Source organism: Acinetobacter sp. S4400-12, from assembly GCF_024129495.1.
Taxonomy (GTDB): domain Bacteria; phylum Pseudomonadota; class Gammaproteobacteria; order Pseudomonadales; family Moraxellaceae; genus Acinetobacter; species Acinetobacter lwoffii_C.
Map to the genome: position 1 here is coordinate 1 of NZ_JAMXYB010000010.1, position 57,671 is coordinate 57,671.

Consider the following 57,671-nt stretch of genomic DNA (forward strand, 5'->3'; position numbering starts at 1 on the left):
GGCTGCTGTAGTGGCTTATTGTTTGAATCCCAATAAGCCAACTTTCCAAAATATGTTAAAAGGCTAAGTGGATTTCATCGAACTCAGGTTAATTTCACTTATCTTAAGGTCGCGGTTGCGGCCTTTTTTTATCGGATTTGATTTGGTGAGGTCTAAAACTGATTAAACTCAATAACCGCTCTTTGTGATTACAATGTCATTTTGTTTTTCTGGGGAATTTAAGTTTATCAAAAAATTAGCCCCTTTTAAAAAGAGGCTAAAAGGAGAGAAAGGTTTAAAATTATAAGTTTATTTTCGCATGTTCTGCATCTGGCTTTTCCGGTTTTCCAGTAACATTGCCTTTGAGTACTTTAAGTAAATGCGTCACTTTATTGTCGGTAATATTCCAGTATTCTGCACTGAAGGCTTTGGCCACTAGAACACGAATACTAGGATCATCCTTGCCGTCAAACCAGTTCTCCGCCCACGGATTCCATAATTTTTCAATGAGTGCACGATCGGTACTGATTTCACCATGCGCACTGATAGACACATAAGTATCATCCGAAGGCTTGGCGAATGACAGGCCTAAATGATGGCGTCCTGTAGTGATGGCCTGCACAATATCATTGGTATCTTTCATAATGAAATATAAGTTCTGGTTTTCATTCATTCCCTCAAAATTCAGCATTGTCATGGGCTGAGAGTGGACTTCCTGAGTCTCGGTCTGATGGCTGATCATGGTAAAACGAACACCTTTAATCAATTCCCATAATTTTTCACGATCATTATGTTCTGAATAAGATTCGGTCATACAAATTCTTCCTTCTGTTTTAGATGGGGTTTTCTGGGTGACTACTAAACAGCTTAATCTGATTTATAGGAGCAGGCAGAAGGTCTCACTGAACTTATACATTTTCAAACTGAAATACAGAGTGTGAATACAGAAGCACTCAAAAGAGTGCTATCTATTAAAGTTCGTTCAACAGAATAGGCAAAATAAGCGCCATGAATAAAGGCAGCATTCAAATGATTTCTACTTGATGCTGCGGGTTAAGCTGATATGCTATTTGACGCCCAGTTGCATTCTCCTTTATTAAATCGCTATTGAAGCGCTGTGACATTGATCACATTCTTATTGGTATGACATTTCCATATTTCTATAAAGGTAATTTTTGGGTAAGCGCTTTTTAAACATTTTGGAACAAGGAAAGACGTTGTCTACATTCACGATGGATGCTATCTCCCCGGAACTTGAATTGACAGATGCCGAATTGCACCTGTATAGCCGTCAGATTTTATTAGAGGGCTGGGATATTGAAGCACAGGAACGACTGAAACTGTCAAATGTCTGTATTGTGGGGTGTGGCGGGATCGGTTGTGTGCTGGCAGAACTGTTGGCGCGGGCTGGTGTGGGTAAAATCACCCTGATTGACCCAGATACGATTGAGATGAGTAATCTGCAACGTCAGCTGGCTTTTACCCCTGAAGATCTGGGTTTCTATAAAGCAGAAATCCTGGCTAAAAGGTTGAGACAGATTAATCCGCATGTACGGGTTGAATCTATTAATCAGGCTTTAACGACTGAAAATGCGACTGCTCTCATCCAGCATCAGGACTTGGTGCTGGATGGTTGTGATCAGTTTGCAATACGTTATCTGGTGAATCAAAGCTGTGTAAAATTAAATGTGCCTTTATTGAGTGCCTCTGCCATTGGATTTCAGGGCCAATTATTTATGCTTGAAGGAGATTCCGCCTGTTATGCCTGTCTGTTTCCTCCAGAAAATCAGGCGGATGAAAGCCTGCGCTGTGCGGATTCAGGTGTGTTGGCCACCACACCCAATGTCATGGCCAGTTTGCAGGCCCACCATGCTTTGCTCTACCTCGGTTTAGGAAAAATGCCATTGAGACAGAACTTTCTGCTGTGGGATGGGCTCAATTTCAAACAGCGAATTTTAAGTTTCCAAAAAGATACAGATTGCCCGGTTTGTCAGGCAAGATAAGCCTGCAAAATTTATTTTTTTTGCTACACTGCGTGTAATTAATTTTTCCTAAGACATTATGAAAAACAATATCTGGTTAGATGGACTTCGTTCAGTGGCCCGTATGGGAGAAACTGCGGTCGTTGCAGCAAAGGCGGGCATTAAATATGCCACTGAAAAGCCGAGCAATGCCAAACTCATGCGTGAAACTTTTGAATCTTTAGGTTCGACTTATATCAAGCTCGGGCAGTTTATTGCCAGCACACCTTCGCTGTTTCCGCGCGAATATGTAGAGGAGTTTCAGGGCTGTCTGGATCAAACACCGACTTTGCCCTTTAGTTATATCCAGCAAGTCTTAGCCTCTGAGTTTGCTGATCGTAATCTGGATGAAATTTTCGCTTCAATTGATGAAACGCCGCTAGCGTCTGCTTCTATTGCGCAAGTTCATGCTGCCAAGCTGGTGTCTGGCGAAAATGTCGTGATTAAAGTGCAAAAGCCGGGTGTGGAAACCATTCTTTACACTGACCTGAATGTGCTGCACTGGGCCACCAAGCTGCTGGAAAAAGCTGTACCTAAAGTTAAATTTGCGTCTCTGGCCGATATTGTGGAAGAAATTAAAACCCGCATGGTACGTGAAGTTGATTTTATCGAGGAAGCGCAAAACCTGGATGATTTTGTCAACTATCTCAACGTGACCAATAATCAGGCAGCAACAGCACCTAAGGTTTATCATCAATATTCTACCCGTCGGGTCTTAACCATGGAGCGTCTCTATGGGGTGTCATTGACGGACTTTGAAGTGGTCAAGAAAATTTCTAAAGATCCATCACAGGTGTTAATTACTGCAATGAACACCTGGTTTGGCAGCTTGATGATGTGTAATAGCTTCCATGCGGACTTGCATGCCGGTAACCTGATGTTGTTGGAAGATGGCCGGATCGGTTTTATTGATTTTGGTATTGTGGGGCAATTGAAGCCAGAAGTCTGGACTGCATGTATGGCCTTTATGGAGGCTTTGCAACACACCAATTATGAATTGATGGCAGAGAACATGCTAAAAATGGGCATGACTGCAGTCGAGATTGACACCAAAGTTCTGTCAGCCGATCTTGAGCGTTTATTTAGCGGTGTACTGATGTCTGATCCTCAGGAGCTATTGAGTTCAAATCCTGCTGATCTGAATGATATCATGATGGATATGGTGGCCGTCGGTGAACGTCATGGTATTCGTTTCCCACGTGATTTTGCCCTGTTATTCAAGCAAATGCTGTATTTTGATCGCTTTATGCGAATTCTTGCACCGTATACCGATATTTATGCCGACCAGCGTCTGCAAATGGTGCAGGATATGGATCCTAATCTGCTGTTAAAGCATTAATTAAATCCCGCTCATCCTTCCTTTCATTCAAGTAAGGGAAGGATTCCCCCCAAAAGTTTTTTTTATTCAAGGAGGGTTTTGGGGAGTTGACTTATCAATATCCTATTCTCGAGTGATCAAATGGACGCAATTATTATTGAAGGCTTAAAAGTCGATACGGTGGTCGGCTGCTTTAATTGGGAGCGTCAAATCATTCAGCCCTTATTGCTGGATTTGATCATCCATGCCAGTCTGGAACAGGCATCACAATCAGATAGGCTGGACGATACGCTAAACTATGCCGAAATTTGTGAGATTTCAGCACGTGTCATTCAGGACGCACAGCCAGAATTGATCGAACATGCAGCAAAATTGGTGCTGGATGCGCTTTTTACTACCTTTGAAAGTATAGAATCGATTATGATTACGATCCGTAAGCCTGCCATCATCGCGCAAGCCAATTCTGTAGGGATACGTCTTGAACGCCACCGAAACGATATTCGCCTTAGCACTGGCGAGTAATTGTCATCCACAGCAACATTTTCAGACTGCACAGCAATGTATTTCACAATGGGGAGAGGTAAAATTCTCGCCTATATATGCAATTCCATGTCGTGATGCGATTGGTTCAGATTACTGGAATGGCGCCTGTCTGCTATCCAGCCATATTTCTGTTGAGGAATTAATCAATTTTCTTAAGCAGCTGGAAGCAGACTCGGGACGGGTACGTCCATCCCATCAGATCACGCTGGACGTCGATTTAATTGCATGGGGGCCTGATCTGGCCCATATGCAGCTGAATGAGAAAAAACTGCCGCTGGCATTGGATGTCAAAATTCCTATGTGGGATGTATGGAAAAATGATCTTTTTCAACATCAGGCACACGCTTTTCCTGTTATCCAGCCTTAAGACCTGAATATTAATTGCTTCATTAGACGATATAGTCTTCAAGCTAAATGGATGACTTGTTTCTTATTGATTTTTGATCAATTTGGATAAATCGTCTTCAAATAGTCTGTTTTATTATTTTTGGTGCTGATGAACAAATAAAAATAATTATAAGTATAAAAAAAGCTTGTTTTAATGGGAAGGAAATAATTTTTTCGATTTTAAATTGGCATTATTTTTATCTAAATTAAGTTTAAAACAGAATACAACGTGGATTTAAGTCCGCGTTATATTCATTCTGATGTTCAGAATAGCGATATTGTTATGAACTAACAGGTACTAAATCTTCTTTGATCATCACATGGTGGATTTCTTCGTCCAGCGCAGCGATCATCCTCTTATGTTAGGGCGAAAAAAAGCTCACCTTACGATGAGCTGTTGGGCTTGGTTAGCAATCAGATATAATAACTGGTTTGGGTCATTAATTTTGAAATTGCAGTCATGGTCATCCGTACGGGAGCAGGCAAATCTACGCCACCTGCGGCCAGCGCTGTATCGCGGTGATGCAGCTCATCTTCATTCATTTGCTGCAAAATGCGTCGGGAGCGCTCGTCTTGCGCGGGAAGCTGACGAATATGATGCTGCAAATGTATGCTGACCTGACGCTCAGTTTCTGCCACAAAACCCAGACTATATTTGTCACCCGCAATTCCGGCAATGGCGCCCATACCAAAAGACAGACCGTACCAGACCGGGTTCAGCAAACTGGTATGACTGTCCAATTCTTTAAGCCGGTCTTCACACCATGCCAGATGATCCTGCTCTTCAATAGCTGCCTGTTGCATTTCCCGACGAACATTGGGAAGCTTTGCTGTCAAAGCCTGCCCGTGATAGAGTGCCTGGGCACAGACTTCACCACTGTGATTAACTCGCATCAGGCCAGCGACATGGCGGGCATCGCTCACCGTTAACTGGGTCTCTACCAATTGGGCTGGATTTTCACGTTGTGCAGAAGTACTCCCCGGAACAAGACTGCGTAGTGCCTGGTCAAAGGAATGAATAAGTTTATCGACACCTGTATATTGACGCATGAATTAATCCTCCAAGGGGGCGTTTGCGGTTTTGAGCATGGATTTGAGCCGGTAGAGTAGCCAGACAGTGAAGATGCCACTCAAGACTGCGGTAATACAAAAAAGTATTTTAAGATCAAACTCTAGAACGCTTAAAATAATAATTGAAAATATAGCAGAAGATACCATGAAAACAGCATTCAGGATGTTATTTGCAGCAACCACACGCGCACGATGTGAGCGAGGAGAATGAGCCTGCATCATGGCATATAACGGGACAATATAAAAACCGCCACTGATGCCCAGCAAGGTTACTGCCAGCATGACATGATAATAGCTCCAGCCTTGCTGAAATACCTCAGCCAGGCCGAGCAAAGCACCGCTACGTTCAGGAATGGCAGCCAGACTTGCTGCCAGATAGAGGGCAAAAGTAACCAACCCAACTGCACCAATCGGAACCATTTTAATATTGACTTCGGTGCCGCCCAATCTGCGGCATAAATAAGAACCAAGGCCAATCCCGACTGAGAAAAAAGTCAGCAGCAGGCTGGCTACATTTTCCGAGGCATGCAGGTTTTGTAGGGTCAGTTGTGGAATCTGGGTCAGATAGGTGGCCCCATAGAACCAGTACCAGGAGTTACCCAGTAAAATTAAAAAAATCAGCGGCAAGCTTTTTGCATATTTTAACGTCTGAAAACTGGTGCGAAAAAAATTCCAGTCAATCTGAATGTCGGGGGCTGGAATACTCTGTTTTAGTATAGAGCGACTAGACCAATACCCCAGCATGGCAATTGTCAAAATAGTCAGACTAATCCAGAGCAGATGACCATTTGAGGCTGCAATAACAGCACCGCCCAGAATCATACCAAACAGGATGGCCAGTGATGTGCCAGACTGAAACAGGGCATTTCCAGACATCAGCTCATCTGGCTTCAGGACTTCAGGTAAAATGGCGTATTTAATCGGGCCAAAGAACGTGGACTGGGTGCCCATCAAAAACAGGGCAAAGAGCAAAATCCATAAATTCCCCAGTAAAAAACCGATGGTTCCCAAAAGCATAATGACGATTTCTAGAATCTTTAAATAACGAATCAGTTGGGCACGTTCATATTTGTCAGCAATCTGTCCAGCAGTGGCTGAAAAAATGAAATAAGGCAGGATAAACAGCAAGGCAGCCAGGTTGTTCAGCGTGCTGATATGGGTACTCTGTTGAATCCAGCCATAGGTAATGACCAGTAATAAAGCCTGTTTGAAAACATTATCATTTAAAGCGCCAAAAAACTGGGTCAAAAACATCGGTAAAAAACGACGGGAGCCCAGCAGATGTTCGTTATTATTCATAGACACGTGCTACATTAAGTTTTATGAAGAAATGTGAGAGATGCGTAAACATTCGGAAAAATCATGTAAGATACTTTCGGCTATGTGAAGGTAAAAACCAGTAATTTAAGTTCTTTAGCTTATATTTTTTGGTCAAATAATCAATTAAAGAATGTATTTGTTTAGAGTTTGCTATGCTTGCAAAAAGAAATTTTAAAAAAACGATGCTGAATCTTAGTATGGGGAACCTCATACCACATCATGGCCGGACATGGCTGTGTATGAGCATATTTTTTATGATGTGGTCACATCAGGGCATAGCACAGACTGAACAGGCAGCAGACACTCCAGTCGCAGTGTCCCGAACGGAAAAGGTTGAAGAGCTGTCTCAGGAAGCCCTCCGCCAAGGTCTGGTTAATTCCGAAAGTGAAGCGGTCGAAACCATACAACAGGCACTGGTGCCGCAAATATCCGTTGATAGTATGCAGATGCTGCAGGAGCAGCAAAATGCCGGTGGTATTCTGGAAGAGTTTAGTCCGATTGAATTTGAAGATCTGGAAAACCTGCCGATGCAGAGTATTGACCAGAGCATGGCCAATGAAATTTACCGTGTCGCTGAAGAAGCCAAACGTGAAGCACAGGATTATCGCAATACCCAGCAGACTGAAACGGTGGTAGATATCAGTCAGCAGGAATTGCTTGAAATAAATCAGGCGCCGGTAAATGTTGATCAGCTGATGCAGTCTATTCGGGCAGATAGCAACATTAGCGTACAGAGTAATGAGGCGGCTCGGACTTTAAGAGATATTCCAGGGCCGACCGAGCCGGAAGATGCCAAAAAGCCCAATATCGTAAAACGACTCTGGTATAAGCTGCGCCCACCACGTCAGATCATGATCGCCAGCACACCCCGGATCAGTGCTGAAGTCATTATTATGAATGGGAATGGTACTGCCGAGAGTAATGGTGTACTGAATCGTAGATATGAGTCTGAAGCTTATAATAATTTAAGCAATAATATCCGTGCCAAACTGTCCAGTTTTACGCAGGAATCCTTTGAGGATTTTTCTTCGGCATTGCCCCAATTACGCAACCTGTCCAAGCAGGCAGCGCAGGCAGTGGGCTATTATAATGCCGAGTTTAAGTTTGAACGAGTGTCGGATAGTCGCGTAAGAGTCCGGGTAACACCCAATGAGCCCGTACTGATTAGCAGTCATCAAGTGGAATTTACCGGACCCGGGGCAGAGCAGCCACAATTCCAGGTTATTGGTCTTTTACCGGAACAGGAAGAAGGTGATATTTTCAATCATGGTGCCTATGAAACCACCAAAGGCAGGATTGTTGAGGCAGCCAGTCATAATGGCTATTTCGATTCCTTCTGGCGCCTGCATGATGTATTGATCAAACAGCCGCAAAATACAGCGGATGTCAATCTGCGCTTTGAAACCGGTGAACGCTATAAGCTGGGACAAGTTGAATTCAGAATGAGTGATCCTGAAAAAGAATTTCCGTTGGATCCAGATATTTTGGAAAGTCTGGTGACTTGGAAAGATGGGGCTGACTATGCCTTCTGGCGTGTCAATAGCCTGGCCAACAACCTGACCAACTCGCGTTATTTTAACTATACACTGGTTGATGCGATACGTCCTGATCCGGTGGACAGAGAGCTAGAACTGGCTCCTGATATTCAGAACCTGATTGAACAGCAGAAACTGGAAGAGGATGGTTCTACTGCGAATGTTCCTCAAAAACCGGCTAATTCTACTGAAGTCACGCAAAATGTCGTGGATGAAAGTCAATTTGCTGGTATACAGGATCAGGAAAATCCGAGTCTTATGAGCTTGCGTGTGGAGCAGAAAAGCAAGGAAAATGAGCAGGACCGTTTAAAAGCACAGGCACGTGAAGAGAAGAAAGTTCCGGTCATTGTGACTTTAAATGCAGACCGCCTGAATAGTGCTGAAGTCGGTATCGGTTATGGTACAGATACTAATGTACGCTTACGTGGGCAGTATCGCCGTGCCATTGTCAATAAACGTGGTCATTCATTTGACGCCAACCTTGAGCTTTCCGGGATCCGCCAGTCAGTTGATGGTCGCTATAACATTCCATATCATCATCCTCTCAATGACTATGTCAGCATTGTGGGCGGGTATGAACGTGAAGAGCGGGAAGATGTCGCTCAAGATACAGGCCTGCTAATTGAGTCGGCTGTACTAGGCGCAGACCGGCTTATTAAAAATCCACTGGGGAATTGGCAGCAGGCCTTTGGTGTACGTTATCGTCTGGACCGGCTGACACAGGACGGTTCGGTTGACTTTAACCAGGTTCCAGAAGCTTTTAGATTTAATTCCGCTGCTGAGCAGCAGTCTCTTCTGTTTGGTTATGAAGTGTCACGCACGGAGAGTGACCGCCGGATTAATCCGACCAAAGGCTTTAAGCAGATTTATAAGGTCGAACTTGGGAGTGAGGCTTTATTGTCTGATGCCGATATGGCCATCCTTAATGCGGGTTGGCGTTTTATCTATTCATTGGGAGAAAATGCTGACCATCAATTTGTTGGCCGTGCCGATCTGGGCTATATTTTCACAGAAGATTTTGCCAAAGTACCTTATAACCTGCGTTATTTCAGTGGAGGCGATCAAACCATTCGAGGTTTTGATTATAAGAGTCTTTCGCCTGAAATCGAGGGCTTTAAAGTTGGGGGGCAGGCTTTGGGTGTAGCCTCACTTGAATATAATTACCAGTTCAGGGAAGGCTGGCGAGCTGCAGTCTTTGCAGATGCCGGCAATGCCTATAATGAAGATTTTAGCAATCCGACTGAATATGGTGCGGGGTTGGGAATTCGCTGGGCCTCACCGATTGGCCCGATTCGGGTTGATGTTGCAACCGGATTATCAGATGACAGTCATCCAATCCGACTGCATTTCTTTATTGGTTCACCGTTATAAAACATTCATTTTTTAAAAAGATTTATTTGGGTACGTTATGGTCGAAAACCAACCACAGCCGGAACAAGAACAACCAAAGAGAGTGCCAAAGCAGCGCCGTATATTGAGAAGTATCCTATTGTCGGTACTTTTCTCTATCATTTTTTTGCTCTCTGTTCTGGCAGTTCTGTTTTCGACTAATCAGGGCAGCAAGTTTTTGCTGGAACAGGTCATGCAACGCCAGCAGATTATTCATTATGAATATGAAGGCGGGAATTTATGGCGTGGGATCATTTTAAAAAATATCTTGGTCAGTCTGGAGGCTGTAGATGTCAAAATTGACCGGGCTGATGTCACCTTGGGCTGGCGTGCGATACTCAAAAAGGAAATCCATCTCAATAACGCAGATGTGACGCATTTGCAGGTGATTAATAAAGGTCCTTCCAGTAATGAGCCTTTCAAGTTTAATGCAATCCGTCTGCCTTTTGAGTTGCGTGTCGATCATCTGCTGCTTGACCATCTGCTAATTAAAACCCAGACCACTGCGGTGGATATATTTAATATTGAATTAAATGATGCCTTATGGTCAGGAACTGAACTGAATTTTGAAGATTCCCGTATGGATATGGGGTATCTGTCGGTACGCGAAGCGAGCGGAAAAATGCAGTTTGAAGGCAAGTATCCACTTGATGCTCAAGGTATTGTAAATCTGCCTGCGTTAAGAGAAAGCCTGAATGTGCATGATATTCATCTACGGGCAAGGGGTACGCTGGATACAATTCAGGCTGGCGTTGCCACGAATACCCCTGATCTACTGACCGGATGGGTAATCCTGCACCCGATGCGCCCTCATGTACCGATGAAAGGTGAGTTGAAGTTTAAAGAATATCACTGGCCAATTCTGCCTGAACAGAAGCTGTTTACTCAGGATGGTATTGCTGAGTTTAATGGCAATATTGAACGCCTGAATTTAAATGTGCGCACTGACCTGGGCGGAGAAAATATTCCGCAAGGTGAATATAATGCGGTGATGCATACCGATCTGGTCAATCAGCTTAATATTAGCGACCTGAATGGACAGCTCATGAAGGGTTCAGTCAGTTTGGCAGGAACTGTGGGCTGGTCAGACCGGGTGGAGTGGGATCTAAGCGGTCGTATGAATGGGATTGATCCCAAGCATGAACGTATTCCACAAGTGCTTCAGGATTTTTTGCCGCCTAGTCTGGATGGCAAGATAGCCTCTGCAGGTCATCTGGAAAAGGGTATGCATCTGACCGCTCTGGTCGATTTTGACCGCTATGAAAGCTGGAAGTTCAAGCTGGATCAAGCCCCACAAAAAGCTAACAAGCCGGAACCGATGCTACTGGATGTTGCCTGGAATAATATTGATCGTGCTGTCCCTTATATTGGCTGGCTGAGCAGTGACTCAGGGGATGTCAAACTGGCATTGCTAGAAGGTCAGCAAAACATTCATGTGGCGACCAAGGTGAGCAGACATGAGGACGGCGTGCTGCCGCCAGGAATGTATCGGGCGCAGCTTGATCTCAAAGATAATATTCTGCGAGTGCCAGACTTTAATTATGGTGCTGATGCACAGGCCGGCAGCTTAAGCGGTAATGCGGTCATTGAGTTGCCGGACGAAAAACGTCAGCTGAAATGGAGCGCCGTATTAAATGCCAAGGAGCTGAATACACAAACGATTGCTGCGGCTTCACCCATTGACCGTTTAAATGGTCAAATCAAGGCGAATGGCTATGCGCAACCAAATCAGCAGATTATTAAAGTAACGGGTGTGGACTTAAGCGGCAGACTGGCTGATCAAAATGAAACCGTACATTTACAAGGAACCAGTGGAATTGCCCTGTTATTCCATAATGAAAAAGCCGGCGGCGGATTTAAGGGCTATGCGGTGAATTATAATGGTTCATTAAGCAGTAGCCAGTTAAAAGCCAGCAAAGGGATGCTTAAAGTACGCCTATCTGGAACGCCGGATATGCTGCGTATCGCAGAGCTACGACATGATGGGATCGCCGGGAAAATCAATGCCAATGGTCGCGTTCATCTGGCCAAAGGAATTGGCTGGGATATTAACGCCTCACTCATACGTTTTAAGCCACAATATTTTAATGCCAAGCTGAAAGGCGAGATTTCAGGCAACATCCATACCCGTGGGCTGTGGTCAGATCAGCTGAAACGTATCCAGATTCAGCGTTTGAACCTGGCAGGGATATTAAACGACAAACCGGTTCGGGGCACAGGTAATCTGGCGGTCATTATTAATTCAAATCAGCGTGGCTTTGTACCGGAGCAGTTTGAAGCCAATAATCTGTTTCTGTCTTATGCCAGCAACCAGATTCAAGCGACCGGCAATGCGCAGAACTTGCAGTTAAAAGTGAATGCACCCGCCTTGTATGAGTTATACCCAGGCTTGAAAGGCCGGGTACAAGGTTATATTAATATGCAGTCCCAGCCGCGTTTGCAGGCCTCAACCAATCTTGCGATTGATAATTTAGCCTTTAAGCGACTGTTCAGTGTGCAGCAGGTTCGGGTGCGCGGTCAGCTACCGACTTCACAAAACACACCGACTTTATTAACTGCAACCATGGAGCGCTTACGTAGCGGATCACGGGAAATTGCTCATGGAGAGGTTTCTCTGGCGGGTACCCGTTCTGCACATATTTTAAAGGTTCGGGCAGAAAACCGCCTGTCAAAATTCTTTATCCAGCTGGCGGGTGGTTTTAATGCGCAAAATAACTGGTTGGGCCAGATTCAAAATGGTGACTTTGACTCCTTAAGAACTCATCTGGTGCAACGTCAAAATGTAGCGGTGATTTATAATACTGCTCAATCTGATCTTTTCATTGGTGCCCATTGCTGGATGAGTCAGCAAAGCCAGTTGTGCTTTGATCAGCCTGTTCGGGTGAATCCAGCGCGAGGCAATGTCTCTTTTGTGACCAAAAACCTCGACCTGAATGACTTTAGTGCCTTCTTGCCTGAAGGCTTGGCTCTGACCGGTAAAATTAACGGTTATGCCAAAGCTTCATGGGCTAAAAATGCCAAGCCAAAAATTGATGCCCGTCTGGTCACCCGCAGTGGTGTGGTCGGACTGTCTTCTGAAGATCCGGAATATCTGGGTTCGACCCTTCAGTATGATGAAGTGGGGCTGATCGCCAAGAGTGTTGCCGAGGGTTTACAGATTCGTCTAGATGTGAAAACGCCGGATATTGGTACGGGTTATGCCAATGTCATTATTGATCCGTATCAGGACAGTAAGCCAATGCGTGGTGAGATTGCCTTTAATCAGGTGCAGCTCAAAGTGTTTAAGCCATTTGTTCAGGATATCCGAAATCTGGAAGGGATTTTATCCTATGCCGGTAAGGTGGGCGGCACACTAAGAGATCCATTACTTGAAGGCGAAGTCCGGGTGAAAGATGCTGCCATCAGTATGATTTCCTTGCCGGTGAATCTGACCAATGTCCAGCTTTATTCATCCATTCGCCAGAATAGCGCCACTATTAATGGTGCATTTAATAGTGGTCGTGGAGCAGGGACACTGACGGGTTCGGTTGATTGGAAAGGCGATCCGCGTGTTCAGTTAAAGCTGCAAGGGGAAAATCTGCTGATCCGTCAGGCACCGCTGATTGCTGCAGTGGTTACTCCTGATTTGTCCTTGGACATGTATCCATTAAATAAAAAGCTCAGCCTGCGTGGGAAAGTAGAGGTGCCACGTGCGCTAATTTCCATGCCAGAAGCCTCTGAGCCGGTGGTGGGGCTGTCTTCTGATGTGCGCGTTGTGCATGAGGGAGATGATCAATTGGCCATTTTAAATGCGGCACGTCCATGGGATATTCGAGCAGATGTTGCAGTGTCTTTAGGTGATCGGGTCATTTTCCAAGGCTTTAATAGCCGGATTCCACTGGCAGGTCGGGTTAATTTATCTCAGCGTGGTCTGGAAACAGCAATGCGGGCCAATGGTGCAATTGGGGTATCACAACGGGTGAAGATTGAGGCTTATGGTCAAAGTCTGGACCTGACCCGTGCTATTGCCCGTTTTAATGGTGAGTTGACAGATCCGACTCTGGATATTGATGCCAATAAAACTGTACAGGGCAGCACCGTGGGGGTGCGTGTAACCGGTACGGCATCGAGTCCAAATATTCAGATTTATAACGATGCGGGCCTGTCTGAACAGGAAGCTCTCAATGCCTTGATTACCGGGCGGATTAATGAAGGTGCCTCTAGTCTAAGTCAGGCGGAAGGCTTTAGGTCTGATGTTAACAATACTATTGCTGCGGCAGGGATCAGCCTGGGCTTAGGTGGTACCCGTGCATTAACCAACCAGATTGGCCGGAGTTTTGGTCTAAGCGGTCTGGCACTGGATGCGGAGGGTACAGGTGATGATACGCAAGTATCGCTAACAGGTTATATTACGCCAGATCTTTATATCCGTTATGGGGTCGGGGTATTTACACCAGTCAACAAATTGACTTTACGTTATCAGGTAAACCAGCGTTTATATCTGGAAGCGAGTCAGTCTCTCGAACGGGCCATTGACTTGTTCTATAACTGGCGTTTCTGATTTAGAGACAATATATGTTAATATAAGTTACTGTTATTTAATTTGTTATTCATTCAGTCTACACAGGAGATAACTGTGTAGACTATTGAGTAGTTTCAGGCTTAAAATGCAAGTGTCAAATTAGTAACTTAGGCCTGAAATGCAACTCAACAAGACGAATGTTGATGCTATTGCATTGACTGAAAAAGGATAAACTATCTGTCTTGTCTGGGATCTGATTGGTTTTTTAGTTTAAGCCACTCTCAGATTTACCGATTATATCTGGCCTATCAACAACCTGCGTGACCGAAGTATGCGTCGGGTTGTTATCTTGCTGTGTATCCTGCGCACAGCTCCTTCAGCTTTGACATAGCGAGTAGTATTGCCAAGCCTCATTATTTAAAATAACTTTTAGCAAGGAGAAGGCTATAAAATGCCGTGAAGCTTTGATCTCTAGTAAGTTGGTAATCCTCCCGATCAAAGACTGGACTGCAAATGCTTTTCTGGCGTCAGCTGCGAAGCAAGTGTATGAATCTAAGAGTTAAAAAAGCCCTCAGGTTGAGGACTTTTTTTAATAATCAAGGCTTAATCGCGAGATTACTTTTGACTTTTCAGCTTCTTTTTCAATTTAGCCAACTTGTCTTTGTGTTTAGATATTTTCTTAAGGCGAGCTTTAATTTTTTGCTTCAGGGATTTTACTTGCTTAGCCACAATGTTGCTCCTCTGTTGGTATATCCGCTGACTGATTTTTTTTAATAAAACTACGGATGAATTTTCTTAACTCTCTAGCTGCGCTTGTATCCAAGCTATCACATAAGTGAATGAACTCATCACGCTCAGCTGTATTGATGCGAATTAAGAGCTGACCATCTTTTTTATTAAGCTTGGTTTTTTTGGGTAACTCAGTCATATCATGTTTCCCCACCAAAGCTAATAAATAAAATGTATATACAAAGTATATGCTGAACAGCATTTAGTCAATCACCTCTTATAAAACTCCAACAGTCAATATCCTATCCTGACTAAAAAATTCTGGGTCAAGCTACCATAACTCTTTGAAAAGAAATGATTATGTAGTTTGTATGGCCTGATAGTAAGTTTTTGTTGCTTAACTTCCATTGAATATCCTCCAAGCTGCGGCAGTTTTTCATTCTGTATAAAATATAATTAAATAAAGCCAACAAGTTAAAAACCTATATGCTCAGAGCAGATGCATTTCACGATAGGAACACAATCTTTTTAATGAGGGCTTTGTTTTTAAAAACTTAATACGCAACGCCAATATTCTTGAGCCTGAACACCCACTATCATGTTTATTCCCCTCAACCATAAATCACAAAGGAATAGCTATGACTAATCAGACAGACCAAAAATCTAGTCCGCAAAAAGAATCTAATGATGATAAAGGAAAGCAGGAGTCTTATAAAAATACAGAGCCCAAGAAAAAACCGAATGCAGAACCGGAGAATCCACTGAAAGAGCAAAAATAGCTGATTCAACTTTAAAAGCCCTCTGAGTGAGGGCTGATGATAAAAGTTAGATATGTGAGGAGTATGGATCATGAGGCTTAGATCAGCTTACAGAAAACTTAAGCTCAAGCTATCTAAACAGTTTTACAAAGCTATTGCTCATGGTCTGAAGTTTAAATGAATGAAAAATAGCCTAAGTCATATGGAAAGATCTGAGTGAATGCTATTTCTCATTCTTTGGAATTACTCCTTAAAAGTATCGTTCAACGCCGTTTGTACGGCTTCAACACGTGCCTTGCATGCTTTATAAGCGCTCATCGATTCTTCTACAATTTTCATCAGGTTGTCGATATCTGGTTCTTGCTGAGATTCAAGCAATTCAGCATTTTTTTTCAGGATGTTATAGCCTTCCTGAAAGCTTAAAGTGTCATGACTCATGAAAATTTACCTATGTAAGTTGTACGGAGAAAATACCATCGTGTAATTCCACTTGAACGGGTTGTTGCACATCTAGTTGACGGACTGAGCGAACCACCTGATCTTGCTGGCGTACAATGGCATAGCCTTTAGCGAGAACATGACGCGGATTTTGTAATAAAGTTTCCCGCATCAGGGCATCCAGCTGTTGGCTGATGAGTTGAGTATGTTGTTGAGCTAGATGCGAGGTATCAGCTTTAAGTTGTTCCACCATCTGCACGGCATAACTGAGTTGATGGCTGGCCAGATTTTGTATCAGCTTGAGATATTGATCATTCTGGTTTTGATAGGCCTGAATCTGTTGCTGGGAAAGACGCTGAATCTTTTGTAGGTTTTGCATAAGCGCCTGGATGAGCTCCACGATATGATTACGGATACCTGCAATAACTTTACTGGGTGTATCAAAGGAACGATGCGCGATTTCATCCAGAATTGTCCGGTCTTTTTCATGTCCAATGCCTACCCAAATCGGGACTGAGCGTTTACACAGCAGGGCAGCCAGCTCATAGTCATTTAAATAAGCCAGATCATTCACTGAACCACCCCCTCGAATGATAACGATCAGATCGGGTGCTTGGCTAAAAGTTTGTGCCCATTGTCTAAGTGCTTGGGCCAGACTTTGCATAATACTTTGCGGAGCCGTATTTCCCTGAAAAGTGGCGCTGTGATAAATAAACTGACAAACCTATGCACGCTGCAATGCATCTGCATCTTTCTTGAAGTCACCCAAACCAGCAGCATTTTCAGGGGCGATTACCAGAATCCGGTTCAGATCAAAAGGGGCCGGCAGTTTTTTATTACGATCAATCAGTTTCTCAACAGTCAGCTTTTCTACGATCTGTTGATAACGTCGGGCAATGTCACCTAAAGTATAGCTAGGGTCAATCCCTACAATATTTAAAGAAAAGCCGTATTGTGGGTCAAAACTGGCCTTGACCTTGAGCAGAACTTTTAAATCACAGCTGAGCTCAATTCCGCTGTGCCGCTCAAATTGGGTGACAATTTTTTGGGCACTAAATTTCCAGATTGTGGCACGACAGCTGGCAATGACCCGATCTGTTTCAGCTTCTTTTTCTGCCAGTTCCAGATAGTAATGACCCGCTTTTATATTCAAGTTACGAATCTCGGCGGTCACCCACACCGGCTGATCGAAAGTGAGTTTAACCACTTCCTGTACCGTAGACAGATATTCTTTCAGGGAGAGTTGAGCGTCGTTTTGCATGCCGGTATAAAGTGTATTATTCAATCGAATATTAAAGCAATATGGCAAACTTCACAAATCTCGAAGCTGATGAATGGGGCAAGTATTCCAGGATTTTAAAGCTTTTAAGCTCAATAAAATTGAGCATTTTATAAAATATGTAATGACATTATAATGTCTTTGTACTGTAAATTTCCATGGGTTTGATCAGTCATTATTCCGGAAATCAACACAGGAAGTCTAAATAGCTTTATATTCTTCAACTGATTTAAGCAATCATGTAGATCAATTAACAGATCACCACAAAATAGAATCCCCTTTTAGGAAAGAGACTCGGATTGAAAAATCCTGAGACAGGTAGGATTAAAAGAATGAGGGGTTGTGCTTTTAATACTCAGCTAAGCGCTTAATAATTCAAACGAAGGATAGATTCAGGATTATGCGGCTGTAGTACCGGAAGATTTTGATCTTGTCCTTCCATATAAGCATAATCTGCCAAACTTAGCATTTCTTCATCTTCTTCACTATTTCCATAAGCATAAATTTCAGTAAAGTTTTCAAGGGGATATTTTTTCATTACCCTGATTTTCTTTTGTTCTTTACTACAGTCCGCAGTACGGTACATGCCTGTTAAATAGTCATTTTGAATGTCAGTTTCGCTACAAATCAGGTCGATTTTCAGATAGTCACAAATCGGCTTCAAGTATAGATCTATGGAGGCTGACACCAGAACCACCTGATGGCCGAGCCGTTGATGCATTCTCAATTGCTCGAACAACTTGGGATTTAATTTAAAAACTAGCTGTTCGGCATAATCCTGAGCCAATTGCTGAATATCGGTAGCATTACTATTTTTGAACATGCTGGCATAAATTTTAGGGCGCATCGCATGAGCAGGATAGAGCTTGAGATAATAGGCCTGAATCCACGGCAAAATACGAATACCGCGTTTCAGAATATGCCTTTTCGACAATGCATGGAAGATGAACCCGGTAAAACTGTCATCAGGATACAGGGTGCCATCAAAATCGAATAAGGCTAGAGTTTGAGATTTTTGACTTTGCGTATGCATGTTTGATATCGACCATCGACACGAGTGGCAAACCAGTTGGTATTATAATCCCGGCTGAGCTTCGGACCAGAAATTACCACTTCCGGCATTATGGCATAAAATGGGGTTTTACCTGTTTTCTCTTGGTAAAGTTTACTGACGCCTCGATAGGTCATGGTGTTTTCAAAGCTTTCTTCTTTTTCTTTCTTTAAGTCGGCCCGAATCTGGCGTTCAGTAATAACAAAATTATTTTTTGCGAAAACATGGATGAGCTCACGTTCTGACTGGCTCTTCTGTGCACGTATGCCACCATCTTTATTATAAAGTAATAAATCCCCATCTAGGCTGAGCTTAGTCTCGGTCAGGCTATTGAGCATCTTCTGGAAGGCTGCATTTCGACTAGAATATTTACCTGAATTATAATCTGCAAAACGGTAAATCGGTTTGTCATAGTTTGTCGGATACATCATCAGCCGATGAATACCATAATATAAGCCGCCGTATTGGGTGTATAAGTCGCTGCGCAACGCTGCAATATTTCCTCCCTGACGCTTATATTCTTTGGCATAACTAATATGAACCTGCATGGAACCCAAGGTGGTGATCGGATTCAACTTCTCACCAATATTTTGACCGAACAGTTTGGCGGCACCCGTCAAGGCACTGACACGATAATGCTTGGCCATGTAGTCAAAAATTTCACGATACAGTTCATCAAGTTCACGTTCGGTTTTCACCCGGCGCATCTGACTTAGATAATTATCTTTTGGATCCGGATGGTTTCTTAGTACATCCTGAAAATAACCCGCCACTGTTCCACCAATCGATTCGCCCAGTTTATCCTTGAATTTTTCTTCTAGGCGATCCTGCACTTCCTTCACGGCTTTTTCACCCAAACCTGGAACCACAGGATCGGCAACAAAGTTAGATTCCTGATCCACCACAGCTACAATAGTACAGATATTCTCTTTGGTTTGAGGAATGCCGAGCTGCTCGGTAATGTCATAAATATCCTTGGCCCAAGACTCGCGGTCATTGACCCGGGCTGGAATGGCTTTACGAATATGTTCAACCTCAAGGGTGGGTTCATGATCTTTAGACCACCAGGAACCATTACCGCAGCCCAGCAAACCTAGAGATAGTGTAAGCAAAGACAGGGACTTGATAGAAAAAGAAAGAGCAGGTTTTTTGTTCATGGTGCCGTAAATCAATTGAAAAGATGAGTGAACAAAGCAGATGCAGTATACTATGCTCATCAAAAAAGTGATGATTTTATATGTATATTGGTCCATATCAACTGTCAAATAATTTGATTGTTGCCCCGATGGCGGGCGTAACTGACCGTCCCTTCAGGACTTTATGCAAGTACTTTGGTGCAGGCCATGCCGTCAGTGAAATGATGACCTCGGATAAAACCCTGCGCATGAGTAAAAAGAGTTTGTATCGTGCAAATTTTGATGGTGAGCTGGCACCCATTTCAGCACAGATTGCAGGTTCGGACCCGCAGGATCTGGCAGAAGCTGCCCGTTATCAGGTTGCCAATGGGGCGCAAATAGTTGATATTAATATGGGTTGTCCAGCCAAAAAAGTCTGCAATAAACTGGCAGGCTCTGCCTTGCTGCAAGATGAAGATCTGGTGGCCCGAATTATGGACACTGTGGTCGCAGCCGTAGATGTGCCTGTGACGCTCAAAACCCGTCTGGGTTTTCTGAATGGCCAGGAAAATATTCTACGTGTCGCCAAGCGTGCTGAAGAAGCAGGTATTGCAGCATTGGCCTTGCATGGCCGTACCCGGGAAGATATGTACCTGAATACGGCACGGTATTCGCTTATTAAAAATGTGAAAGAAATATTGACTATTCCTGTGATTGCCAATGGTGATATCGACAGTCCTGAAAAAGCCAAATATGTGCTCGACTATACGGGTGCCGATGCCATTATGATCGGCCGGGCTGCTCAAGGCAGACCCTGGATTTTTCGTGAAATTGGTCATTATCTGAAAACCGGAGAATATCTGGCTGCGCCAAGCATTCATGAAGTTAAACAGGTTTTGCTTGGGCACCTGTCTGAACTTTATGAATTTTATGGTGAATACTCCGGTTGCCGTATTTCGCGTAAACATATTGCCTGGTACACCAAGGGGCTGCATTCGAGCAATGAATTCCGGCAAAGTATGTATCAGGTGGAGAACACTGCTGATCAATATAAAGTAGTGGAAGATTATTTTAATCATTTACTTGAATATGGTCAGATCATGAGTGATGTGCAGGTCGATCAAGTCAACCTGCTGGAAACCAAATAAATCAGCTCCATCGCTAATGAATTAAGGAAAGGTGCTGTAGTGAAAACAGTACCTTTTTTATCTTGAGTCGAAGCTTTTAAGTGTTCCCGTTACATTCTATTCTGACTTAAACATAGCTGCATATTATATTCACCTAAACTGGACAGGACTTGGACACTGTTTACGTGAACCTTCTCTAAGATGGGTCTCTAGCATGGCAAGATGTAGTTTCAGTCTTGTTCATTCTCATGATCAAGGGAGATTCATAATGACTAATACTAATCGTCCAGTGACAGAATTCAGCCATAAAACTTCAACAGAATTACCAGAAGAACGCAGTGAAGCCTTAGATATTGATGCTACAGATGCAAGCGCACGTCCAGATTTAAATACACCTCCTAAAGAGAGTCATCGTGTTCCAGACATGAATGAAGGTGAAGATCATCTGGTGGCTACTGGTGCCGGTACTTTAGGCGGAGCTGCTGTAGGTGCCGCATTTGGTGCTGTGGGTGGTCCTCCTGGTGCAGTCGTTGGCGGTATAGTAGGGGGTATAGTGGGCGGTATTGCAGGTAATGATATCGCAACACCCGATCATCCAAATCAGGCAGATAATTACCAGCATCCCGAAAATTTGCGAGAGGCTGATAACTATCGGCAGCCAAGTGATCTAATTCAGGAAGATAACTACTGGAGAGATGAGTACCATAATCGCCCCTATTATAGTGAAACCCGTAATATGTATAGCGACTTGGACTATGACCGTGATTATCGGGGTGCCTATCAGGTCGGATATGAGAACCGTTCACGCTATGATCGCCAGACTGAATTCTCTCATGCTGAACCGGAACTGCGTACGAAGTGGGAACAGGTCAAAGGCAATACCCGTTTAAACTGGGAAGAAGCCAAGTTCGCAGTTAAGGATGCCTGGGATCGTATGACGCGTTAAATAGCAGGTGAACATTTTGCAAATAAAAAAGCCTCTTTTTATAAGAGGCTTTTTTAAACTCTGACTGTGTTATGAGCTATGTTTCATTTCCAGAACTAGCTGATTCACCAGATCTGAGGCTTCTATTTCACGGATCTGTGCCACATTTGAACCTGCCCAGAAAGCCCCATAACCGTGATCGCCATGTTGGGCAGCTGCTGCGTATAGCTGCTTGGCCAGATCATAGGTATAAGGATAGGCCGGTACATCCAGGCGCTCAGGAGTATCTACTTCAATATGCCAGTGGTTGATAATCCCGCGAGCAGGACGACCAGAAATGCTGGCACTTACCTGAGTAAGCGGCTTAGACAATAAAGCTCTGCGATAAGCATCACTGGCATTCGAGGACTTGCATTGTACAAAGGCAGTGCCAAGCTGAACGGCTTCTGCACCCAGCTCCATCATTTGGTGTGCCTGCTGGCCATCCATAATACCGCCCGCTGCAACAACAGGCAGAGAAAAGTGCTGTTTGATCAGTTTGACTAAATTAGAGGTTTTGACAGAGGCATCAAATTTTGTGCAAAAAATTCCACGATGTCCTCCCGCTTCAATGCCTTGAGCAATAATAATATCAATTCCTGCAGCTTCAATTGCTTTGGCTTCGGCAAAGTTGGTGGCCGATACCATAGTTACAATCCCAGCTTCTTTTAAGGCCTGAATCTGGTGTGGATGCGGAATTCCGAAATGAAAACTTACCGCACTGGGCTTAGTGTCCAGAACCAAATTCAGAAAATCATCATTGTCTTTAAAGCTGGGATAGATACATTTGAGCTGGGTAGGAGCATTGGCGCCGTATTCTGCAAATTTATCTTTAAACTGCGCAATCCATGCTTGGGCGATGCTGTCATCAAGTTCTTCACTGTCATGGCAGAAAAAATTGACCTGAAAAGGGCAATCTGTCAGCTCTTGAGTCTTTAAAATCTGTGCACGAGCAGACTCAACACTGCTAGCTCCGAGACCCAGTGAACCCAAGCCTCCCTGGTTAGACACTTCAGCAGCAAGTTCAGGTGTTGAAACCCCAGCCATAGGTGCTAAAAAAATAGGATGTCGTATTCCCAATTTCTCTAATAAAGACATAGATTTGCTCCTTGTTATTTTTATTACTTTGCCTCTGGCAACAGAATTAAGCAAATAATATTGGTTATTTTATTATGAAATATAAGCTCTTTAGTAACAGGCTGATTACATTCTGCTCAGCATGAAGGCTTATGAAAAAGAGAGTCTATTTCCAAGTGCAATAAACAAAGTAGTTATCATCAACTTTTACCCAAGTGTGGCCTAAATTCATGTCTGATGATGTCCATAAAAAACTGCAAACTTGAGCTGAAATGGTCAAATCTTGAGGCATCTAAGAATATGAAGCTGTATGGTTAATCTGTCCAAACCCTATTGGTGGCGAGATGAGTGAGAAAAATACTTTAAACCTAATAGGGGTCTGCCATAATAGGCTTATCTAGCATGAAACTGAGAAGGTTATTATGAAGGCAAGGCTAATGTCATTGGCCCTTGTGGTGGGATTAACCGCTTGTACGGCAGAGCAGCAACCTAAAGATAGGGTTAATCCGGTGCAATATCAGGTGAAAACTGCTGCAGAGCTGCAACAACGCTTTAATACGCTCAATGTCCAGCTGGCGCAGGATTTCCAGCAGTTTAAAAAAGTAGAAAGCATAGCTTTTTCTCACCAGCTTCCACTGGATGTCAATAATCTGCAAACCTTGAATCAGCATCCGGTGAGCCGGACAGCATTGAAATCCAGCAAGCTTGCTTATTGCGATATGATGAATGCTTACTTTGCCGAAATGTATCGTTTGGGCCACTATAATCTGGATCTGGTCCATGCTATTCAATTGCCGAATGCCAAAGAGGAAGATCTGAAAAAGAACTTCTCTGATTCTGATCAGTTCTACAGTTTTATTCTGGATCGTTATACCACCTATCGTCAGGTTCAGCAGACCATGAATTATGGTTGTAATTTAAAAGCAGCTTTATCAGTTTAGGCGCTGAATACAAAAGCCCATCTTTAGTAGATGGGCTTTATGGTTTAGCAGCCTGTTAATTTTTCAGTTTTCGGCTTTTCACCGGGGAAGAAAAACGGGCGGAATTTAACACCAAGGATATTGCCCAGAAAGGCAAAGACCAGCCATAACCAGCCATGGATACTGCCAGAGGCGATCCCGCTAAAATAAGCACCAATATTGCAGCCATAAGCCAAACGCGCACCATAACCCAGAAGTAATCCACCGAGCACAGCAGCCAGCAGGGAGCGGCGTGGGATCTTAAAATTCGGCGCAAATTTACCTGCCAGACTAGCTGCCAGCAAGGCACCCAGCATAATGCCAAAGTTCATCATCGAGGTAATATCAAACCAGAGCGATTGAGCCAAAGCTTTGGCATTGCCCGGTTGCTGCCAGTAATCCCAGGCACTAACCTCTATTCCTGCAAGACTGGCGACTTTTGCTGCCCAAACAGCAAGAGCAGAGGTGACTCCCCATGGACGACCTGCCAAAGCAAGCGTGGCAAAGTTGAGCAGGGTTAAAATAATACCCCCCCATATTAAAGGCCAAGGCCCGCGCAGAAAACGTTTCCAGCCTTGATATTCGCTGACAGGTTCCGCTTCCAGACTGCCATGGCGTTTCTTTTCAAAATACACTGTTGCAGCAGCAATCAGGCCGAAAATGATAAAGCTTAAAACAAGTGCCGGGATCACCCCAAAACTTTCTACCACGGAAATCGGTGCCAAATGAGGCAGGTTAAACCACCAGTCCAGATGTGAAGTGGCAATCAATGAGCCTGTACAGAAGAAAAATAGCGTAACCAGCATACGGGCACTGCCACTACCGACAGTATAGAGTGTACCTGAAGCACAACCACCGCCGAGCTGCATGCCAATACCGAAAATAAATGCACCAATCATCACGGACATCGAGATTGGATTAATATTACCTTTAACCGGATTACCAAACAGTTCACCAGCTCCCAATGCAGGGAAAAACAAGAGAACTGCCAAGCCCAGCATAATCACTTGTGCACGCAGGCCGCGACCACGGCGCTCTTTAATAAAGACGCGCCAGCTTGAAGTAAAACCAAAGGAGGCATGATACAGGGTCATTCCCAGTGCGCCGCCGATGAGAAAAAGCAAAGCCTGGTTAAGACCGACGACTTGATAGGCACCAATCGTACCGACAATAAGCAAGATAAAAGCCACCCAGACCGAAAGATTCGATCGCTGGGAGGATGCAGCAATAACTGACATGGGAGATAAAGCTTTAGAGATTAAACCGCTATATTCTACGCGACTTCTCCCCTCAACTGAGATCAGTTCAGTCATTTAAAGAGCAATTGCTCAGTCTTATAATTGATATGATTTATTGGGTTAGCTGATTTATATCGTGTTGAGATTAAACAGCGAACCGATCCAGCTGGAAAATAACATCGCTGCTACTCCCCAAAGGAGTACCCTTAAGCTGCCTTTCAACATGGATGTGCCAGAAAAGTAACTGGCGAGTGCGCCTAATAAAGCTAGAGAAAACAAGCCTACAAACCCCACCACAGACTCAACCCACTGTGCCGGGCTGAGCAAAATCGAGAAGGTGGGGAGTAAGGCACCCAGAGAGAAAGCCAGTGCCGATGATGCGGCTGCCTGTATAGGTCTGGCTGTCGTATGTTCCATAATCCCGATTTCATCACGTGCATGAGCTTGCAAGGCATTATGTTGAGTCAGCTGCAATGCAACCTCCCGGGCAAGTTCGGGTGTTAAGCCACGTTGAATATAAATCTGACTAAGTTCTCCAAGCTCTGCTGCCGGATTTTTAAGTAATTCACGATGTTCCATATGCAGGTCGGCTGTTTCAATATCTTGCTGGGATTTAACAGAAATATACTCTCCGGCCGCCATGGAGGAAGCACCTGAAATCAGTCCCGCAATACAGGTAATCAGAAGTGTCTGCGTAGACGCACCGCTAGCTGCCATTCCCATAATCAGACTGGTGACTGAAATAATCCCGTCATTTGCACCTAATACGCTCGCTCTTAACCAGCCCGTGCGGCTAATATAATGTTTTTCATGATGCTGGGAATGAATCATAGGTATAAGCTCTAACAAGTCGGAACTTGGATACAATGCATTGTTTTTTAAAAAAATTCAATAAAAAATCACGATAAAAAAAGCCTGCATTTTGCAGGCTTTTTAACATAATAACTGATCTTAGTTTTCAGCTTTTTCACGCACATTACCTGCGCCTTCTTCAACTGCAGCAGCAGTCGCAGCAGTCGCATTTTTAGCTGCTTCAGCCGTAGCATCTGCGGCACGAGATGCAGCGGCGGCTGCCTCATCAGCTGCCTGTGCTGTATTTTCGGCAGCATTATCCATGGCTCTTTCAGTTTTTACAGCAGCTTCATGACTTGCATCTTCCATATCATGACCAGCTTGGGTCGCTGCATTTTCCAGATGTTCACCTGTGGTCGCACCTGTTTCAGGGGCGTCTTCTTTCGCACAGCCTACAAGAGATACAGTTGCCACCAGACCTAAAGCAATAAGTAACTTATTCATCAAATAATATCCTTTGTTGTTGTATGAATGGCATTCAGTTTAACGACTGTTGGTAGGGTTTTGTGCTACAGAAAAGATCATAATTTGTTGAGCAAATGTAACTTTTATAAAGGCTTATAACGTTTTTTACTGCATATGTAGTGAGTCAAGGATTTTGAGCGGCCTGTTTTTAAATATTCAGTGGAGTGAAAATAAAGCAGAAGAAAAATAGGCACAATAGGTTGAATGATGACGTATAGGAGGGTGCTACATCTACCCACTCTGTATGAAATATAAAATCTGCAATAAAAAAGCCCGTAATTATACGGGCTTTTCGGGTCTGGAGAATTAAAGACCGGCAGAGGCTTTCAATGCTTCGACCTTGTCGGTTTTTTCCCAGGTAAATGCAGTATCAGAACCTTCACGGCCAAAGTGACCATAAGCAGCGGTCTGTTTATACATCGGCTGAATCAGGTTTAACATATGAGTAATGCCATATGGGCGTAAGTCAAAGTGCTCACGTACCAGCGCAATGATCAATTCTTCTGACACTTTAGCAGTGTTAAAGGTATTGATAGAAATCGAAGTTGGCTCCGCAACACCAATTGCATAAGACACCTGAATTTCACATTTATCTGCAAGACCGGCAGCTACAATATTTTTAGCAACATAACGGCCGGCATAAGCTGCAGAACGGTCAACTTTGGATGGATCTTTACCCGAGAAAGCACCACCACCATGACGCGCCATACCACCATAAGTATCTACAATGATTTTACGGCCAGTTAAACCGCAGTCACCCACCGGACCACCGATTACAAACATGCCGGTCGGGTTGATATGGAACTTGGTATCCGCATGGAACATATCGGCTGGAATGATTTTTTTTACGATTTCTTCAATTACAGCTTCTTTTAAGTTTGATTGTGTAATTTCTGGATCGTGCTGGGTAGACAGTACCACTGCATCCAGACGCACAGGTACGCCATTTTCATAGGCAAAAGTCACCTGGCTTTTAGCATCCGGGCGTAACCATGGCAGCGCACCACTACGACGCAATTCTGCCTGTTTTTCCATTAGACGATGTGCGTAAGAAATTGGCGCTGGCATTAACACATCAGTTTCACGGCTGGCATAACCAAACATGAGACCCTGGTCGCCGGCACCTTGATCTTCCGGTTTCTGGCGGTCTACACCCTGAGCAATTTCAGGAGACTGTTTACCAATCATGTTAATGACTGCACACGTTGAGCCATCAAAACCCAGATCAGAGTGGTGATAACCAATACCGTTTACGGTATGGCGTACAACTGCTTCAAAATCGATATTGGCAGTTGTTGTGATTTCACCAGCAAGTATCACCGCACCCGTTTTTACAAGCGTTTCACAAGCAACCCGTGCATATGGGTCTTCTTTTAAGATTGCATCCAAAATAGCATCACTGATTTGGTCAGCCATTTTATCTGGATGGCCTTCGCTTACAGATTCCGAAGTAAATACAGCGTACTCGCGCATAGTCCTATCACAGTTAATTTTAAAGACCCGGTATGTTACATCGACTTGCGTTTTAGAACTAGCATAAGACGACAAAATTGTCTAAAAATGTTTCAAATTATTGTGTTTTTATTTGATTATTGGAATTAAAAAAACTGATATGGCTGTTTGATTTGCTCTCCTTCAGCAATCCAGTATAGAAAATACTGACTCTATTCAGCAGAATAATAAAATTAACTGGTGATATTTTTGAATAAATTTTAGAAACAGGCAGTCCAGAAAAATAATCACCTTCATACCGGATAAATACTAAGAAAGTGATTGTTATATTAATAAAAAATCAGCGCCTTCATCATGTTCGATAAGCTGTCTTGTGGCAGGGTTAGTTTATTCTGCATATTAGCTCCAATTCTTCACTAGTCGCCAGTCGGGGTAACCAACTTTTTATATGACTTGTTTAGGACGCTATGGGGAGAGCAAGAGATGTACCAAAAGGCTTTTAGTTTGATTGAAATGATGATGGTGCTCACGATGGTTGCTATTCTGACCACTGTAGCCGTGATGAGCTATCAGGGCTATATTGTTCGGGCCCAGTTGGCCGAAGTATTTCAGTTGTCAGGTGCTTATCGAACCCAGTTTATTGCCTCAAATGAGCATTGTGATGCGGGGCGCCAGATTGGAAATGGAAGCCGGTATATTGAAAAAGTTGTGATTAATGCTGCTTGCCGGATTGAATTTCAATTACGTCAGGATGGAATCAATGCCGCCATTCGCGGAAAGTCGATTGCTTTTGAGGTCTATAGTGGCAACTGCTTTTCCAGCAATATCAGTCAACGCTATTTACCTAAAGATTGTATTGGGCAATAAATATCTGGCTTGGGCCAAAGTTCACTTTAGCGATATTTACGTCAAGACTTGGCAGCCTAAAACTTGAAGTGCGACATAAACTACCTAATTAATTTTAAAGGGTTTATGGAGTATATAAAATTGTCATACCATCATCTTAACTTTGAAGATCGTACTGCATTAATGCTTGAGTCAAGAAAAGAAGGCTTTTCACCCAGAAAATTTGCTGAACTCATTAAAAGACATCCTAGTACGATCTATCGTGAGCTTAAAAGAAATAGCATCAATGACGTTTATCAAGCTCAATGTGCTTCTAATAATTCATTCACTAGACGTAGGCGTGGTCACAGAAAACTCAAAATCGATTCAATCCTCTGGAAATTTATTGTTGAAGCGATCCGTTGTTTATGGTCTCCTCAGCAAATATCAAAGCGTTTAAAGAAATTTTCTGATTTGGATCAAACAATGAATGTTAGCTATACAACGATTTATTCAACTATTCGAGCATTACCAAAGGGTGAGTTGAAAAAAGACTTATTATCCTGCCTTCGTCATGAAAATAAAAAGCGAAAAGCTAACGGTGAACCTAAAAAAGATTCTATATTACAGGATATTAAAACTATTCATGAGCGCCCAGCCGAAGTTCAAGAAAGAAAAATACCGGGTCATTGGGAAGCCGATTTAATTAAAGGTAAAGACAATAAAAGTGCGATAGCAACACTTATTGAACGAAATACACGGCTCTGTGTCTTGGCAACATTACCTGATGCAAAGGCGGAATCAGTCCGCAAGGCTTTAACTGAAGCTCTCAAATATTTACCTGCAGAACTGCGTAAAACGTTGACCTATGACCGTGGACGTGAGATGTCAGAACATAAAATACTCGAAGAGGATTTAGGCATAGATGTATATTTCTGTGACCCGCATTCACCATGGCAAAAAGGCACATGCGAAAATATGAATGGTTTAATTAGGCAATATTTACCTAAAGGGATTGATTTGAATCAGGCAGATCAGCATTATTTAAATCAAGTTGCCATGTCACTGAATACTCGTCCTAGAAAAGCATTAGATTGGCTTACACCATTAGAGAAATTTGCTCAGCTTGTTGATTATCATAAGGCTTTTGAAACTGTCGCACCTCATGTTTGAATTCGCCCTTATATATGGAGGTACTGAATTATAAAAACTAGATAAGGGGTGTTTAAAATCTACCTTAGATTGACATTTTAAATCTAAAAAATAGCACAAAAACAGCACATGCCTTACTCTGGTTAAAATCAGATATTTTGCTGAACAAAAAGATCATTTTTTCTTAAAAGCTCTTTCTAGGCGACAGATTTAAAATATATGGAAGTGATTTGAAAACTTTATTTTTGAACGGTTGTCAGGATTTGATGGTCTGGAATGAAAGGCTTTTCTCTAAAAAGTGCAGAATATTCACCCGATAAAAAAATACAAGATCAATAAATTGATAAATATTGTAGGGGAGTCTTTACCCCTCGCTGTTTTTTTAAGACAATAGAACACAGTTTTGAAAGTCTTTTCATCATTTCCTATTTCTGAATTATTTTGGACTCTGATTTATGACAACCCCGCTTAATGAACGTCGTATTGCAAACGCAATTCGTGTATTGGCAATGGATGCTGTGCAAAAAGCAAACTCAGGACATCCAGGTGCTCCAATGGGGATGGCAGACATCGCTGATGTGGTCTGGCGCGAATTCCTGAACCATAACCCAGCTAACCCGAATTGGGCTAACCGTGACCGTTTTGTATTGTCGAATGGTCATGGTTCTATGCTTCAATACGCACTTCTTCATTTAACGGGCTATGATCTTTCAATTGAAGATCTGAAAGCATTCCGTCAGCTTCATTCGAAAACTCCGGGTCACCCTGAGCTGGGCTATGCGCCCGGGATTGAAACGACCACCGGTCCATTGGGTCAAGGTATTGCCAATGCTGTTGGTTTTGCGCTGGCAGAAAAAACCTTAGCAGCACAATTCAACAAAGACGACATCAAGGTTGTCGATCACTACACTTACTGCTTCCTGGGCGATGGCTGCTTAATGGAAGGCGTTTCACATGAAGTCTGTTCATTGGCAGGTACTTTGGGTCTGGGTAAGCTAATTGCTTACTACGATGACAATGGCATCTCGATTGATGGCGAAGTAGAAGGCTGGTTCTCTGACGATACAGAACAGCGCTTCCTGGCTTATGGCTGGCAAGTACTAAAAGTTGATGGTCACGATGCAGATGCGATCCGTCAGGCAACTGTTGAAGCAAAAGCAGAAGCGAACAAACCAACCATTATTATCTGTAAAACCGTGATTGGTTTGGGTTCACCAAACAAACAGGGTAAAGAAGACAGTCATGGTGCACCACTCGGTCATGACGAAATCGTGTTGACTCGTGAAGCGCTAGGCTGGACTGACGAAGCATTTGTGATTCCTGAAGATGTGTATGCAGCTTGGGATGCGAAAGCCAAAGGTGCTGAATCAGAAGCAGCCTGGAATGAAACTTTTGCCGCTTATGCAGCAAAATACCCAACTGAAGCCGCTGAACTTAAACGTCGTTTATCTGGTGAACTACCAGCCGACTTCGTCGCTAAAGCAGATGCATATATTGCAGAAGTGAATGCCAAAGCTGAAACCATTGCAACACGTAAAGCCAGTCAAAATACCCTGCAAGCGCTGGTCCCTTCTTTACCGGAGGTTCTGGGTGGTTCTGCTGACCTTGCAGGCTCTAACCTGACTTTATGGAAGGGCGCACAAGGCGTACAGGACAATCCGGCAGGTAACTACGTACACTATGGCGTACGTGAGTTCGGTATGACTGCAATTGCCAATGGTGTAGCACTACACGGTGGTTTCATTCCGTATGTAGCAACATTCCTGATGTTTATGGAATATGCACGTAATGCGGTGCGTATGTCTGCTCTGATGAAACAGCGTGTGATCCATGTCTATACGCATGACTCAATCGGTCTGGGTGAGGATGGTCCTACGCATCAGCCAATCGAGCAAATTGCATCTTTACGTGGTACACCAAACCTGAATACATGGCGTCCATGTGACACAGTTGAAGCAGCGATTTCCTGGAAATCTGCTTTGATGCGTGCTGAAGGTCCGACGGCGTTGATCTTCTCTCGTCAAAACCTGCCATTCCAGAACCGTACAGATGCTCAAATTGCTGACGTGGCAAAAGGCGGTTATGTACTGGCTGAAGAAAAAGGCGAGTTAAAAGCGATCATCATTGCAACAGGTTCTGAAGTAAGCCTGGCGATGGAAGCTTATGCTCAGCTAGAAGGTGTGCGTGTCGTCTCTATGCCATGTGCAGAAGAATTCATGAAGCAGGAAGCGGCTTATCGCGAAGCAGTCTTGCCGACCCATATCCGTGCACGTATTGCAGTTGAAGCGGCGCATGTAGATTACTGGTGGAAATTTGTAGGTCTTGATGGTCGCGTAATTGGCATGACCACATATGGTGAATCTGCACCTGCAAAAGATTTATTCCAGTACTTTGGTATCACCACTGAAGCTGTGGTTGCGGCGGTAAAAGAAATCACTGCTTAATCTTTAAATAGGCTGTAGAAAAACGCTCCGGATTCGGGGCGTTTTTTGTTGATAAACAAAAATATAGTTCAAGTTGTTTTATAGAGGTGTTGATTCAAATCCTCAGAGATCGTCATCAATATTATTTTAAAAGAACGGTGTTTATTATGGTATAAACTTAAACACTAAGAATATTCCATTATTTTTTAATAATATAGAAACCTACAGGGCTGTTTTAAGCGTGGCAGAAATTACTATTAAAGACATGATGAAAATTCCACAACAAGAATGGCTTGTATTGTGGAAAGGCTATCAAAAGTTTTATCAAACCGAAATATCAGAAGAGGTGAGTTCTAATACTTGGTCAAAACTGACCAGCCCTGAACAGGACAATATGTACGGTTTTGCTGCACTCATTGATCAAAAGGTCGTAGGGGTGGTGCATGTGGTTGAGCATGAAAGTAGCTGGACCATGCGGCCTTATGCTTATGTGCAGGATCTATTTACTCATCCGGATTATCGGGGACAGGGTGTGGCGCGCAAACTGATTGAGCATGTATATCAGGTGGCACAGCAGCGTAATTGTGATCGGGTCTATTGGCTAACGCAGGAAAGTAATCGTCAGGCACAAGTCCTGTATGACAAAGTGGCCAAAAAAACCGGATTTATCCAATATCGTATGGCCTAAATGCCTAGCTTTACATGAGAATTTACAATTTCATTGTTTCATGGTTGCAACAAAACGTTTTATCTTTAGGGATGTAATCATTTTAATAGTCTATAAACTGAAGCTTATTCAGATGAGAGATAACCACATGAATTTGAAAACATTAACTTTAGGGTTAGCTGTTGCATCCGTTGCAACTTTTAGTTTTGCAAAACCATTGACTTATACGATTGACCCGACACATACAGCGACAGTATTTAGCTGGAGCCATTTTGGTTTCTCTACACCATCAGCCAATTTCTCTGATATTCAGGGTAAGATCGTGGTTGATAATGCGAAGCCAGAAAAGTCATCGGTCAATGTTACCATTCCAGTGTCGAGTATTAATACCAACGTAAAAGCACTGGATGAGCATATACTGAAGGCTGATTTCTTTGATGCGGCTAAATACCCAAACATTACATTTAAAAGTACCAAAGTAGAAACGAAGGATAAAAAGAACTTCAAGATTACCGGTGATTTAACCATTAAGGGAATTACCAAGCCAGTGGTACTGGATGCAGTATTGAATAAACAGGCTGAACACCCAATGGCTAAAGTGCCTGCAATTGGTTTTAATGCGACGACTTCTTTTGATCGTTCAGCATTTGGTGTAGGGGCTTATACACCTAATGTAGGTGATAAAGTGACGGTGCAGATTACTACCGAAGCAAGCATTCCTGCTCAGCCAGCCAAAAAATAAGTTTGTAGCCATAAACTTATCAAAAAGCACTCTTCTGGAGTGCTTTTTTTGTTGCTGAATCAGGCAGCTGTAGTTAATAAAAACTCTTCCTTTCTATCAATCTATTGAACAGATTTTTGATCATAAAGATTCATTTTTAGTATCGAAAAAATAATGGCTACAGTTATAAACCAGAATAAGCTCTCTACAAAGACCTGAACCAAAAGAGAAGATTGTTCGGCTAAGCTGCTGGAGGGCGAATTACCCAAGAAAAATACTGTTGAAGTCAATCAGGGCTTTGGGGGTGCCATATTGGTGTAAAAGCCTTGAAGTCACAGTTTGAAGTATGAAAGTTGATGGTTGGAGATTGCCCCCTTGCTTTCTGGTCTGATACAGGAAGAGAAGCTTTAAACTTGACCTCAACATCAGACTGCCCAGATAAAACAGATAGAATCCGCCAAAGATTATTAAAACCTGTTGTAACCAGATAATTTTATGAAATAGAAAATGGGCCACTGAGCGCACAGACTGACACCCAGAATACCAGTAAAATACCTAAGGCTGCACATAAAGCCTGTTGGCTGGACTACCGGATGGCACTTGATGTCACAGAGAAAACTTTGGCCCGGGACTGATCAGGGCGAAAAATGAATCATAGCAATCCCAAATCATGCGCCCATAAAATTTCTACAGGTAAGAGTCAAGTTTAGGTCTAAAATGCCGCTGGCTTGGAGGTCATATTTAATTGCGCCAAAAATTTGCTTAATACAGTCTGTGAAGTTGCCTCAAGTGTAGGAGCAAACTGTAGACTGGCAGTTCGTAATTCAGGAATATTAATCTTTGCCTGACGCAATTCAGAGCTATGGCCAATCAGCCATTTTTCCAGACTGTCACTGGCCACTTCAGCATGAAATTGTAGCGCCAGGATATTTGAACCCACACGAAAGGCTTGATTTGGGTAATGTTTGGAGCTAGCCAGCAATATTGCCTGTTCAGGTAAATCAAAGCTGTCACCATACCAGTGCAGTACATTAATATTTTTTAAATCTTCTAAGGGATTGTTTTCAATACAGGAAAGACTCAGTTGAGACCAGCCGATTTCTTTATACGGTCCTGCATAGACTCGAGCACCGAGTGCATGAGCAATCAATTGAGCACCTAGACAGATACCTAAAGTAGGGAGATTCTTTTTCAAACGAACTTTAAGTAAGTCTATTTCCTGATGTAAGAAAGGATAGTCTTCTGTGTCATAAACCCCAATCGGGCCACCTAAAATAACAGTCAGACCTGAGTGCTCATACGCTTGACGCAAGTCATCTACACCGGCTTCAAAATAGCGTACCCGTAGTCCCAATTGATAAAAGACATCCTCCCAGGCACCTAAATCCTCAAAAGCCAGATGTTGAATTGCATATACAGTATCGGGTAAATGGTCCAAGTTCAGCATAATGGTGAGATTAAAAAAGGAAATATTGATTTAACGTCATTTTGCGTAAAAATAGAAGTCTTTTTAACTCAAAGGCTGGGTGTGCTAGAAAGAGCTTCTGTGCTCAAGCTAGCCTGATATTAAACATGAAAACAGCTTAGTATCATGGTGCCGCCGTATTTTCCTTTTTAGCCGGAAAAGCGGTAGAGTAACGATAATAGAGAAAAAGAGTTCCAGAAGAAAAATGCCAAACATCTGCCTTTATATTGATAAAAAACGTATCAGCCCTTATGCCATGTCAGTGTATGTGGCTTTGACAGAAAAAGGACTTCATTTTCAGGAAAAAGTGATTGATCTGGATCAGCAGGAACAACACTCTCTGGCTTATCGCAGAATTTGTCCAACTGGCAAAATTCCCTGTTTGGTGGTTAACGATTTCCATTTATTTGAATCCTGGGCCATTACGGAGTATGTGGAAAATAACTTTCCATTCCCGGAGTATCCCGCACTTTATCCTGATGAAACTAAAGCCAGAGCAAAGTGCCGCGCAGTTCAGGCCTTGGTAAAAACTGACTTTATCTCAATCCGGCAGGCAATGCCTTCAGATTCAATTTTTGTGCCACCTCAAGTACCTGCCATTTTTTCAGCCGAGGCCATGCAGGATATTCAGCGTTTATTGGCAGTCACAGACACTGTATTAGGAGAGGAGCTTTGGTTAACTGAACACTGGTCCATTGCCGACTTTGATCTGGCCTTTATGCTACACCGCTTACTTAGTCATCAGATTGAACTGCCTGAAAAAATTCAGGCGTATATCCAACGTAATTTCCAGCGTAGTTCGGTTCAGTCCTGGATTCAGGAAAATGCAAAGTTAGGTGCCTAAGCTATTTTTTATTGAGGCTGGGTTATGCAGATAGCTATGGCTGTTATAGGCAGACTATAAAAATTGGGTGGAGATTTAAGTGACCGAGGATAGACATTCCTGATAGGAGTTTTATCCCAATTATGTGATCTGTGTATTTTTAGATGAACCAGACTATACAAAAAAGAGTTTAAATATCAGTAGTTCCAACGTAGTATTGAAAATAAGCAGCGAAAAAACAGCTTAAAATCAAAGGTAATATTAAAAATAGAAGGAGCATTGTATGGGAGGCTCACATCAACATGATCACAGTCATGTAGAAGTCAGTGCTAAAAATGCTAAAAAACTGTCCTTGGCATTGCTTCTGACCACGACCTTTTTAATTGTAGAGGTCATAGCAGGTTTCATGACCCAAAGTCTGGCATTGCTCTCTGATGCTGCCCATATGTTTACTGATGCAGCCGCACTGGCCATTGCACTGGCGGCGATTAAAATTGGCCAAAAACCGGCAGATGATAAACGTACATTTGGTTATCAGCGATTTGAAATTCTGGCTGCTCTGTTTAATGCGCTCATGCTTTTTGTGGTGGCGCTTTATATCCTGTTTGAAGCCTATCAGCGTTTTAGTCATCCTCCTGAAATTCAAAGTGTGTGCATGTTGGCCGTTGCGGTACTTGGTCTGATCATCAATCTGATTTCAATGAGGATTCTGGTTTCTAGTAGTCAGGAAAGCTTAAATGTTAAAGGGGCTTATCTGGAAGTGCTAAGTGATGCGATAGGCTCAGTCGGCGTCATTATCGGGGCCATCATGATCTATTTTAGCGGATGGATGTGGATTGATACGCTGATTGCCGTCCTGATTGGTTTTTGGGTGATGCCACGCACCTGGGTTTTGCTGAAACAAAGTATCAATATCCTGCTGGAAGGTGTGCCAGATGAAATTGATATTGAAAAGCTGCGTAATGACCTGTTGTCACTGGAGGGCGTGAAAGAGATTCACCAGTTAAAAGTCTGGGCTATTACTTCTAAGAAAGTCATGTTAACGGTTCATCTGGTTGCGCCAGAGGTTGATTATAAAAAACTGCATCAGCAAGCATTTGAGATGTTGAAGCATGCGCATCATATTACCGAAATGACCCTACAAATTGAAGATGAGCATTGTCTACTAGAACAGCATCAACATGAGTCATATGAAGGGCAGGAAAACCATTCACATTGATCAGTGGATGGTTATTGCAAAGCCATTATTTTATTCATTTTCATTTGGCAACTAGAAAGACGGGGTTGAGGCTCTAATTTCGTGTAGAAATTGTTTTCAATGAAGCTATAAAAATGATTCTTAAAACTTTATGAAAAATAATGCTTAGGTTAAGATGAGTGATCATTTGTAAACGTACTTTAGAAGACCTATGCAACCATTTGTTCTATATAACTCAGAGCAACGTAAAAAAGTTGAATTTGTTCCACGCAAAGCAGGGCATATCGACATGTATGTGTGTGGTATGACAGTTTATGATTACTGTCATATTGGACATGCTCGGGTCATGGTTGCATTCGACTATATTATTCGTTTCCTGCGTAGTCAGGGCTGGAACGTAAAATATGTACGTAACATCACCGATATTGATGACAAGATTATTAAGCGTGCTAATGAAAATGGCGAAAGCATCACGGCACTGACAGATCGCTTTATTCAAGCCATGAATGAAGATGCAGCCAACTTGGGGTGCTTGGAGCCAGATGAGGCGCCTCGTGCTACGGAATACATCGACCAGATGCAAAGCATGATTGGCAATCTGGTTGAAAAGGGAACCGCCTATCCGGCAGCAAATGGTGATGTATATTTTCAGGTAGAAAAGTTTGAAAAATATGGCCGTCTTTCGGGGCGTAAACTGGACGACATGCAGGCAGGTGCTTCGGAACGTGTAGATGTCGAAGTTGAAAAAAAACATCCTTTTGACTTTGTGCTCTGGAAACATGCCAAGGAGAATGAGCCGGCTTGGGCTTCTCCATGGGGCAATGGCCGTCCGGGCTGGCATATTGAATGCTCTGCCATGTCGACCTGCTGCCTGGGTAACCACTTTGATATTCATGGCGGTGGTTCGGACCTGATGTTTCCGCATCATGAAAATGAAATTGCGCAATCAGAAGCCTCTACAGGTGAACAGTATGTGAATTACTGGATGCATGTGGGCTTTATCAATGTCGATGGCGAAAAAATGTCGAAGTCGCTGGGTAACTTCTTTACCATTCGTGATGTCATGGAAAAGTTTCATCCGGAAGTGATTCGCTATTTCATTGTGTCTTCACACTACCGCAGTCCGGTGAACTTCTCTGATGTGGCACTGAAGGAAGCTAAAACTGCGTTGTCACGTTTCTATCATTCATTTAAGGCGTATCAGGCTGTTTATGGTGACAAGCGAGTAGACAACTTGGATGAAACCCTAGTGGAGCGCTTCAATGCCGCTATGCGTGATGACTTTAATACGGCAGAGGCAATTGCAGTCCTGTTTGAAATCAATAAAGAGCTGAATCGCGCGGTTAAAGAGGACAAGGCTGAACAGGCTGCTATTCTGTATGCTACTTTAAGCCACCTAACCAATATTCTGGGTCTGGTACAGCACAATGTCGATGAGTTTTTAAAATCTGATATTGGGCAGGATGCTTTGGGTCTAACTGAAGAACAGATCGAAGATCTGATTCAGCAGCGCCAAGACGCCAAAAAAGACAAAAACTTTGCCCGTGCTGATGAAATTCGTCAGTCCTTACTGGACCAAGGAGTGGTTTTGGAAGATACCCGTCAAGGAACAGTATGGCGTCGTGCTGATTAATTCGACACTTGATCGCATGGAGAGTTGACAGTTGTAAGAAACTCTCTATAATTCATTTCCATATTGCGGGAATAGCTCAGTTGGTAGAGCACAACCTTGCCAAGGTTGGGGTCGCGAGTTCGAGTCTCGTTTCCCGCTCCAAAATTTTAAAAACCCTGATCGAAAAATTGGGGTTTTTTATTGCTTGCTAAAAAACTATAAAAAACCGATCAGGAAAAGAGAACTGTATAGCTCTAGATTCGGGGCGAATGAAGAATTTAAAGGCATTCTGTTTAAGTTTTATTAAAAGCACACTATTTTCAAAACTGCGATTCGCATAGATATGATAAAATTGCGAAAATTATTCGTATCTCACGAAAGTTTTTCTCTGTCCTTAGTGTAGGTAAACAGGCTTTGAATCAAGAAAAAACAGCGAACTTATTCGATTTCCAGAAGGTTGCACTTGAAACATTACGCATTGAAGAAAATGCGTTACAGATTTTAGCTACGCAGATTGATGGCCGTTTTAGTCGGGCATGTGAAATTATCCTGCGATGCAAAGGGCGTCTGGTCATCACCGGGATGGGGAAATCTGGTCATATTGGCCGTAAAATGGCAGCCACCTTTGCTTCCACAGGTACGCCGTCTTTTTTCATGCATCCAGGTGAAGCGGGGCATGGTGACTTAGGAATGCTGGTCGAAGGAGATGTGCTGATTGCCATTTCTAATTCAGGCAAAAGTGATGAAATCATGATGCTGATGCCTTTGATCAAGCACCTTGGTGTACCTTTAATTACCATTAGTGGTGATGATCGCGGCCCGATGCCACAAAATGCTGATGTTGCCCTGACTTTGGGCGATATTCAGGAAGCTTGTCCACTGGGCCTGGCACCGACATCTTCAACGACTGCCACCTTGGCGCTGGGGGATGCTTTGGCAGTGGCCTTGCTGGATGCTCGCGGGTTCACCTCAGATGACTTTGCACGATCACATCCTGCAGGTGCGCTTGGTAAGCGCTTGCTGCTGCATGTAAAGCATTTGATGCATACGGGGGAAGATTTGCCGAAGGTCGCACCTGATACCCCGATGAATAAAGTGCTTTATGAAATTTCTGATAAGCGTTTAGGTTTGACCACAATTGTGGATGAGCAGGAGCGTTTGCTCGGAATTTTTACCGATGGTGACTTGCGCCGCCTGATTGATAAACAGCAAGGTTTTGATGTTAATCTTCTGGTGCAGGACGTGATGATTCAAAATCCATGGACGATTTCTCAGGAAGCACGTGCAGTCGAAGCCTTGGAACGTATGAACGAGCGTAAAATAAACCAATTTGTAGTGGTGGATGAGACCAATAAGGTGATTGGTGTGATCAGTATGCATGACCTGATTCAGGCTGGGGTAAATTAATCGATGGCATCTTATGTATTACTAGAGCAGGCACGTCATATTAAAGCATTGGTGCTAGATGTAGATGGTATTTTAAGCGATGGTTTTGTCACGTTGACCAATACAGGCGATGAAATCAAATCTTTTGATATTCGCGATGGCTTGGGGGTGAAACTGGTTCAGCAGGCTGGTATCAAAGTGATTATCATCACTGGACGTAAAAGTAATATCGTTGAAAAGCGTATGTCAGATCTGGGAGTCGATCTGGTCTATCAGGGTCGTGAAGACAAAGGTCTGGCTTTGAGTGAGGCTTGTACACAACTGGAGATTGCGGTAGAAGATTGCCTGTATATGGGGGATGACTGGCCAGACCTGTCTGCATTTGCCATTGCTGGTATGAAGGTGACAGTACCGAATGGTCATGTGGAAGTTCGCCGTCGTGCCGATCTGGTGACTCAGGCCATGGGCGGGCGCGGCGCAGTGCGTGAAATTTGCGATATGCTGCTGACCTCTAAAGGCGTATACCAAGAGTTACTTGAAAAATATATGCGTGCACCTTATTAATAATTCATACGATTTGGATTAAGTACACCGCTTATGGATACTAGATTTTTATACCTTACGGCTGTCATTATTGCCGCAATAAGTGGTGGTTATTACTATTACAGTGGAAAAGGCAACAAGCTGCAGACAGATTCTGCCCGCAGCATGACTTATTCTGCCAAGGATATTAACTTAACCCAAACTGATGAAAATGGCATGCTGTCAGTTCGTGCACAAGTCGATGAGCTTGAACAAAACCTACAGCAACGAAGTTCGTATCTGAAAAATCTGCTAGCTTCCACCTATAAAGATGGCAAAGTAGAGGCCACTTTTATTGCCAAGCTGGGAAATGGTTATGATGACAATACAAAAGTGGTACTTTCGGATGGCGTGATCGCGACCAAGTTCCTGGACAATGGAAGAATCCGCTTTCGTACGGATGAGCTGACAGGTTTTCCGAAAACACGTGAAATTGAAACCGACAAAACCGTTCTGGTGGATTCTCCCCAGGCCGAGTTTGTGAGTCAGGGGCTTAAAGCCGATCTTAATGATGGTCAATACGAGTTCTTTAATATTCGAGGAAAGTATGAACCAAATTCGTAGAGTTAAAATGATGAGCACTTTCCTGAAGCGCATGGCGCTCGTGACGATAGCCGGATGCTGTTCAGTGACGGCTTTCGCTTTGCCATCTGACCGTAATCAGGCAATTACCCTGCTGGCAGACCGTGCAACCTTTAATGAGCGTACAGGGGTAACCACTTACTCCGGGAATGTCATTATCGAGCAGGGCACTATGAAGTTGCAGGCCAACTCAATTGTGGCCAATCTGAACAGTAAAAAGCAGATCAGTGTTATTACTGCAACAGGTAGTCCGGCTCGGTTCCAGCAAAAAATAGACGCGGCGAAAGGTCTGGCGAAAGGACAAGCACAAAAAATTGTTTATAATGCTGAAACCGGTATTATTACCCTGTCAGGCAATGCTTACCTGCAGCAGGATGGTGCCAGCATTCGCGGTAATATCCTTAAATACAGTATGAATAAAGGGGATATTGAGGCCATCGGTACACCGAACAAAACCGGTTCATCTTCAGGTCGTGTAGAGATTGTGATTCCGCCATCCGCGAGTCAGTCCTTCCCGGGAGCACGTGATTAATGGAGCAAGTGCAGCAGGTTCAGACTTTATGCATCAAACATCTGGCAAAAAACTATAGCAAACGCTGGGTAGTTAAAGATGTTTCTTTCAGCATGGAAAGTGGTCAGATTGTAGGGCTTTTGGGTCCTAATGGTGCCGGAAAAACCACCAGTTTCTATATGGTAGTCGGACTGGTGCGCATGGATAAAGGTGAAATTCATCTAGATAATCTGGATTTATCTGATCTGGCCATGCATGAACGTGCCCGTAAAGGCATTGGCTATTTGCCACAGGAAGCCTCTATTTTCAGAAAGTTGACTATCGCTGAAAATATTATGGCAATTCTGGAAACCCGTAAGGATTTGAATAAGGAGCAACGTCAGCAGCGCCTCAAGGAATTGCTGGCAGATTTTAAAATTACTCATATCAAAGATTCATTAGGGATGAGTGTTTCCGGTGGAGAACGCCGTCGTGCTGAAATCGCACGGGCATTGGCTGCTGATCCGAAATTTATGCTCTTGGATGAACCTTTTGCAGGGGTCGATCCAATCTCGGTTGGTGATATTAAAGACATTATCATGACCTTGAAAGAACGTGGAATCGGGGTGCTGATCACCGATCATAACGTACGTGAAACTCTGGCGATCTGTGAGCATGCTTATATTGTCAGTGAGGGTGCTGTCATTGCAGAGGGTACGCCGAATGAAATTCTGGCCAATGAAACGGTGAGAAAAGTTTATTTGGGTGATGATTTTACTGTTTAAGTCCGTTACTATTTTCTTTAAAATTCCCTCATTATCAGCTTAGAATGATGAGGGAATTTTTTTAAGCATTTATTTGAAAGAACACAGTCTTTTTAAACAAACTTTGTTATAGTCTTTGCAAAATGTAAAATATAAGAAATCATGTTATTTCGGGTAAAACACAGCGTTAAAAATCAGAGGAAAGTTTACGTGAAAAGTGGAATATTTATGTTTTTCCTTTTTCCTCTGCAAATCTCTCTCGTTCATGCAGAAACCAGCTATTTTTCAAATATAAAAAATAGTTTTGGAAAACTGATTGCTCCTGAGCCTACCTCTTCTGCCTATAAGGTGGAGATGTCTAGTTTAAGTCAATACTCTATGGATACCTCCCGAGTCGCAGAGCTGCCTCAGGTGATACGCCCGCAGCCAGGACAGGGTGTAGTCAATCCAATGGCTGTAGCTTTGCCCCGAAAAATGGGTTTAATTGATGCAGTGCATACAGCGGTACAAAGGCGTCCTGAAATTTCACAAAGTGTTTCTCAATTATCTGCGCAGGCTGCCAGTATTGATGTAGCGAAAGCCGCCTATTATCCCCAGATATCCGGGGGGCTAGGGACAGGTGATTTCACTACCGGAGAGCGTGGGCGGCAGGTCATTTCTTTAAATGCTACTCAAGTTGTATATGATTTTGGCAAAATTAAAACCAATGTCAGTGTCGAAGAAGCCAGACTGACAGAAGAACAGGCACGTGTACTGATCAGTCTGGATCAGATTGCTCTGGAAGTTGCGGATGCCATTATTAATATCAAGCGCTATCAGGAAATTACCAAGATTGCCCAGCAACAGATTGAGGGCATTGGGCGGATCGCAGAAATTGCGAATTTACGTGCCCAAGCCGGAATCAGCAGTCAGGCTGACCCTATCCAGGCCCAATCCAATCTTGAAGCAGCAGAGTCGAATCTACTGATTCAGCAAACCCAGTTAAGACAGTACCAGCAGCGCTTGCGCAATCTGCTGGGATTTGATGTTTCTCATATTGAATGGGTCATTCCAGAGAAGATTGTGCAGCAAGCCCATCTGTATCAAGATCCTGATTTTACCCGGATTCCCAATATGATTTTGGCCAATGCCGGTGTGGAAGTGGCACGCTTACAGAAAAATCAGGCACGCTTAAGCAGCTATCCGACCTTTAACTTGAAAGGTAGTGTAAGCCAGGCCGTGAATGGGCGAAACCCGAATAATAATGAAGATGACGGTTTCTACAATTCTATTATGCTGGAAGCCAGCAGTAACTTTTATCAAGGTGGAGCGATGCGTTCTCAGGCTCGTGCAGCCAGTTTTGCCGAAGAAGCAGCGCGTGCTCAGGTCAATACCGTTTATTTGGATGTGCAGGATCAAATCCGTCTTATCCGTGAACAGATAGAGAACAAGCAAAAGCAGATGGATGTTTTGGCTAAACGCCGCTCGACCACTGCCCGGACCAAAGAGCTTTATCAAGAACAATATAAATTAGGTACGCGTACCGTGGTGGATCTGTTGAATGCCGAGCAGGCGATTCATAGTGCGGCTCAAGAGATTGAGGCAGCGCGTTATGATATTTATGCTGCGATTGTGCAATATATTCAGGTCACTGGTCGTACGCGCGATCTTTATGCGCTTAATGATATTTCAATTCAAGGATTTGAAGTTCAGCCATGAGTACTATAATAAATTATCAACCGTGGCTCCAAGCGGTTTTGAATATTGCAAAACATTATCGAATTGAGCCTTCTGAAGAGCGGATCCGTTTACAGCTAGATTGGAGTCAGCATCAGGATGCCGATGAGATACTGAAAATCGTCAGCCGCCAGATTGGTTTAAATGTCCGTAAAAATAACTTTGACAGTGGTTTGCTAAACCCGTGGCGTTTACCTTTGCTGGTTGAATTTCAGAATGGTGATGTGGGTGTCATTGAGCGGATTGATACGGCAGGAAATGTCAGTGTTCAACTGAGTGGAGATCAAGGTCTTTCTCAGGTATTTAAAGTCGAGCAGCTGAATGAAGGGGTAAAACATCTTTATATTTTACGTCCCGAATCATCCGTACCTGATGCCCGTGTTGATGAATATATCAAGCCCTTTGAAAAAAACTGGTTCTGGTCCATTGTTCTGAATGACTGGAAGCGTTATATCGATGTTATGTTTGCCTCATTGATTGCCAATATTCTGGCACTGGCAACCATCGTATTTTCAATGAATGTCTATGACCGGGTAATTCCATCCCAGTCTGTTCCTACTTTATGGGTGCTGGCAAGTGGGGTACTCATTGCGGCGATTTTTGAGTTTATCTTGCGTGTCTCCCGGATTTATCTGTCCGATATTATTGGGAAACGCGCAGACCTGAAAATCTCTGACCGGGTATTTGGACATTCGCTCCGAATTAAAAATAGTGAGCGCTCCAAATCTACCGGTACTTTTATTTCACAGATTCGAGAACTGGAAGGGGTACGTGAACTGGTCACCTCAACCACTGTGACCGCAATTGCAGATCTTCCATTCTTCTTCCTGTTTCTGGGGATTTTCTGGATCATTGGCGGTAACCTGTTCTGGGTGATGCTGCTGGTTGTACCCTTAATGATTTTGCCGGGTATTCTGGCACAGAAAAAACTGGCAGAGCTGGCTCAGCTGGGGATGCGTGAATCCTCCATCCGTAATGCCTTGCTGGTAGAGGCCGTACAAGGCATTGAAGATGTCAAGCTATTACGTGCAGAAGCCCGTTTCCAGAATCAGTGGAATCATATGAACGAAGTTTCTGCTGATGTCAGCATGCAGCAACGTAAAATTGTCGGCTTGATGACCGCATGGACTCAAAAAATTCAGGGTTTAACCTTTGCAATTGTAGTGCTGGTGGGGTGCTTTGCGGTTATGGAAGGCGAAATGACAACCGGTGCACTGGTGGCCTGTTCAATTCTGTCTTCACGTATGCTTGCACCGATTTCACAACTAACAGGTGTTTTGGGGCGTTTACAGCAGGCGAAAGCTGCAAAAGCCGGGCTGGATGAGTTGATGAAAAAGCCGGTAGACCAGCCTGATTATGCTCACCTGATTCATCGTCCGGTTTTAAGTGGCCATTATGAGCTGAATAATGTGGTATTTAAATACACCGAAGATGATACAAAACCGAGTTTAATGATTCAAAAACTGGAAATTAAACCGGGAGAAAAAATTGCGATTCTTGGTCGAAACGGTGCTGGAAAATCAACCCTGTTACAGTTGCTATCGGGAATGCAGGTGCCTATACAAGGTACAGTTAAACTCGATGGACTCGATTTAAACCTGATTGATCCGGCAGATGTGCGTCGGGATATGGGCTTGCTTAATCAGCACTCACAACTGTTCTATGGCTCTATTCGTGAAAACCTGACGCTTGGTGCACCATTGGCAACCGATCAGCAGCTTATCGAAGCCCTTCAGATTACTGGTGCTCTGGGATTTGTGCAGGAGAAAAAGGAAGGGCTGGATCATATTATTCTGGAAGGTGGTGTAGGCTTTTCAGGTGGCCAGCGTCAGGCGCTGATGCTGGCGCGATTATTGATCCGTCAGCCCAATATTGTATTAATGGATGAACCGACTGCGGCTCTGGATGAGGTGTCGGAAAAACAGCTTATTGATCATTTAAAAACTTACCTGACTCACCGGACCATGATTGTAGCCACGCATCGCCGCGCTGTTCTGGAGTTGGTGGACCGGATTATTGTGGTCAATGAAGGCAAGATTGTGATGGATGGACCACGTGACCAGATTTTGAATCAGTCACCAACTGGAACAAAACGGGCAGCTGGAGCAAGTACATGAGCGAACAAGCAGAATTAAAACGTTCAACCAAAGCCAGCTTTCAGGAGCCTCCTTTACCCAAGTCTAGTATCATTATCTGGATTATCGGTATTGGGCTGTTAATTCTATTGACATGGGCTTGGCTGTTTAAGCTGGAAGAAGTATCGACCGGTACCGGTAAAGTGATTCCATCTTCCAAAGAACAGGTCATTCAGTCTCTGGAAGGGGGAATTCTCACCAAGTTAAATGTCAAGGAAGGTGAAATTGTCGAGCAGGGGCAGGTGCTGGCCCAACTGGACCCTACACGGTTTGAATCGAATGTCGGTGAGTCGGAGTCCTTACTCGTCGCATCACGTGCCACGTCCGCGCGTTTACGTGCAGAAGTCAGTGGTCTAGCTTTAGAGTTTCCAGAAGAGGTATTGAAATATCCAAAACTGGTCGCAGAAGAAACAGCACTGTATCAGTCACGTCGTGCCAATCTGGAAGACTCACTGGCTGGGCTTAAGCAGGCGTTGGTGCTGGTACGACAAGAACTGGAAATGACAGAACCTCTGGTGGCCAAAGGCGCTGCCAGTGAAGTAGAAGTTTTGCGCTTAAAACGCGAAGCCAATGACTTGCAGAATCAGATGAATGACATTCGTAACCAGTATTTTGTACAGGCGCGGGAAGAGTTGTCTAAGGCCAATACCGATGTACAAACCCAGCAGCAGATTGTACGTGGCAAATCAGATACCTTAAGCCGGACTGTATTCAAGTCACCAGTACGCGGTGTGGTTAAAGAAATTGATGTTATGACTTTGGGCGGCGTGATTCCGCAAAATGGCAAGCTGATGACCATTGTCCCGCTGGATGAAAAACTCTTGGTAGAAGCGCGTATTTCACCTCGTGATATTGCCTTCATCCGCCCGGATCAGGAAGCACTGGTCAAGATTACCGCTTATGACTATTCCATTTATGGTGGCCTAAAAGGTAAAGTGACGGTGATTTCACCGGATACTCTGCGTGATGAAGTCAAACAGGATCAGTTCTATTACCGGGTATATATCCGCACAGATAGTGACAAGCTGAGTAATAAGACCGGACAGGAATTTAATATTACGCCGGGGATGGTGGCTACAGTGGATATCCGTACGGGTGAAAAAACCATCTTGGATTATCTGATCAAGCCGTTTAATAAAGCCAAGGAAGCCTTGCGTGAACGCTAAGCTGGGTATGAGCTGAATAAAAAAGCCTCTTTATCAAGAGGCTTTTTTATTTCATTGTGCAAAGCGGGTATACTTTAAGCCTGAGTGTTAACAGCCTGAATTTATGCCATTTACCATTGCCAGTCTAGTGACTTTTGAAGAAGAAATTAAAAAAAGCCGCTTTCAGGCTTTTGCAACTCCTGTAGAAAATGAGCAGGAAGTGAAGGATTTTTTGGAAACTTACCGTGACCCGACCACCACGCATCAATGCTGGGCCTGGAAAATCGGCCATCAGGTGCGTTTTAATGATGATGGTGAGCCTTCAGGGACCGCAGGTCGGCCCATACTGGCGACCATTGAAGGCAATGAGCTGACCAATATACTGGTTCTGGTTAATCGCTGGTATGGTGGAATCAAGTTGGGAACTGGTGGACTGGTGCGGGCTTATGGTGGCTGTGCCGGACAATGCTTGCTGTTGGCAGAAAAAATTGAACTAATCGAAAAGAAAAAAGCCAGTTTCTTTTGCCAGTTTAATGAATGGGCTATTTTTCAATATGAATTGAATCATCAAGGTATTGATTACCAAGAAGAATATATAGCCGAAGGTGTGCAGGTCAGTGCCTTGTTTCAGGCGCATCAGATCGAAGCTTTTGCCTTAAAACTTCAGGATGTGACCCGTGGCCGTGAACAACTGAAGATCATAGAAGAAGACACAGATGACTGAGATAAATCCGCTGCTCAAATACCGTGAACAGCATAAGCATCGTCTAAATTATATGCCTTGGTTGTATTACTCCCTAAAGCCTAAACATCGGGGCTGGGCAGAGGAGTGGCAGCAGGAATATCAGGCCTATCTCATGGAGATGGAAACAGTCGAGATAGGCAAAAACTGTTTTATTTCTCCGCTGGCACATATTTTTGCCGAACCGGGCCGCAAGATCAGTATTGGGGATAATACTTTTATTGCCGCAGATTGTACCTTGCATGGTCCACTAGAGATTGGCAATGAAGTAGCAATAAATCATCATTGTATTCTGGATGGGGGGCGGGTCGGTATCAAATTACATGATCAGGTGCGTCTAGCTGCGTATTGTCACCTTTATGCTTTTGATCATGGAATGGCGCTAGAGCAGCCGATTTATCAGCAACCGGTTCGTTCCCAAGGAATTGAAATTGGTCGGGATGTGTGGTTAGGCGCTCATGTGGGTATCAAGGATGGGGTAAAGATTGCAGATCAGGCCATTATAGGTATGAATAGCATGGTGACCAAAGATGTTGCAGCGCGTGCTATCATGGCAGGTAATCCGGCCAAATTGATCCGCTATCGCGATTAAGGGAGATTCGCTAGCACCCTGCCTAGAATCAATCTAGTACTTAGTTTAATCAAATAAAAATTAACATATTTCAATTTAAGCCATACAGATTTTGCTGCACATTGTTAAGAACATATGCTAAGTTAAAAATAACTAAGAAAATTTTATTATAATGAGAGGGGCTAAACATGAAACGTGTCATTGCCTGCATAGATTCCTCACCCTGTACCAATGCCTTGGCCGATGCTGCCGCCTGGATTGCCAGAAAGACCGGACGTGAGCTGGTGCTGTTACAGGTCGTGGACTATTATCCGGCCAGTTATCATCTGGGGGAAATCAGTGGGGTCATTGGCTTTGAAAGTAATGCGATGTTGCTTAAAGAACTGGCGGAGCTAGAACAAAAACAAAGTGAGATTGCACTTAACTATAGTAATAATTTACTTCAGCATATCTCTGACCGTATTTTTAAGGAATATAGCATTCCGACTACGCATATTCAGGAAAAAGGGGATTTTCTGGAACAGAGCTTTCAGATTTTACGACCTGATGATATTGCCGTAATCGGATTAATTGGAGAACGTTCTGCCGAAAAAAATAAACCCGTTGGCACCAACGTGGAAAACTTTATCCGTGGCGCCAATTGTACGGTCATGACGGTAGGAGAGCAATTCAAGCCACCTACACGTTTTATCTTTGCTTATGAATACTCTCCAACCTGCCTTAAAATGATGAAACGGGTTGCAGAAAGTGATTTGTTACGTCAGCTAGAGTGCCATTTATTATATATTGGGGATCATGTGGAGGTTCTGAATGAACCTCTGCAATATTTAACGCAGGCTGGACTCGAAGTGATTCCGAAATACCGTTATGGAGAGGTGGCTGAAAATATTTTGTCCTATCAGCAGGAGCAGGGCATCCAGCTGATTGTACTGGGCGCATTTAGTCATAGCAAAATTCATCAGTTTTTCCTGGGAAGTATTGCCACCACAATTTTCCGTAATTCAAAAGTGCCTTTACTGGTCGTCAAGTAAGCAAGAGGGTAAACATAAGACAGAATTTAATCACCAGATTATTTGTTACAGATTGATTTAAAAATAACCAGAGTTATCCTCATAAATTGTGGATAACTCTGTGGTTATATTTTATAAAACCATGTTATTTATAGAAAATATATTGTCGGTTGATTTTTGTGCGTAAGCTTTTATTTCACAATCGCGAGTGCAAAACCATCATGTCCTTTACTGCCTACTGTCTGTAAAGCGGTACAAGACAGAATTTTGGGATGATTTTCCATGGCTTGGAACATTTCCCGAATACCTTCAATACTGGGCTTTTTATTCTCCGGATTAATAATCTCGCCGGCACGAATTACATTGTCCAGAAAGATGATAGTACCGGAACGTGACAGCTTTAAGCTGAGTTCCAGATATTCAGGATAACTTTGTTTATCGGCATCAATAAAAATAAAGTCAAAGGCTTCAGTATCTTCAGGCAATGCCCTCAGGACATCTGCCGCACGGCCACACTTAAGCTCGACTGTTGGTTTAAGCTGGGCACGGTCAATATTTTCCTGGCCCATAGCGGCATGAGTATCTCGTCCTTCAATGGTCAGGATATACCCATCTTTAGGCAGGGCACGCGCCAGCCACATGGTGCTATAGGCAGCAAAAGTTCCCAATTCTAATACCCGTTTGCAGTGGTTCATCTGAATCAGCATTTGCAGGAGCATGCCTTGATTAGGTGCAACTGCAAGATGGTCTGGGAAGCCATGTGCGGCGGTATTTTCAAGCGTCTGGGTCAGGATCGGATCTTCAGGGATTAAATGTGAATCAATGTAGCCGTCAATATCTGTCCACATTTGTTGCATAGTATGAGCACCTTTGTTGCGATGGGTGCATTTTAAACTTTTCGTGGCATAGCGCAATTTATTGTTCAATAATTGTATGATTTTTACACTATACAAAGCCACTACTATGCCTTGTATAGCAGAAGTAATGTATTAGTAATTACACATTGAAGAGTTGCGGGTCAGATCAGGACCCCAAGTGCGATAACCCTGAGTATCAATATGAATCTGGCCGGATGCATATAATCCCAAGCCCATATTCAGGCTTTGACCATGCTGGTTCCAGAATTGACACAATTTAAATTTGGTATTTTCAATATAAGTATAGTCTTGGGCTTGCGGATATTCCGGTCCGATTCTGAAATCAATCGCTGAGTTAAACAGATGTCGGGAAGAATTGGCGCCACCTGCACACCGGTTTAAAGGTAGGTCGCGATAAACTGAAGTCACTTCAAAATCTGTCAGTACATTGGCTGCGACCAGATATTTAAATACTCGTAAAGTCGGTACCTGATTGGCCCATAATTCACGACTTGGAATCATGTATTGTGAGCGGCCGCACTTGGCCCAATCGCGTGCTGTTCGCATCAGCTCGAAACTTGGAATGATATTACCCACCCCATGACGCTCCAGATAAACCTCATATTCACGTACACGTGACAGATTGTCGAGTGCTGAAACCCAGTGTGTATAAACATAAGGAACGGTTTTAGACCGTGCTTTGCGATCGTATTGAACCCGTTCTTGTGGAATATAAATCCGTTTTCCATCTGCAGGGCTTACACGACCGGGTTGTTTTGTGGTCGTACAACCCACAAATATCAGCGGGATTAGGCATAGACCTAAAAGTCCCTTTGAAAATTGCTTCATTTAAAGAAATACAAGTGTTTATAAAATAGCGCTATTCTAGACTAAATATGCGGAGAAAATTGGAGAATATTGCAATGAAATGTGTGTTATGAGTATAAAAAAAAGATCAGTATGTACTGATCTTTTTTAAAATACGCTAAATTACTTTTCAAGATATTGTAATTTATCAGGTTTACCGTTCCATTCTTCACGGTCAGCAGGCTGGTCACCGATTTGAGTGATATTTGGCCATGTTTGTGAAAGTTCAGCGTTTAATTCGATAAACACTTCTTGGCCTTCTGGTAATTCATCTTCGGAGAAAATTGCATTGGCAGGACATTCAGGTTCACATAACGCACAGTCGATACATTCGTCTGGATTAATTACAAGGAAGTTAGGGCCTTCATAAAAACAGTCTACAGGGCAAACTTCCACACAGTCTTGATATTTACATTTAATACAATTTTCAGTGACAACGAAGGTCATGGCGACAGCTACCTAAAAAATATGGTTCTAATTACGAATGCTGTATTTTAGGCAAAAACGGGGGGAACTAACAATTCCTTTTATTGATATTTGTTATAGATAGGGCTGTTAAATTTGAAAAAAATTAAATTATACGGATAAATGGCTAAAAATGAGGAAACTTATGACCAGAACCCTAGAAAAATCAGGGTTCTGGCAAAGATGTTAGCCTGGTTGTTTCATCAGATCTTTTAAAGCATACAATTGTTGTAGCGCTTCACGTGGACTCAGATTGTCAATATCCAGCTCTTCCAGCAGCTCCAGCGCTGGCGACGTTTTTTCAACCTCAATGATCTTTTCCACGATTTCAGGTTCGGAAAACAGATCATGCTGTGGACTGAAAGGTTTCACCTGATGCTGCTTTTCCAGAGCTTTCAGACGATTTTGTGCTTCTTTAATGACTGCCGCAGGAATGCCAGCCAGTTTGGCGACCTGCAAGCCGTGACTCTGACTGGCCGGACCATGTTGAACTTTGTGCAGTAAAATCAGATTGCCATTCAGTTCTTTGGCAGTAACATGGTAATTGTCGATACCTTTTTCCCGGTCAAGTTCGGTCAGTTCGAAATAGTGGGTCGCGAACAAGCACAAGCATTGAATGCGCTTGGTCAGATCAAGTACACAAGCCCAGGCTAATGACAAACCGTCATAAGTACTGGTACCGCGACCGACTTCATCCATCAGAACCAGTGACTGGCTGGTGGCATGATGTAAAATCTGCGAAGTTTCAGTCATTTCCACCATAAAAGTTGATTTGCCAGTAGAAAGGTCATCTGCAGAGCCAATTCGGGTAAAAATCCGGTCAATCGGACCAAGTACGGCCGATTGCGCGGGCACATAACTACCGCAGTAGGCCAGCAAGGCAATCAGGGCAGTCTGGCGCATAAAGGTCGATTTACCCCCCATGTTTGGACCGGTAATAATCGCCATGCGATGTGCATAATCGAGCTTGGTATCATTCGGGGTGAAGGCAGTCTTGCTTAGAGCTTCAACCACAGGATGGCGCCCAGCAATGATTTTAACACCAGTTTCAGGACTGAATGTCGGTCGTGACCAGTTACGCAGTCGTGCCTGATAGGCAAAGTTTGCCAGCAGATCAATCTGGGCAATGGCACTGCTCATCATCTGTAAGTTGCCAATATCTTGCCGTAGTTCATCCAGAAGCATTTCAAACAGCATTTTTTCACGGGCAAGCGCACGAGATTCGCTAGACAGTACCTTATCTTCAAAAGACTTTAATTCTGGCGTGATATAACGTTCGGCATTTTTCAGGGTCTGACGGCGGATATAATGTTCAGGTGCCTGTTCTGCCTGCGAACGATTCAGCTCAATATAATAGCCGCTCACTCGGTTGTAACCGATTTTCAAGTTGGGAATACCGCTTTGTTCGCGCTCCCTGATTTCCAGATCAATCAGGAATTGACCAGCATGGTCCCGAATTTTACGCAGTTCATCCAGCTCGCTGTCAAAGCCTTCCGCAATGACATTGCCATCACGCAGTAACACGGGCGGATTCTCTACAATCGCAGACATAAGCCGCTGATGCAGACCATGAAAATCCCCAAGCTCTTGATTTAGCTGTTGTAACAAGAAGGATTGTGGTTGGCTGATTGCCGGTTGCAGGGCATGCCTTAAAAATGGGATTTGTGCACAGGCTTGGCGCAGTTGAACCAGATCGCGTGGACGGGCACTGCCTAAGGCAATCCGGCTTAATACACGCTCAATATCACTGATTTCTTTTAATATCAGGCGTACAGGGGTTTCATGAAAACCGTCCAGCAAGGCCTGTGTGGCATCCAGTCGCTCATCTAAAACCGCAGTATCTCGTAAAGGCTGCATCAGGGTGCGGCTAAGTAGGCGACCCCCCATCGCCGTCTGGCAGTCATTGATCAGTTGAAACAGTGAAGTACCATGGTCAAAAAGTGGTTCAATCAGTTCCAGATTACGACGGGTGACAGGGTCAAGTGCAATAAAGTCCGAGCTTTGTTCCAGCTGAATCGTGCGGATATGCGGTAAAGCCGTTTTCTGGGTTTCTTTGGCATAGTGAATTAAAGCAGCAGCGGCGGCTTTGGCCAAAGGCAAGTGATCAATGCCAAATCCTGAAAGGGTGCTGACCGCAAACTGGTCACACAAAGTTTTTTGGGCATTGTTCAGGTTGAAGTCAACATTCGGACGTTTGGTCACCGGCAAATCAAGCTGTTTTTTAAGTTGCTCAATGATCTCTGGATCTGCAATATTTTCATCTAAAACAATTTCGCTTGGCATCAAGCGTGCCAGTTCAATGGCCAGCTGGTTAAGGTCATAGTCCTGCTGCTGGACTTTAAAGAGACCTGCACTCAGATCTAAGAGTGCAATCCCGATCTGCTGTTGCTGAATACATAAGGCGACCAGATTGGAAGATTGGTGAGCGCCTAAGAGAGCATCATCCGTTAAGGTACCCGGGGTAATAATACGTACCACACCACGCTCGACCGGTCCTTTACCTGTAACTTCACCGATCTGCTCGCAGATCACCACAGTTTCGCCGTTTTTTACCAGACGGGCCAGATAACCCTCGGCTGCATGAAAAGGTACGCCAGCCATTGGAATCGGCTGGCCATTGGCTTTACCGCGATGAGTCAGGGTAATACCTAAAATTTTGGCAGCCTTATGGGCATCTTCAAAAAACAGTTCATAGAAGTCACCCATCCGATAAAACATTAATGAGTGTGGATGTTGCATTTTGACCGACATGTACTGCTGCATCATCGGTGTAAGCGTGGATAGGTCAGGGATTATATTTTCTGTTTTCACTTTATTTAGCACCCTTAAAACTATTAATATTTACAATAAATTGCATAAAAAAATCCTGACAAATCCCGTTAAATCTTTTTGAAACCTGATTAATCTAATGAGTAAGTGTACCTTCTCAGGGTTCAAGTTTCTAATACCAAGCATTAGATAGCGGAGGTTTGAGCTTCTGAGCAGGATTCTAGCAAAAACTGCGTTGTAAGTTCTAAGAGGATTTTTAGGTGAGTGAAAAAGAAACGTAATTAACAGTCTGCTGCGATTGCCTCATGGTAACCGAGTCAATATACATACCCAAGCAACAGAATTTTTATGGCCAATTAAATTTTATTTTTTGAACAGCGAATAGCCGCCGACTATGGTGAGGTTATTAATTTACATTCTTAAATGCGGTTGGAATTGTCTCAGCGTATGATTGAAATAATTAAAAATAAAAGATTATAGTGCCTGAAAGAGCATAAAAAATGGAGCTATCTAGCTCCATCTTTAAATTGATTTCGTACTTAAAGTGCAGCTTTAATTTTTTCAGCAAGCGCCTTGATTTTCTCTTGATCACCCATCTGTGCGGCATGTTTGCCCAGGTTATGCAGAGAAGTCGGTACGAGATGGAAATGCACATGTGGTACGGTCTGACCTGCGGCTGCACCTGACAACTGCATCAAGACAATTCCATCTACGCCTAAACCTTTCTCAATAGCTTTCGCAATTTTCTGTACGACCTGAATGGTATAGGCTGCTGTTTCTGCTGGCAGATCCAGCAGCGTTATTGCTGGCGTTTTGGGAATGATCAGGGTATGACCATCTGCCTGAGGCATAATGTCCATGAATGCAAGAACCTGGTCATCTTCATACACTTTAATGGCAGGAAGTTCACCACGTAAAATTCGTGCAAAAATATTCTGATCATCATAAGTCATAGTTACATTCCTTGAAATTATTGAAACTGTATTATTTACAGTTCAATTCTTTCTGACGTTCCTTGATCGCGTCAAGCCGTTGTTGCTCTTTTTCAGAGAATTTTGGCTTGGTGGTATAGCAATTGTCATTACCAAACTTGGCCTTGGCTTCAGGATCTTTAAAACAGAAGCCTTTAGATGCATAAATGACATCATGATCATTTTTCAGTTTTTTGCATTCCTGTTCAGATGCAAGTACCGATGTTGAAGCCCCAAACAATGTTGCAAAACCTACTAATACTGCAACAGATAATTTTTTCATAGCAATTTCCTCTAGCTTATTCACTCAGTGTGACTGCTTTATAGTCACAATATGTGGTTTTATTATCATTATTCAATGGCGAGATATTACTCAATGGTAATTTTACTCCATGATTCATACATTTTCACGGCAGTTGAAAAATCACTATTTTTATCTGATAAGCTGTTTGCTGCCTGAATCAGATTCTGTGCCAGCGCCAGAACAGGTACTGAAAGTTTGGCTTCTTGCGCCAGATCTATGGCAATGCCTGTGTCTTTGGCTAATAAAGGCAGAGCAAAGGTTAGCGGGAAACTGCGATTTAAAATACGCTGTGGAATCACGGTTTCAGTCACCATACTTTTACCGCTCGATGCATTAATACAATCCAGTGCTTCACTCAGATTAACACGGTGTGCTTTTAAGGTGGTCAAGCCTTCGGCCGCTGCGCAAAGGTGAGCGGCCATTAACATATTATTCACCGCTTTGACTGCAAAACCAGAGCCAGATTCCCCGACATGCTTGATTAGCTTGCCAAAAGCCTGCATGGCTGGCAGAGCTTTTTCAAAGCCTTGGGCATCACCGCCGACCATCACGGTTAACGTGGCATTTTCAGCGCCAATCGTCTGGCCGCTTACCGGCGCATCCAGAAAAATAACGCCCTGATCACTCAGTTGAGTGACCAGTTTACGAGCGGATTCAGGCACACCACTGGTACAATCTACCCAGATAGAACCTGCTTTAAGCGGCAGGTCTTTTAAGAGATGTTCAACATCCGCACTGGTGGGGAGGCAGGAGAAAATAATATCAGCCTGAACAGCCTGCTCCAGAGCAACCGCCTGTGTAGCATATTCAGCGGCATGTTGTTCAGCCTTGGCAAAAGTCCGGTTCCAGACATAGACCGTATCGAAATGCTTGGGCAGATGCGCTGCCATACGATAACCCATTGCACCCAAACCAATAAAAGCCACTGACTGAATCATGTTTATCCTCTGAATATTCTTTCTGATTTAAAGCTAATTTTAAAAGGCTCTGGATCCCCGAGCGGTCAGGCATCAAGTCGTGTGGAGCGGTGTGCCAGCCAAGCGGTTAATTTAGGCCAGAAGGTATTGGCCGCTTTCTGGTTGGACATCAGCCCCAAATGGCCCCCTGGGATAAGAGTAAACGTCTTATCGGTGCTGCTTGTCAATTCCATCAAAGGCTTAGCTGAGTGCTTGGTGACAATCTGGTCGGTTTGGCCTGCGCCTACCAACAAGGAGCAGTTGATATTTTTCAGGTCGATGGTTTGCCCCTTTAAAGTCATAGAACCTTCTTTCAGAGGATTCTGTAACCATAAATTCAGCACCATGTCCTGATTGATTCCACCCGGATAGTCAATCATTTTGTTAAGAAAATTGCCCATGGTGGCATGTTCATAGACATCTTCTACATTTTCCAGATTCAGTAAAAACTGCTTCTGGCTTTTAAACCAGCCAATAGGGTCCAGTAATTTAAAGCCAAGCGCATTGAGGACACCCGGTGAATGGATATAGAGTTTTGGAATCAGGCCTTGATAGAGGCTATGTTGCAAGTTTTTATTTTTAGAAATTAACTGATTGGCGCTCCTAAACAGTTTACCAATACGACCAGAAGCATAGCTGTCAATCGGGCTGCCGAGTACGATCAGATTTTTAACATGTTCAGGTGAATGCAGGGCAGTATAGAGCGTGACAAAAATTCCGGCCATACTCCAGCCATGCAACGAAATAAACTGGCTGCCAGAATGAGCACAAATGCGCTCAATTGCTTGCGGAATTGCGCCGTCAACAAAGGATAGGAAATTTAAATGGCGATGTTTATAGCGAAAACGTTTCCATTCCACCAAATACACATCAAAGCCACTATGCTGAAAATGTTTGACTAGGGA

General features: G+C 43.5%; 51 protein-coding genes, 1 tRNA gene and 1 pseudogene (1 of these 53 running past the window's edge). 30 read left to right on the forward strand and 23 right to left on the reverse strand.

Annotated features, from left to right (window positions below; genetic code table 11):
* Window positions 1–280: 280 nt before the first annotated feature.
* Entirely contained in the window at window positions 281–793 is a 513-nt protein-coding gene (locus NI461_RS06280; protein WP_174659711.1) for a pyridoxamine 5'-phosphate oxidase family protein, read from the reverse strand.
* A 418-nt stretch (window positions 794–1,211) separates the two neighbouring features.
* Between NI461_RS06280 and NI461_RS06285 the strand changes: the two genes are divergently transcribed.
* The 4 genes from NI461_RS06285 (at window position 1,212) to NI461_RS06300 (ending at window position 4,228) form a co-directional block, all read left to right on the forward strand.
* Window positions 1,212–1,982, forward strand: coding sequence for a HesA/MoeB/ThiF family protein (locus tag NI461_RS06285; protein ID WP_174660571.1), 771 nt, complete (start codon window positions 1,212–1,214; stop codon window positions 1,980–1,982).
* Window positions 1,983–2,040: 58 nt separating this feature from the next.
* A complete protein-coding gene (locus NI461_RS06290) occupies window positions 2,041–3,339 on the forward strand; it encodes an AarF/UbiB family protein (RefSeq protein ID WP_151207713.1) in 1,299 nt (432 codons plus the stop codon).
* Window positions 3,340–3,459: 120 nt separating this feature from the next.
* Window positions 3,460–3,840 (forward strand): dihydroneopterin aldolase, encoded by a 381-nt coding sequence (gene folB / locus NI461_RS06295; RefSeq protein WP_174659712.1) that lies wholly within the window; start codon window positions 3,460–3,462, stop codon window positions 3,838–3,840.
* Complete coding sequence (locus NI461_RS06300; RefSeq protein ID WP_174659713.1) at window positions 3,797–4,228, forward strand: 2-amino-4-hydroxy-6-hydroxymethyldihydropteridine diphosphokinase; 432 nt, start codon at window positions 3,797–3,799, stop codon at window positions 4,226–4,228. Before folB ends, NI461_RS06300 begins: the two co-directional genes overlap by 44 nt.
* A gap of 434 nt (window positions 4,229–4,662) precedes the next feature.
* Here the strand turns inward: NI461_RS06300 and coq7 are convergent, their stop codons facing one another.
* The gene (gene coq7 / locus NI461_RS06305; RefSeq protein ID WP_151204130.1) at window positions 4,663–5,298 is read right to left on the reverse strand and encodes a 2-polyprenyl-3-methyl-6-methoxy-1,4-benzoquinone monooxygenase; all 636 of its coding nucleotides are present in this window, start codon (window positions 5,296–5,298) and stop codon (window positions 4,663–4,665) included.
* A 3-nt stretch (window positions 5,299–5,301) separates the two neighbouring features.
* Complete coding sequence (locus NI461_RS06310; protein WP_174659714.1) at window positions 5,302–6,618, reverse strand: MFS transporter; 1,317 nt, start codon at window positions 6,616–6,618, stop codon at window positions 5,302–5,304.
* Window positions 6,619–6,791: 173 nt separating this feature from the next.
* Between NI461_RS06310 and NI461_RS06315 the strand changes: the two genes are divergently transcribed.
* Window positions 6,792–9,545: an autotransporter assembly complex family protein gene (locus NI461_RS06315; protein ID WP_174659715.1), complete on the forward strand. Its 2,754-nt coding sequence runs from the start codon at window positions 6,792–6,794 to the stop codon at window positions 9,543–9,545.
* A 37-nt stretch (window positions 9,546–9,582) separates the two neighbouring features.
* Window positions 9,583–14,103, forward strand: a complete 4,521-nt coding sequence (locus NI461_RS06320) for a translocation/assembly module TamB domain-containing protein (RefSeq protein ID WP_174659716.1) — start codon at window positions 9,583–9,585, stop codon at window positions 14,101–14,103.
* A 682-nt stretch (window positions 14,104–14,785) separates the two neighbouring features.
* Here NI461_RS06320 and NI461_RS06325 read toward each other — a convergent pair.
* The gene (locus tag NI461_RS06325) at window positions 14,786–14,992 is read right to left on the reverse strand and encodes a hypothetical protein (protein ID WP_174659717.1); all 207 of its coding nucleotides are present in this window, start codon (window positions 14,990–14,992) and stop codon (window positions 14,786–14,788) included.
* A 439-nt stretch (window positions 14,993–15,431) separates the two neighbouring features.
* Here NI461_RS06325 and NI461_RS06330 point away from each other — a divergent pair, with 439 nt between their 5' ends.
* Entirely contained in the window at window positions 15,432–15,572 is a 141-nt protein-coding gene (locus NI461_RS06330; protein WP_162850572.1) for a hypothetical protein, read from the forward strand.
* Between the two features lie 222 nt (window positions 15,573–15,794).
* Here the strand turns inward: NI461_RS06330 and xseB are convergent, their stop codons facing one another.
* The 4 genes and pseudogenes from xseB to NI461_RS06350 form a co-directional block, all read right to left on the reverse strand.
* Window positions 15,795–15,989, reverse strand: coding sequence for an exodeoxyribonuclease VII small subunit (xseB, locus tag NI461_RS06335; RefSeq protein WP_151207725.1), 195 nt, complete (start codon window positions 15,987–15,989; stop codon window positions 15,795–15,797).
* Window positions 15,990–15,999: 10 nt separating this feature from the next.
* Window positions 16,000–17,250: pseudogene (xseA, locus tag NI461_RS06340) on the reverse strand (exodeoxyribonuclease VII large subunit).
* A gap of 385 nt (window positions 17,251–17,635) precedes the next feature.
* Complete coding sequence (locus NI461_RS06345; RefSeq protein WP_174659718.1) at window positions 17,636–18,301, reverse strand: HAD family hydrolase; 666 nt, start codon at window positions 18,299–18,301, stop codon at window positions 17,636–17,638.
* The gene (locus tag NI461_RS06350) at window positions 18,268–19,476 is read right to left on the reverse strand and encodes a DUF1615 domain-containing protein (protein ID WP_174659719.1); all 1,209 of its coding nucleotides are present in this window, start codon (window positions 19,474–19,476) and stop codon (window positions 18,268–18,270) included. Before NI461_RS06350 ends, NI461_RS06345 begins: the two co-directional genes overlap by 34 nt.
* 80 nt (window positions 19,477–19,556) lie before the next feature.
* Between NI461_RS06350 and dusB the strand changes: the two genes are divergently transcribed.
* Both dusB and NI461_RS06360 read left to right on the forward strand, forming a co-directional pair.
* Complete coding sequence (gene dusB / locus NI461_RS06355) at window positions 19,557–20,582, forward strand: tRNA dihydrouridine synthase DusB (RefSeq protein ID WP_253156836.1); 1,026 nt, start codon at window positions 19,557–19,559, stop codon at window positions 20,580–20,582.
* A gap of 247 nt (window positions 20,583–20,829) precedes the next feature.
* Entirely contained in the window at window positions 20,830–21,507 is a 678-nt protein-coding gene (locus NI461_RS06360) for a hypothetical protein (RefSeq protein WP_151203172.1), read from the forward strand.
* A gap of 69 nt (window positions 21,508–21,576) precedes the next feature.
* On the opposite strand, the gene NI461_RS06365 is transcribed toward NI461_RS06360, so the two are convergent.
* Complete coding sequence (locus tag NI461_RS06365; protein WP_174659770.1) at window positions 21,577–22,623, reverse strand: nitronate monooxygenase family protein; 1,047 nt, start codon at window positions 22,621–22,623, stop codon at window positions 21,577–21,579.
* Between the two features lie 401 nt (window positions 22,624–23,024).
* Between NI461_RS06365 and NI461_RS06370 the strand changes: the two genes are divergently transcribed.
* Window positions 23,025–23,543, forward strand: coding sequence for a hypothetical protein (locus NI461_RS06370; protein ID WP_174659771.1), 519 nt, complete (start codon window positions 23,025–23,027; stop codon window positions 23,541–23,543).
* A 44-nt stretch (window positions 23,544–23,587) separates the two neighbouring features.
* On the opposite strand, the gene NI461_RS06375 is transcribed toward NI461_RS06370, so the two are convergent.
* The 4 genes from NI461_RS06375 to metK form a co-directional block, all read right to left on the reverse strand.
* Complete coding sequence (locus NI461_RS06375; RefSeq protein WP_253156837.1) at window positions 23,588–24,799, reverse strand: YeeE/YedE family protein; 1,212 nt, start codon at window positions 24,797–24,799, stop codon at window positions 23,588–23,590.
* A 129-nt stretch (window positions 24,800–24,928) separates the two neighbouring features.
* Complete coding sequence (locus NI461_RS06380) at window positions 24,929–25,630, reverse strand: VIT family protein (RefSeq protein ID WP_151203169.1); 702 nt, start codon at window positions 25,628–25,630, stop codon at window positions 24,929–24,931.
* A 120-nt stretch (window positions 25,631–25,750) separates the two neighbouring features.
* Entirely contained in the window at window positions 25,751–26,095 is a 345-nt protein-coding gene (locus NI461_RS06385) for a hypothetical protein (RefSeq protein WP_174659772.1), read from the reverse strand.
* Between the two features lie 327 nt (window positions 26,096–26,422).
* The gene (metK, locus tag NI461_RS06390; RefSeq protein WP_151203167.1) at window positions 26,423–27,589 is read right to left on the reverse strand and encodes a methionine adenosyltransferase; all 1,167 of its coding nucleotides are present in this window, start codon (window positions 27,587–27,589) and stop codon (window positions 26,423–26,425) included.
* A gap of 462 nt (window positions 27,590–28,051) precedes the next feature.
* Here metK and NI461_RS06395 point away from each other — a divergent pair, with 462 nt between their 5' ends.
* The 5 genes from NI461_RS06395 (at window position 28,052) to NI461_RS06415 (ending at window position 33,377) form a co-directional block, all read left to right on the forward strand.
* Window positions 28,052–28,435, forward strand: a complete 384-nt coding sequence (locus NI461_RS06395; protein WP_174659773.1) for a pilin — start codon at window positions 28,052–28,054, stop codon at window positions 28,433–28,435.
* 162 nt (window positions 28,436–28,597) lie between these two features.
* Window positions 28,598–29,566, forward strand: a complete 969-nt coding sequence (locus NI461_RS06400) for an IS30 family transposase (protein WP_253156838.1) — start codon at window positions 28,598–28,600, stop codon at window positions 29,564–29,566.
* A gap of 434 nt (window positions 29,567–30,000) precedes the next feature.
* Window positions 30,001–31,989, forward strand: a complete 1,989-nt coding sequence (gene tkt / locus NI461_RS06405; protein ID WP_174659775.1) for a transketolase — start codon at window positions 30,001–30,003, stop codon at window positions 31,987–31,989.
* Between the two features lie 244 nt (window positions 31,990–32,233).
* Entirely contained in the window at window positions 32,234–32,656 is a 423-nt protein-coding gene (locus tag NI461_RS06410) for an N-acetyltransferase (protein WP_174660576.1), read from the forward strand.
* Window positions 32,657–32,783: 127 nt separating this feature from the next.
* Window positions 32,784–33,377, forward strand: coding sequence for a YceI family protein (locus tag NI461_RS06415; RefSeq protein WP_151203164.1), 594 nt, complete (start codon window positions 32,784–32,786; stop codon window positions 33,375–33,377).
* Between the two features lie 240 nt (window positions 33,378–33,617).
* On the opposite strand, the gene NI461_RS14275 is transcribed toward NI461_RS06415, so the two are convergent.
* Both NI461_RS14275 and NI461_RS06420 read right to left on the reverse strand, forming a co-directional pair.
* Entirely contained in the window at window positions 33,618–33,881 is a 264-nt protein-coding gene (locus tag NI461_RS14275) for a LysE family transporter (RefSeq protein WP_174659776.1), read from the reverse strand.
* A gap of 187 nt (window positions 33,882–34,068) precedes the next feature.
* Window positions 34,069–34,803, reverse strand: a complete 735-nt coding sequence (locus NI461_RS06420) for a glutamine amidotransferase (protein ID WP_174659777.1) — start codon at window positions 34,801–34,803, stop codon at window positions 34,069–34,071.
* A gap of 223 nt (window positions 34,804–35,026) precedes the next feature.
* On the opposite strand from NI461_RS06420, the gene yfcF reads away from it, so the two are divergent.
* The 15 genes from yfcF to NI461_RS06495 all read left to right on the forward strand — a co-directional run bounded on the left by yfcF (window position 35,027) and on the right by NI461_RS06495 (window position 49,598).
* Window positions 35,027–35,665, forward strand: coding sequence for a glutathione transferase (gene yfcF / locus NI461_RS06425; RefSeq protein WP_174659778.1), 639 nt, complete (start codon window positions 35,027–35,029; stop codon window positions 35,663–35,665).
* Window positions 35,666–35,927: 262 nt separating this feature from the next.
* Window positions 35,928–36,863, forward strand: coding sequence for a cation diffusion facilitator family transporter (locus tag NI461_RS06430; protein ID WP_174659779.1), 936 nt, complete (start codon window positions 35,928–35,930; stop codon window positions 36,861–36,863).
* Window positions 36,864–37,053: 190 nt separating this feature from the next.
* Window positions 37,054–38,475 (forward strand): cysteine--tRNA ligase, encoded by a 1,422-nt coding sequence (cysS, locus tag NI461_RS06435; RefSeq protein WP_151207748.1) that lies wholly within the window; start codon window positions 37,054–37,056, stop codon window positions 38,473–38,475.
* 65 nt (window positions 38,476–38,540) lie between these two features.
* Window positions 38,541–38,616, forward strand: a tRNA-Gly gene (locus tag NI461_RS06440).
* A gap of 252 nt (window positions 38,617–38,868) precedes the next feature.
* Window positions 38,869–39,861 (forward strand): KpsF/GutQ family sugar-phosphate isomerase, encoded by a 993-nt coding sequence (locus tag NI461_RS06445; RefSeq protein WP_151207750.1) that lies wholly within the window; start codon window positions 38,869–38,871, stop codon window positions 39,859–39,861.
* 3 nt (window positions 39,862–39,864) lie between these two features.
* Window positions 39,865–40,404, forward strand: a complete 540-nt coding sequence (locus NI461_RS06450) for an HAD family hydrolase (protein WP_174659780.1) — start codon at window positions 39,865–39,867, stop codon at window positions 40,402–40,404.
* A gap of 33 nt (window positions 40,405–40,437) precedes the next feature.
* On the forward strand, window positions 40,438–40,986 hold the full coding sequence (lptC, locus tag NI461_RS06455; protein ID WP_174659781.1) for an LPS export ABC transporter periplasmic protein LptC: 549 nt from the start codon (window positions 40,438–40,440) through the stop codon (window positions 40,984–40,986).
* The gene (gene lptA / locus NI461_RS06460; protein WP_174659782.1) at window positions 40,970–41,536 is read left to right on the forward strand and encodes a lipopolysaccharide transport periplasmic protein LptA; all 567 of its coding nucleotides are present in this window, start codon (window positions 40,970–40,972) and stop codon (window positions 41,534–41,536) included. Before lptC ends, lptA begins: the two co-directional genes overlap by 17 nt.
* On the forward strand, window positions 41,536–42,279 hold the full coding sequence (gene lptB / locus NI461_RS06465; RefSeq protein ID WP_174659783.1) for an LPS export ABC transporter ATP-binding protein: 744 nt from the start codon (window positions 41,536–41,538) through the stop codon (window positions 42,277–42,279). Before lptA ends, lptB begins: the two co-directional genes overlap by 1 nt.
* Before the next feature lie 207 nt (window positions 42,280–42,486).
* On the forward strand, window positions 42,487–43,956 hold the full coding sequence (locus tag NI461_RS06470; protein ID WP_228723980.1) for a TolC family outer membrane protein: 1,470 nt from the start codon (window positions 42,487–42,489) through the stop codon (window positions 43,954–43,956).
* Window positions 43,953–46,091 carry a type I secretion system permease/ATPase gene (locus NI461_RS06475; RefSeq protein ID WP_174659785.1) on the forward strand — a complete coding sequence of 713 codons (2,139 nt, stop codon included), beginning with the start codon at window positions 43,953–43,955 and terminating at the stop codon, window positions 46,089–46,091. The genes NI461_RS06470 and NI461_RS06475 overlap by 4 nt, the downstream gene beginning before the upstream one ends.
* Window positions 46,088–47,275 (forward strand): HlyD family efflux transporter periplasmic adaptor subunit, encoded by a 1,188-nt coding sequence (locus NI461_RS06480; RefSeq protein WP_174659786.1) that lies wholly within the window; start codon window positions 46,088–46,090, stop codon window positions 47,273–47,275. Before NI461_RS06475 ends, NI461_RS06480 begins: the two co-directional genes overlap by 4 nt.
* Before the next feature lie 103 nt (window positions 47,276–47,378).
* Window positions 47,379–47,978 (forward strand): YigZ family protein, encoded by a 600-nt coding sequence (locus tag NI461_RS06485; protein ID WP_151207761.1) that lies wholly within the window; start codon window positions 47,379–47,381, stop codon window positions 47,976–47,978.
* The gene (locus NI461_RS06490) at window positions 47,971–48,588 is read left to right on the forward strand and encodes a DapH/DapD/GlmU-related protein (protein ID WP_174659787.1); all 618 of its coding nucleotides are present in this window, start codon (window positions 47,971–47,973) and stop codon (window positions 48,586–48,588) included. Before NI461_RS06485 ends, NI461_RS06490 begins: the two co-directional genes overlap by 8 nt.
* A 167-nt stretch (window positions 48,589–48,755) precedes the next feature.
* Entirely contained in the window at window positions 48,756–49,598 is an 843-nt protein-coding gene (locus NI461_RS06495) for a universal stress protein (protein WP_151203149.1), read from the forward strand.
* Window positions 49,599–49,768: 170 nt separating this feature from the next.
* Here the strand turns inward: NI461_RS06495 and NI461_RS06500 are convergent, their stop codons facing one another.
* The 8 genes from NI461_RS06500 to NI461_RS06535 form a co-directional block, all read right to left on the reverse strand.
* A complete protein-coding gene (locus NI461_RS06500) occupies window positions 49,769–50,434 on the reverse strand; it encodes an O-methyltransferase (protein WP_151208120.1) in 666 nt (221 codons plus the stop codon).
* A gap of 132 nt (window positions 50,435–50,566) precedes the next feature.
* Entirely contained in the window at window positions 50,567–51,283 is a 717-nt protein-coding gene (locus tag NI461_RS06505) for a D-Ala-D-Ala carboxypeptidase family metallohydrolase (RefSeq protein ID WP_174659788.1), read from the reverse strand.
* A 141-nt stretch (window positions 51,284–51,424) separates the two neighbouring features.
* Window positions 51,425–51,748, reverse strand: a complete 324-nt coding sequence (gene fdxA, locus NI461_RS06510) for a ferredoxin FdxA (RefSeq protein WP_004973093.1) — start codon at window positions 51,746–51,748, stop codon at window positions 51,425–51,427.
* 204 nt (window positions 51,749–51,952) lie between these two features.
* On the reverse strand, window positions 51,953–54,577 hold the full coding sequence (mutS, locus tag NI461_RS06515) for a DNA mismatch repair protein MutS (RefSeq protein WP_174659789.1): 2,625 nt from the start codon (window positions 54,575–54,577) through the stop codon (window positions 51,953–51,955).
* Window positions 54,578–55,074: 497 nt separating this feature from the next.
* Window positions 55,075–55,488, reverse strand: coding sequence for an HIT family protein (locus NI461_RS06520; RefSeq protein ID WP_151203145.1), 414 nt, complete (start codon window positions 55,486–55,488; stop codon window positions 55,075–55,077).
* 31 nt (window positions 55,489–55,519) lie between these two features.
* Entirely contained in the window at window positions 55,520–55,789 is a 270-nt protein-coding gene (locus NI461_RS06525; RefSeq protein WP_151203144.1) for a YARHG domain-containing protein, read from the reverse strand.
* A gap of 86 nt (window positions 55,790–55,875) precedes the next feature.
* Window positions 55,876–56,748 (reverse strand): NAD(P)-dependent oxidoreductase, encoded by an 873-nt coding sequence (locus NI461_RS06530; RefSeq protein WP_151203143.1) that lies wholly within the window; start codon window positions 56,746–56,748, stop codon window positions 55,876–55,878.
* A gap of 65 nt (window positions 56,749–56,813) precedes the next feature.
* On the reverse strand, window positions 56,814–57,671 hold the 3' portion of the coding sequence (locus NI461_RS06535) for an alpha/beta fold hydrolase (protein WP_174659790.1). 240 nt of this gene lie beyond the right edge of the window; only the last 858 of its 1,098 coding nucleotides appear in the window; its start codon lies off the right edge, out of view — the gene reads right to left on this strand; the stop codon is at window positions 56,814–56,816.

What these genes read in the sequence shown, in the direction of transcription:
- NI461_RS06280 (WP_174659711.1), bottom strand. Translation starts at nt 793, where the DNA reads ATGACCGAATCTTATTCAGAACATAATGATCGTGAAAAATTATGGGAA.
- NI461_RS06285 (WP_174660571.1), top strand. Translation starts at nt 1,212, where the DNA reads ATGGATGCTATCTCCCCGGAACTTGAATTGACAGATGCCGAATTGCAC.
- NI461_RS06290 (WP_151207713.1), top strand. Translation starts at nt 2,041, where the DNA reads ATGAAAAACAATATCTGGTTAGATGGACTTCGTTCAGTGGCCCGTATG.
- folB (WP_174659712.1), top strand. Translation starts at nt 3,460, where the DNA reads ATGGACGCAATTATTATTGAAGGCTTAAAAGTCGATACGGTGGTCGGC.
- coq7 (WP_151204130.1), bottom strand. Translation starts at nt 5,298, where the DNA reads ATGCGTCAATATACAGGTGTCGATAAACTTATTCATTCCTTTGACCAG.
- NI461_RS06310 (WP_174659714.1), bottom strand. Translation starts at nt 6,618, where the DNA reads ATGAATAATAACGAACATCTGCTGGGCTCCCGTCGTTTTTTACCGATG.
- NI461_RS06315 (WP_174659715.1), top strand. Translation starts at nt 6,792, where the DNA reads ATGCTTGCAAAAAGAAATTTTAAAAAAACGATGCTGAATCTTAGTATG.
- NI461_RS06320 (WP_174659716.1), top strand. Translation starts at nt 9,583, where the DNA reads ATGGTCGAAAACCAACCACAGCCGGAACAAGAACAACCAAAGAGAGTG.
- NI461_RS06325 (WP_174659717.1), bottom strand. Translation starts at nt 14,992, where the DNA reads ATGACTGAGTTACCCAAAAAAACCAAGCTTAATAAAAAAGATGGTCAG.
- NI461_RS06330 (WP_162850572.1), top strand. Translation starts at nt 15,432, where the DNA reads ATGACTAATCAGACAGACCAAAAATCTAGTCCGCAAAAAGAATCTAAT.
- xseB (WP_151207725.1), bottom strand. Translation starts at nt 15,989, where the DNA reads ATGAGTCATGACACTTTAAGCTTTCAGGAAGGCTATAACATCCTGAAA.
- NI461_RS06345 (WP_174659718.1), bottom strand. Translation starts at nt 18,301, where the DNA reads ATGCATACGCAAAGTCAAAAATCTCAAACTCTAGCCTTATTCGATTTT.
- NI461_RS06350 (WP_174659719.1), bottom strand. Translation starts at nt 19,476, where the DNA reads ATGAACAAAAAACCTGCTCTTTCTTTTTCTATCAAGTCCCTGTCTTTG.
- dusB (WP_253156836.1), top strand. Translation starts at nt 19,557, where the DNA reads ATGTATATTGGTCCATATCAACTGTCAAATAATTTGATTGTTGCCCCG.
- NI461_RS06360 (WP_151203172.1), top strand. Translation starts at nt 20,830, where the DNA reads ATGACTAATACTAATCGTCCAGTGACAGAATTCAGCCATAAAACTTCA.
- NI461_RS06365 (WP_174659770.1), bottom strand. Translation starts at nt 22,623, where the DNA reads ATGTCTTTATTAGAGAAATTGGGAATACGACATCCTATTTTTTTAGCA.
- NI461_RS06370 (WP_174659771.1), top strand. Translation starts at nt 23,025, where the DNA reads ATGAAGGCAAGGCTAATGTCATTGGCCCTTGTGGTGGGATTAACCGCT.
- NI461_RS06375 (WP_253156837.1), bottom strand. Translation starts at nt 24,799, where the DNA reads ATGTCAGTTATTGCTGCATCCTCCCAGCGATCGAATCTTTCGGTCTGG.
- NI461_RS06380 (WP_151203169.1), bottom strand. Translation starts at nt 25,630, where the DNA reads ATGATTCATTCCCAGCATCATGAAAAACATTATATTAGCCGCACGGGC.
- NI461_RS06385 (WP_174659772.1), bottom strand. Translation starts at nt 26,095, where the DNA reads ATGAATAAGTTACTTATTGCTTTAGGTCTGGTGGCAACTGTATCTCTT.
- metK (WP_151203167.1), bottom strand. Translation starts at nt 27,589, where the DNA reads ATGCGCGAGTACGCTGTATTTACTTCGGAATCTGTAAGCGAAGGCCAT.
- NI461_RS06395 (WP_174659773.1), top strand. Translation starts at nt 28,052, where the DNA reads ATGTACCAAAAGGCTTTTAGTTTGATTGAAATGATGATGGTGCTCACG.
- NI461_RS06400 (WP_253156838.1), top strand. Translation starts at nt 28,598, where the DNA reads ATGCTTGAGTCAAGAAAAGAAGGCTTTTCACCCAGAAAATTTGCTGAA.
- tkt (WP_174659775.1), top strand. Translation starts at nt 30,001, where the DNA reads ATGACAACCCCGCTTAATGAACGTCGTATTGCAAACGCAATTCGTGTA.
- NI461_RS06410 (WP_174660576.1), top strand. Translation starts at nt 32,234, where the DNA reads ATGATGAAAATTCCACAACAAGAATGGCTTGTATTGTGGAAAGGCTAT.
- NI461_RS06415 (WP_151203164.1), top strand. Translation starts at nt 32,784, where the DNA reads ATGAATTTGAAAACATTAACTTTAGGGTTAGCTGTTGCATCCGTTGCA.
- NI461_RS06420 (WP_174659777.1), bottom strand. Translation starts at nt 34,803, where the DNA reads ATGCTGAACTTGGACCATTTACCCGATACTGTATATGCAATTCAACAT.
- yfcF (WP_174659778.1), top strand. Translation starts at nt 35,027, where the DNA reads ATGCCAAACATCTGCCTTTATATTGATAAAAAACGTATCAGCCCTTAT.
- NI461_RS06430 (WP_174659779.1), top strand. Translation starts at nt 35,928, where the DNA reads ATGGGAGGCTCACATCAACATGATCACAGTCATGTAGAAGTCAGTGCT.
- cysS (WP_151207748.1), top strand. Translation starts at nt 37,054, where the DNA reads ATGCAACCATTTGTTCTATATAACTCAGAGCAACGTAAAAAAGTTGAA.
- NI461_RS06450 (WP_174659780.1), top strand. Translation starts at nt 39,865, where the DNA reads ATGGCATCTTATGTATTACTAGAGCAGGCACGTCATATTAAAGCATTG.
- lptC (WP_174659781.1), top strand. Translation starts at nt 40,438, where the DNA reads ATGGATACTAGATTTTTATACCTTACGGCTGTCATTATTGCCGCAATA.
- lptA (WP_174659782.1), top strand. Translation starts at nt 40,970, where the DNA reads ATGAACCAAATTCGTAGAGTTAAAATGATGAGCACTTTCCTGAAGCGC.
- lptB (WP_174659783.1), top strand. Translation starts at nt 41,536, where the DNA reads ATGGAGCAAGTGCAGCAGGTTCAGACTTTATGCATCAAACATCTGGCA.
- NI461_RS06470 (WP_228723980.1), top strand. Translation starts at nt 42,487, where the DNA reads ATGTTTTTCCTTTTTCCTCTGCAAATCTCTCTCGTTCATGCAGAAACC.
- NI461_RS06475 (WP_174659785.1), top strand. Translation starts at nt 43,953, where the DNA reads ATGAGTACTATAATAAATTATCAACCGTGGCTCCAAGCGGTTTTGAAT.
- NI461_RS06480 (WP_174659786.1), top strand. Translation starts at nt 46,088, where the DNA reads ATGAGCGAACAAGCAGAATTAAAACGTTCAACCAAAGCCAGCTTTCAG.
- NI461_RS06485 (WP_151207761.1), top strand. Translation starts at nt 47,379, where the DNA reads ATGCCATTTACCATTGCCAGTCTAGTGACTTTTGAAGAAGAAATTAAA.
- NI461_RS06490 (WP_174659787.1), top strand. Translation starts at nt 47,971, where the DNA reads ATGACTGAGATAAATCCGCTGCTCAAATACCGTGAACAGCATAAGCAT.
- NI461_RS06495 (WP_151203149.1), top strand. Translation starts at nt 48,756, where the DNA reads ATGAAACGTGTCATTGCCTGCATAGATTCCTCACCCTGTACCAATGCC.
- NI461_RS06500 (WP_151208120.1), bottom strand. Translation starts at nt 50,434, where the DNA reads ATGCAACAAATGTGGACAGATATTGACGGCTACATTGATTCACATTTA.
- NI461_RS06505 (WP_174659788.1), bottom strand. Translation starts at nt 51,283, where the DNA reads ATGAAGCAATTTTCAAAGGGACTTTTAGGTCTATGCCTAATCCCGCTG.
- fdxA (WP_004973093.1), bottom strand. Translation starts at nt 51,748, where the DNA reads ATGACCTTCGTTGTCACTGAAAATTGTATTAAATGTAAATATCAAGAC.
- NI461_RS06520 (WP_151203145.1), bottom strand. Translation starts at nt 55,488, where the DNA reads ATGACTTATGATGATCAGAATATTTTTGCACGAATTTTACGTGGTGAA.
- NI461_RS06525 (WP_151203144.1), bottom strand. Translation starts at nt 55,789, where the DNA reads ATGAAAAAATTATCTGTTGCAGTATTAGTAGGTTTTGCAACATTGTTT.
- NI461_RS06530 (WP_151203143.1), bottom strand. Translation starts at nt 56,748, where the DNA reads ATGATTCAGTCAGTGGCTTTTATTGGTTTGGGTGCAATGGGTTATCGT.